General features: G+C 64.8%; 51 protein-coding genes and 2 rRNA genes. 25 read left to right on the forward strand and 28 right to left on the reverse strand.

Features of this window, described 5'->3' with window-relative positions:
- Positions 1-157 precede the first annotated feature (157 nt).
- Positions 158-1,477 (forward strand): FAD-binding oxidoreductase, encoded by a 1,320-nt coding sequence (locus A6723_RS04630; protein WP_054910070.1) that lies wholly within the window; start codon positions 158-160, stop codon positions 1,475-1,477.
- 67 nt (positions 1,478-1,544) lie between these two features.
- Positions 1,545-3,098 carry a phospholipase D family protein gene (locus A6723_RS04635; protein WP_054910069.1) on the forward strand — a complete coding sequence of 518 codons (1,554 nt, stop codon included), beginning with the start codon at positions 1,545-1,547 and terminating at the stop codon, positions 3,096-3,098.
- Here the strand turns inward: A6723_RS04635 and A6723_RS04640 are convergent.
- Complete coding sequence (locus A6723_RS04640) at positions 3,095-4,264, reverse strand: MFS transporter (RefSeq protein ID WP_054910068.1); 1,170 nt, start codon at positions 4,262-4,264, stop codon at positions 3,095-3,097. The genes A6723_RS04635 and A6723_RS04640 overlap by 4 nt on opposite strands.
- A gap of 157 nt (positions 4,265-4,421) precedes the next feature.
- On the reverse strand, positions 4,422-5,915 hold the full coding sequence (locus tag A6723_RS04645) for an aldehyde dehydrogenase (RefSeq protein WP_024762073.1): 1,494 nt from the start codon (positions 5,913-5,915) through the stop codon (positions 4,422-4,424).
- A gap of 303 nt (positions 5,916-6,218) precedes the next feature.
- Here A6723_RS04645 and A6723_RS04650 point away from each other — a divergent pair, with 303 nt between their 5' ends.
- Positions 6,219-6,581, forward strand: a complete 363-nt coding sequence (locus A6723_RS04650; protein ID WP_024762072.1) for a cupin domain-containing protein — start codon at positions 6,219-6,221, stop codon at positions 6,579-6,581.
- A gap of 123 nt (positions 6,582-6,704) precedes the next feature.
- Here A6723_RS04650 and rpmG read toward each other — a convergent pair whose 3' ends face one another.
- Together rpmG and rpmB are read right to left on the reverse strand one after the other, a co-directional pair.
- Positions 6,705-6,860 (reverse strand): 50S ribosomal protein L33, encoded by a 156-nt coding sequence (gene rpmG, locus A6723_RS04655; protein ID WP_017520721.1) that lies wholly within the window; start codon positions 6,858-6,860, stop codon positions 6,705-6,707.
- A gap of 12 nt (positions 6,861-6,872) precedes the next feature.
- The gene (gene rpmB / locus A6723_RS04660; protein ID WP_009614118.1) at positions 6,873-7,109 is read right to left on the reverse strand and encodes a 50S ribosomal protein L28; all 237 of its coding nucleotides are present in this window, start codon (positions 7,107-7,109) and stop codon (positions 6,873-6,875) included.
- 364 nt (positions 7,110-7,473) lie between these two features.
- Here rpmB and A6723_RS04665 point away from each other — a divergent pair, with 364 nt between their 5' ends.
- Together A6723_RS04665 and A6723_RS04670 are read left to right on the forward strand one after the other, a co-directional pair.
- Complete coding sequence (locus tag A6723_RS04665; RefSeq protein WP_054910067.1) at positions 7,474-9,045, forward strand: ABC transporter substrate-binding protein; 1,572 nt, start codon at positions 7,474-7,476, stop codon at positions 9,043-9,045.
- A complete protein-coding gene (locus tag A6723_RS04670; protein ID WP_256234581.1) occupies positions 9,042-9,623 on the forward strand; it encodes a hypothetical protein in 582 nt (193 codons plus the stop codon). Before A6723_RS04665 ends, A6723_RS04670 begins: the two co-directional genes overlap by 4 nt.
- On the opposite strand, the gene radC is transcribed toward A6723_RS04670, so the two are convergent.
- Positions 9,597-10,271 carry a DNA repair protein RadC gene (gene radC, locus A6723_RS04675; RefSeq protein WP_054910066.1) on the reverse strand — a complete coding sequence of 225 codons (675 nt, stop codon included), beginning with the start codon at positions 10,269-10,271 and terminating at the stop codon, positions 9,597-9,599. The two genes, A6723_RS04670 and radC, sit on opposite strands and share 27 nt — an antisense overlap.
- A gap of 140 nt (positions 10,272-10,411) precedes the next feature.
- Here radC and coaBC point away from each other — a divergent pair, with 140 nt between their 5' ends.
- From coaBC to A6723_RS04700, 5 genes are all read left to right on the forward strand, one after another.
- Complete coding sequence (gene coaBC, locus A6723_RS04680; RefSeq protein ID WP_054910065.1) at positions 10,412-11,620, forward strand: bifunctional phosphopantothenoylcysteine decarboxylase/phosphopantothenate--cysteine ligase CoaBC; 1,209 nt, start codon at positions 10,412-10,414, stop codon at positions 11,618-11,620.
- Positions 11,621-11,627: 7 nt separating this feature from the next.
- Positions 11,628-12,083 carry a dUTP diphosphatase gene (gene dut / locus A6723_RS04685; RefSeq protein ID WP_054910064.1) on the forward strand — a complete coding sequence of 152 codons (456 nt, stop codon included), beginning with the start codon at positions 11,628-11,630 and terminating at the stop codon, positions 12,081-12,083.
- 40 nt (positions 12,084-12,123) lie between these two features.
- The gene (locus A6723_RS04690) at positions 12,124-14,748 is read left to right on the forward strand and encodes a phosphomannomutase/phosphoglucomutase (protein ID WP_054910063.1); all 2,625 of its coding nucleotides are present in this window, start codon (positions 12,124-12,126) and stop codon (positions 14,746-14,748) included.
- A 20-nt stretch (positions 14,749-14,768) separates the two neighbouring features.
- Positions 14,769-15,674 carry an acetylglutamate kinase gene (gene argB, locus A6723_RS04695; RefSeq protein WP_024762065.1) on the forward strand — a complete coding sequence of 302 codons (906 nt, stop codon included), beginning with the start codon at positions 14,769-14,771 and terminating at the stop codon, positions 15,672-15,674.
- Between the two features lie 111 nt (positions 15,675-15,785).
- Positions 15,786-16,232, forward strand: coding sequence for a thioesterase family protein (locus tag A6723_RS04700; RefSeq protein ID WP_024762064.1), 447 nt, complete (start codon positions 15,786-15,788; stop codon positions 16,230-16,232).
- A gap of 17 nt (positions 16,233-16,249) precedes the next feature.
- Here the strand turns inward: A6723_RS04700 and A6723_RS04705 are convergent, their stop codons facing one another.
- Positions 16,250-16,870 carry a hypothetical protein gene (locus tag A6723_RS04705; protein WP_054910062.1) on the reverse strand — a complete coding sequence of 207 codons (621 nt, stop codon included), beginning with the start codon at positions 16,868-16,870 and terminating at the stop codon, positions 16,250-16,252.
- Positions 16,871-16,890: 20 nt separating this feature from the next.
- On the reverse strand, positions 16,891-17,532 hold the full coding sequence (pyrE, locus tag A6723_RS04710; RefSeq protein ID WP_054910061.1) for an orotate phosphoribosyltransferase: 642 nt from the start codon (positions 17,530-17,532) through the stop codon (positions 16,891-16,893).
- Between the two features lie 81 nt (positions 17,533-17,613).
- Here pyrE and A6723_RS04715 point away from each other — a divergent pair, with 81 nt between their 5' ends.
- Complete coding sequence (locus A6723_RS04715) at positions 17,614-18,393, forward strand: exodeoxyribonuclease III (protein WP_037009721.1); 780 nt, start codon at positions 17,614-17,616, stop codon at positions 18,391-18,393.
- A 75-nt stretch (positions 18,394-18,468) separates the two neighbouring features.
- On the opposite strand, the gene A6723_RS04720 is transcribed toward A6723_RS04715, so the two are convergent.
- Together A6723_RS04720 and rph are read right to left on the reverse strand one after the other, a co-directional pair.
- The gene (locus tag A6723_RS04720) at positions 18,469-18,840 is read right to left on the reverse strand and encodes a DUF4870 domain-containing protein (protein ID WP_024762061.1); all 372 of its coding nucleotides are present in this window, start codon (positions 18,838-18,840) and stop codon (positions 18,469-18,471) included.
- Between the two features lie 34 nt (positions 18,841-18,874).
- Positions 18,875-19,594, reverse strand: coding sequence for a ribonuclease PH (gene rph, locus A6723_RS04725; protein WP_015479557.1), 720 nt, complete (start codon positions 19,592-19,594; stop codon positions 18,875-18,877).
- A 166-nt stretch (positions 19,595-19,760) separates the two neighbouring features.
- Here rph and A6723_RS04730 point away from each other — a divergent pair, with 166 nt between their 5' ends.
- The 6 genes from A6723_RS04730 to A6723_RS04755 all read left to right on the forward strand — a co-directional run bounded on the left by A6723_RS04730 (position 19,761) and on the right by A6723_RS04755 (position 25,023).
- Positions 19,761-20,624 carry a YicC/YloC family endoribonuclease gene (locus A6723_RS04730; RefSeq protein ID WP_054910059.1) on the forward strand — a complete coding sequence of 288 codons (864 nt, stop codon included), beginning with the start codon at positions 19,761-19,763 and terminating at the stop codon, positions 20,622-20,624.
- A gap of 51 nt (positions 20,625-20,675) precedes the next feature.
- Complete coding sequence (gene gmk, locus A6723_RS04735) at positions 20,676-21,287, forward strand: guanylate kinase (protein WP_054910058.1); 612 nt, start codon at positions 20,676-20,678, stop codon at positions 21,285-21,287.
- A 101-nt stretch (positions 21,288-21,388) separates the two neighbouring features.
- Positions 21,389-21,655 carry a DNA-directed RNA polymerase subunit omega gene (rpoZ, locus tag A6723_RS04740; RefSeq protein ID WP_024762058.1) on the forward strand — a complete coding sequence of 89 codons (267 nt, stop codon included), beginning with the start codon at positions 21,389-21,391 and terminating at the stop codon, positions 21,653-21,655.
- A 63-nt stretch (positions 21,656-21,718) separates the two neighbouring features.
- Entirely contained in the window at positions 21,719-23,827 is a 2,109-nt protein-coding gene (gene spoT / locus A6723_RS04745) for a bifunctional GTP diphosphokinase/guanosine-3',5'-bis pyrophosphate 3'-pyrophosphohydrolase (protein WP_054910057.1), read from the forward strand.
- A gap of 20 nt (positions 23,828-23,847) precedes the next feature.
- Positions 23,848-24,228 (forward strand): RidA family protein, encoded by a 381-nt coding sequence (locus tag A6723_RS04750; protein WP_024762056.1) that lies wholly within the window; start codon positions 23,848-23,850, stop codon positions 24,226-24,228.
- A gap of 60 nt (positions 24,229-24,288) precedes the next feature.
- Complete coding sequence (locus A6723_RS04755; protein WP_054910056.1) at positions 24,289-25,023, forward strand: hypothetical protein; 735 nt, start codon at positions 24,289-24,291, stop codon at positions 25,021-25,023.
- Positions 25,024-25,048: 25 nt separating this feature from the next.
- On the opposite strand, the gene A6723_RS04760 is transcribed toward A6723_RS04755, so the two are convergent.
- The 3 genes from A6723_RS04760 to A6723_RS04770 form a co-directional block, all read right to left on the reverse strand.
- Entirely contained in the window at positions 25,049-25,672 is a 624-nt protein-coding gene (locus A6723_RS04760; protein WP_054910055.1) for a LysE family translocator, read from the reverse strand.
- Positions 25,673-25,738: 66 nt separating this feature from the next.
- On the reverse strand, positions 25,739-26,539 hold the full coding sequence (locus A6723_RS04765; protein WP_054910054.1) for an AraC family transcriptional regulator: 801 nt from the start codon (positions 26,537-26,539) through the stop codon (positions 25,739-25,741).
- Positions 26,539-27,408, reverse strand: coding sequence for an NAD-dependent epimerase/dehydratase family protein (locus A6723_RS04770; RefSeq protein ID WP_054910053.1), 870 nt, complete (start codon positions 27,406-27,408; stop codon positions 26,539-26,541). Before A6723_RS04770 ends, A6723_RS04765 begins: the two co-directional genes overlap by 1 nt.
- 95 nt (positions 27,409-27,503) lie before the next feature.
- Between A6723_RS04770 and A6723_RS04775 the strand changes: the two genes are divergently transcribed.
- The 3 genes from A6723_RS04775 to A6723_RS04785 all read left to right on the forward strand — a co-directional run bounded on the left by A6723_RS04775 (position 27,504) and on the right by A6723_RS04785 (position 32,006).
- Complete coding sequence (locus A6723_RS04775) at positions 27,504-28,436, forward strand: hydrogen peroxide-inducible genes activator (RefSeq protein WP_037016754.1); 933 nt, start codon at positions 27,504-27,506, stop codon at positions 28,434-28,436.
- A complete protein-coding gene (gene recG, locus A6723_RS04780; protein ID WP_054910052.1) occupies positions 28,433-30,508 on the forward strand; it encodes an ATP-dependent DNA helicase RecG in 2,076 nt (691 codons plus the stop codon). The genes A6723_RS04775 and recG overlap by 4 nt, the downstream gene beginning before the upstream one ends.
- A gap of 91 nt (positions 30,509-30,599) precedes the next feature.
- Positions 30,600-32,006: an aminoacyl-tRNA deacylase and HDOD domain-containing protein gene (locus A6723_RS04785; RefSeq protein WP_054910051.1), complete on the forward strand. Its 1,407-nt coding sequence runs from the start codon at positions 30,600-30,602 to the stop codon at positions 32,004-32,006.
- Between the two features lie 151 nt (positions 32,007-32,157).
- Here A6723_RS04785 and A6723_RS04790 read toward each other — a convergent pair whose 3' ends face one another.
- The 5 genes from A6723_RS04790 to A6723_RS04810 all read right to left on the reverse strand — a co-directional run bounded on the left by A6723_RS04790 (position 32,158) and on the right by A6723_RS04810 (position 34,942).
- Positions 32,158-32,559, reverse strand: coding sequence for a hypothetical protein (locus tag A6723_RS04790; protein ID WP_024762049.1), 402 nt, complete (start codon positions 32,557-32,559; stop codon positions 32,158-32,160).
- A 168-nt stretch (positions 32,560-32,727) separates the two neighbouring features.
- Positions 32,728-32,967, reverse strand: coding sequence for an HU family DNA-binding protein (locus A6723_RS04795; RefSeq protein ID WP_054910050.1), 240 nt, complete (start codon positions 32,965-32,967; stop codon positions 32,728-32,730).
- Between the two features lie 196 nt (positions 32,968-33,163).
- Positions 33,164-34,318: an NAD(P)/FAD-dependent oxidoreductase gene (locus A6723_RS04800; protein ID WP_054910049.1), complete on the reverse strand. Its 1,155-nt coding sequence runs from the start codon at positions 34,316-34,318 to the stop codon at positions 33,164-33,166.
- A gap of 88 nt (positions 34,319-34,406) precedes the next feature.
- Positions 34,407-34,574, reverse strand: a complete 168-nt coding sequence (locus A6723_RS04805) for a rubredoxin (protein WP_024762047.1) — start codon at positions 34,572-34,574, stop codon at positions 34,407-34,409.
- Between the two features lie 200 nt (positions 34,575-34,774).
- A complete protein-coding gene (locus A6723_RS04810; protein WP_015479573.1) occupies positions 34,775-34,942 on the reverse strand; it encodes a rubredoxin in 168 nt (55 codons plus the stop codon).
- Between the two features lie 234 nt (positions 34,943-35,176).
- Between A6723_RS04810 and A6723_RS04815 the strand changes: the two genes are divergently transcribed.
- Both A6723_RS04815 and ubiA read left to right on the forward strand, forming a co-directional pair.
- Positions 35,177-35,716: a chorismate lyase gene (locus A6723_RS04815; RefSeq protein ID WP_139092900.1), complete on the forward strand. Its 540-nt coding sequence runs from the start codon at positions 35,177-35,179 to the stop codon at positions 35,714-35,716.
- A gap of 27 nt (positions 35,717-35,743) precedes the next feature.
- Positions 35,744-36,634 carry a 4-hydroxybenzoate octaprenyltransferase gene (ubiA, locus tag A6723_RS04820; protein WP_024762045.1) on the forward strand — a complete coding sequence of 297 codons (891 nt, stop codon included), beginning with the start codon at positions 35,744-35,746 and terminating at the stop codon, positions 36,632-36,634.
- An 85-nt stretch (positions 36,635-36,719) separates the two neighbouring features.
- On the opposite strand, the gene A6723_RS04825 is transcribed toward ubiA, so the two are convergent.
- Positions 36,720-37,085, reverse strand: coding sequence for a hypothetical protein (locus A6723_RS04825; RefSeq protein WP_054910047.1), 366 nt, complete (start codon positions 37,083-37,085; stop codon positions 36,720-36,722).
- Between the two features lie 312 nt (positions 37,086-37,397).
- Between A6723_RS04825 and phoB the strand changes: the two genes are divergently transcribed.
- From phoB to A6723_RS04840, 3 genes are all read left to right on the forward strand, one after another.
- Positions 37,398-38,087, forward strand: coding sequence for a phosphate regulon transcriptional regulator PhoB (phoB, locus tag A6723_RS04830; RefSeq protein ID WP_054910046.1), 690 nt, complete (start codon positions 37,398-37,400; stop codon positions 38,085-38,087).
- A gap of 39 nt (positions 38,088-38,126) precedes the next feature.
- Complete coding sequence (phoR, locus tag A6723_RS04835; RefSeq protein ID WP_054910045.1) at positions 38,127-39,431, forward strand: phosphate regulon sensor histidine kinase PhoR; 1,305 nt, start codon at positions 38,127-38,129, stop codon at positions 39,429-39,431.
- Between the two features lie 92 nt (positions 39,432-39,523).
- Positions 39,524-40,864: a hemolysin family protein gene (locus tag A6723_RS04840; protein WP_054910044.1), complete on the forward strand. Its 1,341-nt coding sequence runs from the start codon at positions 39,524-39,526 to the stop codon at positions 40,862-40,864.
- Between the two features lie 141 nt (positions 40,865-41,005).
- Here A6723_RS04840 and A6723_RS04845 read toward each other — a convergent pair whose 3' ends face one another.
- The 10 genes from A6723_RS04845 to A6723_RS04890 form a co-directional block, all read right to left on the reverse strand.
- A complete protein-coding gene (locus A6723_RS04845; RefSeq protein ID WP_054910043.1) occupies positions 41,006-41,905 on the reverse strand; it encodes a peptidoglycan DD-metalloendopeptidase family protein in 900 nt (299 codons plus the stop codon).
- 123 nt (positions 41,906-42,028) lie between these two features.
- Entirely contained in the window at positions 42,029-42,928 is a 900-nt protein-coding gene (locus tag A6723_RS04850) for a response regulator (RefSeq protein ID WP_054910042.1), read from the reverse strand.
- Between the two features lie 133 nt (positions 42,929-43,061).
- Complete coding sequence (gene phoU, locus A6723_RS04855; protein WP_054910041.1) at positions 43,062-43,805, reverse strand: phosphate signaling complex protein PhoU; 744 nt, start codon at positions 43,803-43,805, stop codon at positions 43,062-43,064.
- Between the two features lie 85 nt (positions 43,806-43,890).
- Entirely contained in the window at positions 43,891-44,727 is an 837-nt protein-coding gene (pstB, locus tag A6723_RS04860; protein ID WP_054910040.1) for a phosphate ABC transporter ATP-binding protein PstB, read from the reverse strand.
- Between the two features lie 52 nt (positions 44,728-44,779).
- Entirely contained in the window at positions 44,780-46,456 is a 1,677-nt protein-coding gene (gene pstA, locus A6723_RS04865) for a phosphate ABC transporter permease PstA (protein WP_054910039.1), read from the reverse strand.
- 24 nt (positions 46,457-46,480) lie between these two features.
- The gene (locus A6723_RS04870; RefSeq protein ID WP_139092901.1) at positions 46,481-48,514 is read right to left on the reverse strand and encodes an ABC transporter permease subunit; all 2,034 of its coding nucleotides are present in this window, start codon (positions 48,512-48,514) and stop codon (positions 46,481-46,483) included.
- Positions 48,515-48,909: 395 nt separating this feature from the next.
- On the reverse strand, positions 48,910-49,881 hold the full coding sequence (locus A6723_RS04875; protein WP_054910037.1) for a phosphate ABC transporter substrate-binding protein PstS: 972 nt from the start codon (positions 49,879-49,881) through the stop codon (positions 48,910-48,912).
- 234 nt (positions 49,882-50,115) lie between these two features.
- A complete protein-coding gene (locus tag A6723_RS04880) occupies positions 50,116-50,349 on the reverse strand; it encodes a hypothetical protein (protein WP_054910036.1) in 234 nt (77 codons plus the stop codon).
- Positions 50,350-50,425: 76 nt separating this feature from the next.
- Positions 50,426-50,541 (reverse strand): 5S ribosomal RNA (rrf, locus tag A6723_RS04885).
- A gap of 134 nt (positions 50,542-50,675) precedes the next feature.
- Positions 50,676-52,085: ribosomal RNA gene (locus tag A6723_RS04890) — 23S ribosomal RNA — on the reverse strand; the annotation flags it as partial.

Genomic DNA, 52,085 nt, shown 5'->3' on the forward strand with positions numbered 1-52,085 from the left:
GACTAAAAAGCCGGACTGATTCCCGCCATTCGCGGCAGGCTCATCGAGTTTATTTACGACTTCCCGGCGTTTTTTGCGCCGCTGCCTATTGGCTGGGCGGGAAGTCGGCGTTTATCCTGCGTAAAATTTTAACAACACAAAAATCAGGATATCGCACATGAACGCCCGCGTTCACCAGCCGGTACACACCGACCGCCACGCCCCGTCCTACTACGCCGCGAGCGTCAATCGGCGCCTCGAAGTACCGCCCCTGGCCGGCGAGGAAAGGGCCGACGTGTGCATCATCGGCGGTGGTTTCTCCGGGCTGAACACGGCCATCGAACTGGCCGAGCGCGGGTTCTCGGTGATCCTGCTGGAAGCCCACCAGATCGGCTGGGGCGCCAGCGGCCGCAACGGCGGCCAACTGATCCGCGGCGTCGGCCATGGCCTGGAGCAATTCGAGCCGGTGATCGGTGCCGAAGGCGTCCATGCCATCAAGCTGATGGGCCTGGAGGCGGTGGAAATCGTCCGTCGCCGCGTCGAGCAGTACGCCATCGACTGCGACCTGACCTGGGGCTACTGCGACCTGGCCAACAAGCCTTCCGACGTCGAAGGCTTCCAGGAAGACTTCGACGAACTGAAGAGCCTCGGCTACCGCCACGAACTGCGCATGGTCCCGAAGGAGGAAATGCGCTCCATCGTCGGCTCCGACCTCTATGTCGGCGGCATGGTGGACATGGGCTCGGGCCACCTGCACCCGCTCAACCTCGCCTTGGGCGAAGCGGCCGCGGCGCAGAGCCTGGGCGTGAAGCTGTTCGAGAACTCCGCCGTCACCGGCATCGACTACGGCAGCGAAGTGCGCGTGCGCACCGCCCAGGGCAGCGTGCGCGCCAAATCCCTGGTGATCGCCTGCAACGCCTACCAGAACCGCCTCAATCCCTACCTCGACGGCAAGGTGCTGCCTGCCGGCAGCTACGTCATCGCCACCGAGCCGCTGTCCGCCGAACAGGCCCATGCCCTGCTGCCGCAGAACATGGCCGTGTGCGACCAGCGCGTGGCGCTGGACTACTACCGCCTTTCCGCCGACAACCGCCTGCTGTTCGGCGGTGCCTGCCATTACTCCGGGCGCGACCCGGCGGACATCGCCGCCTATATGCGACCGAAGATGCTCAAGGTCTTCCCGCACCTGGAAAACCTGCGCATCGACTACCAGTGGGGCGGGATGATCGGCATCGGTGCCAACCGCCTGCCGCAGATCGGCCGCCTGCCCGACCAGCCCAATGTGTACTTCGCCCAGGCCTATGCCGGCCACGGGGTGAACGCCACGCACCTGGCCGGCAAGTTGCTCGCCGAGGCCATTGCCGGCCAGCAGGGCAGCGGCTTCGAGCTGTTCGCCAAGGTGCCGCACATCACCTTCCCCGGCGGCAAGCTGCTGCGCTCGCCATTGCTGGCCCTGGGCATGGCCTGGTACCGCTTCAAGGAAACCCTCGGCGGCTGACCCCTGCGCGCTGCAGCGGCTAGAATCTTCCGCAGCCCGTCACCGGCGGGCTTGTCGGAGACTTCCCTTGCTTCCACGCCTGCTCCTGCTGATCCTGCTGGCCCTGGCTGGCTGCGCCAGTGCGCCACCGCCCGAGCCCTCGCACGTGCTGCCGGTGCAGGGCACGCGGCTGGACAATGAGATCAGCGAGCGCGCCGCCGCTCATCCCGGCCAGTCCGGCTTCCACCTGCTGGCGTCCAGCGTCGACGCCTTCCTCGCCCGCGCCGAGCTGATCCGCAAGGCCCAGCGCAGCCTCGACGTCCAGTACTACATCGTCCACGACGGCCTCACCACCCGCGCGCTGATCCGCGAACTGTTGCACGCAGCGGATCGCGGCGTGCGCGTGCGCATCCTGATCGACGACACCAGCAGCGATGGCTGGGACTACGAACTGGGCACGCTCGCCGCCCACCCGAACATCCAGGTGCGCCTGTTCAATCCGCTGCACCTGGGCCGCAGTACCGGCGTCACGCGCAACCTCGGGCGGCTGTTCAACCTCTCCGAGCAGCATCGGCGAATGCACAACAAGTTGCTGCTGGCGGACAACAGCGTGGCCATCGTCGGCGGCCGCAACCTGGGCGACGAGTACTTCGACGCCAAGGCCGAGATGAACTTCAGCGACCTCGACCTGATGGGCGTCGGGCCGGTGGCCCAGTCGCTGGGAGAGAGCTTCGACCAATACTGGAACAGCCGCATCAGCCGGCCCATCGAGGACTATCTGTGGGGCGAGCCGGACCTCGACGAGCTGAACCGCATGCGCCGCAAGCTGGATCACTACCTGGCGAAGGAGCGGGTGAAGAGCTCCAGCTATATCGCCCGGCTGAATCGCAACAGCGACCGCCCGCACCTGCAGAACTGGCTGGACGACCTGGTCTGGGCACCGGGCAAGGCGGTCTGGGATACGCCACTGAAGGTACTCGACCAGGGCGATCCGAAAGGCGAGCAGTTGCTCAGCACCCAGTTACAGCCGCTGTTCGACGAAGTGTCGAAGGAGCTGATCCTGGTCTCGGCCTACTTCGTGCCGACCAGCGCCGGCGTCGACTACCTGACCCAGCGCGCCGAAAGCGGCGTCAGCGTGCGCTTGCTGACCAACTCGCTGGAAGCAACCGACGTGCCGGCCGTGCACGCCGGTTACGCGCCCTACCGCCTGGAGCTGCTGGAGCATGGGGTGAAGCTCTACGAGCTGCGCGCCGACCCGGACCAGCGCCTCTCCGGAGCGCCGTGGATGGTGCGCGGGTCGAGCAGCGCCAGCCTGCACAGCAAGGCGGCGGTGTTCGACCAGCAGAAGGTGTTCGTCGGCTCGCTGAACTTCGACCCGCGCTCGGTGCTGTGGAACACCGAGGTCGGCATCATCGTCGACAGCCCGGAACTGGCCGACCAGGTGCGCCGCCTGGCGCTGGCGAGCATGTCGCCCAGCGTCAGCTACCAAGTGAAGATAGCGCCGGGCAGCGAGCCGCCGAAGCTGATCTGGATCGAGGAGCGTGGCGGCAAGCTGGTGGCACTGGACCGTGAACCGGGCAACGTCTGGCGCCGGCTCAACGTATGGATCGCCGGCGCCATCGGGCTGGAGAAGATGCTCTAGGAGCGCTCCTGCTGCAGTTCGGCGTCGGTCGCGCGCATCACCGGCGGCAAGCCGCGATAGGACACCAGCACCACGAACCCCGCAGCGCCCAGCGCCATCACCAGCGGTAGCGCATGGCCGCTGATCCACTGGCTGGCCGCGCCGGTCGCCAGGGGGCCGATCAGGCAGCCTATCCCCCACAGCTGAGCGATATGCGCGTTGGCGCGAACCAGCGCGTCGTCACGGTAGCGCTCGCCAATCAAGATCAGCGACAGGGTGAACAACCCGCCCGCACTGGCGCCGAACAGCACCAGCACCGGCCAGATGGCGCTATGGTGCAGCAGCAGCGGCATGGCCAGGCTGCTGAGGAACAGCACGATGCCGCAGCCCTTGAACAACGTCTGCCGGGAGATGCGGTCGGCCAGCCAGCCGATGGGCAGTTGCAGCAGTGCATCACCGACCACCACGGTGCTGACCATCGCCAGTGCCACGGCCTGGGTGAAGCCCTGCTGGATGCCATACACCGGCAGCAGGGTGAGGATCATGGCCTCGAAGCCGGCGAACAGCACCACCGCCCAGGCAATCGCCGGAAGCTGGGCGCAGAAGCTGAACAACCCGCGGCCATTGGCACTGTGCGGGTCGACCTTGGGCGCGCCGGTGCGGCCGAGCAGCAACAAAGAACCACCCACCAGCAGGCAGACGCTGAACCAGAAACCACGGTCGTCGGCGGTGCCGATGAAGGTCAGCAGCACCGGGCCGGACAGCTGGCTCAGCGCATAGCCAGTGCCATACAAGGCGACCAGGCGGCCGCGCCACTTCTCGATGGCCAACTGGTTGATCCAGCTCTCCCCGAGGATGAACACCACAGTCAGCTGTACACCGATCAGCAGGCGCAGGATCAGCCAGACCGGATAGCTCTGCAGCAGCGCCAGCAGGCCCACCGAGAAGGCCCCGGAAATCAGGCAGATACGCATCAGCAGCGGTGTGCCGACCCGCGCGGCGAGGCGGCCGGCGATCATTGCGCCCAGCAGTACGCCCACCGCAGGCGTGGACGCCATGACGCCGATGGCGAAGTTACCGTAACCCCAGCTCTCCAGACGCAGAGAAACCAGCGGCATGGTCAGGCCCAGGGCCAGACCGATGCTGATCACGGCAGCACACACAGCAAAATAAGGAACCCAACGCATTGTCTTTCTCCCGTTCCATCCGGAGCGCACGCCGGGCGCGAGGGTGCCCGATGCGCAATGCACAGCGGCCGGGTTTCCCTGAGGGAAACCCGGCCGCGGGTGTGGCTCTTTGTCAGAGCCGGCCCCTGGATCGAGGCCGACCTGCTTCAGCCGAGGATCAGAGTTTGATCCAGGTGGCTTTCAGCTCGGTGTATTTATCAAAGGCGTGCAGCGACTTGTCGCGGCCGTTGCCGGACTGCTTGAAGCCGCCGAACGGAGCGGTCATGTCGCCGCCGTCGTACTGGTTCACCCACACGCTGCCGGCGCGCAGCGCCTTGGCGGTCAGGTGGGCCTTGGACAGGTCGCTGGTCCACACCGCCGCGGCCAGGCCGTACGGAGTGTCGTTGGCGATGCGCACGGCTTCTTCGGCATCGGTGAACTCGATGACCGACAGCACCGGGCCGAAGATCTCTTCACGAGCGATGCGCATGGCGTTGGTCACGCCGTCGAAGATGGTCGGCTCGACGTAGGTACCGCCAGTCTCTTCCAGGGTGCGCTTGCCGCCGGCCACCAGCTTGGCGCCGTCGTCGTGGCCAGCCTGGATGTAGCTCAGCACGTTGTTCATCTGGGTGGTGTCGACCAGCGCACCGACGTTGGTTTCCGGGTCCAGCGGGTTGCCCGGCTTCCAGGCCTTGATGGCTTCGACGACCATCGGCACGAACTCGGCCTTGATCGACTTCTCCACCAGCAGGCGCGAGCCAGCGGTGCAGACTTCGCCCTGGTTGAAGGCGATGGCGCTGGCAGCGGCTTCGGCAGCGGCTTTCAGGTCCGGCGCGTCAGCGAAGACGATGTTCGGGCTCTTGCCGCCGGCTTCCAGCCAGACGCGCTTCATGTTGGATTCGCCCGCGTAGATCATCAGCTGCTTGGCGATCTTGGTCGAACCGGTGAACACCAGGGTGTCGACGTCCATGTGCAGGGCCAGGGCCTTGCCCACGGTGTGGCCGAAGCCCGGCAGGACGTTGAACACGCCTTTCGGGATGCCGGCCTCGATGGCCAGCTGGGCGATACGGATACCGGTCAGCGGGGACTTCTCGGAAGGCTTGAGGATCACCGAGTTACCGGTGGTCAGCGCCGGGCCGAGCTTCCAGCAGGTCATCAGCAGCGGGAAGTTCCACGGCACGATGGCGGCGACGACGCCGACCGGCTCGCGGGTGACCAGGCCCAGTTCGTTGTGGGCGGTGGCAGCGACTTCGTCGTAGATCTTGTCGATCGCTTCACCGCTCCAGCGCAGGCTGTTGGCGGCGCTGGACACGTCGATGCTCAGCGAGTCGCTGATCGGCTTGCCCATGTCGAGGGTTTCCAGCAGGGCCAGTTCCTCAGCGTTCTCCAGCAGCAGCTCGGAGAATCGGATCATGACCTTCTTGCGCTTGGCCGGGGCCAGGCGCGACCACACGCCGGAGTCGAAGGCAGCACGGGCAACCTGCACGGCACTTTCGGCATCGGCCAGGTCGCAGCTGGCGACCTTGGCCAGGAAGCGGCCATCCACAGGGCTGATGCAGTCGAAGGTGGCGCCGGATGCGGCGTCGACGTATTCACCGTTGACGAAGGCGCGGCCTTCGATCTTCAGGTCCTTGGCGCGAGCTTCCCAATCGGCGCGAGTGAGGGTACCCATGACAACGTGTCCTCTTATTAATGTACTTATTCAGGTGCAGGCGCCCGGCGTGGGCGCGCTGTCAAATATTCCGCAAGGCGGAGCAAACGCATGCTGTTGGCAACCCTAAACCGGAGGCAGCCAATTTTCAATATTTTTTACACTAAGCGGCCAAATGGCCTTGTCACGTTCGTTTTATTAAACATAGACTGCCCTGATTCGTCGGCTGATGGTTTTCCGACAGCCGCTTCGGAGTAAATAACCAACAGCGCTGCGCGTGCCCGCACGCACTCTCGCCTACAACTCTAAAGAACCGAGACCGCCATGAACGTCGAGCAGATCGTCGATTTCGCCCAGGCCACCACCGCCCCGGAACACTACCGCCCCGCTCCGGACCGCATCATCAAGGGCGACCCGGCGCAGAACGTGCGCAACCACTACGCCAGCGACTGCGGCCAGTTCAACGTGGGCATCTGGGAAGGCGAGCCGGGCCACTGGAACGTCAGCTACACCGAGCACGAGTACTGCGAGATTCTCCAGGGCGTGTCGGTGATCCGTGACGCCAATGGCGGCGCCAAGACCGTGCGCGTCGGCGACCGCTTCGTCATCCCCGCCGGCTTCAGCGGCACCTGGGAAGTACTGGAGCCGTGCCGCAAGGTCTACGTGATCTTCGAGCAGAAGGCCTGATCCACCGAACATGAAAAAGCCCGCCGATCGGCGGGCTTTTTTGTGCCCGCGGTTCCGTCAGAAACCGCGGGAAAGAAAAAACCCGCCACGAGGGGCGGGTTTCTTCACAAGGACGAAGATCAATTACTTGATCTTGGCTTCCTTGTAGATCACGTGCTTGCGAACAACCGGATCGTATTTCTTGATCTCGATTTTCTCAGGCTTGGTACGCTTGTTCTTGTCGGTGGTGTAGAAGTGGCCGGTACCGGCGCTGGACACCAAACGGATCAGTTCGCGCATGACTGCAGCTCCTTAGAATTTTTCGCCGCGGGCGCGCAGGTCGTTCAGAACGGCCTCGATGCCACGCTTGTCGATGATACGCATGCCTTTGGCGGAAACGCGCAGACGCACGAAGCGCTTCTCGGATTCAACCCAGAAACGGTGATGCTGCAGGTTCGGCAGGAAACGGCGACGGGTTTTGTTGTGTGCGTGGGAAATGTTATTCCCGGTAACCGGACCCTTACCGGTCACTTGGCAAACTCTCGACATGGCTCAGCCCTCTGTAAACCACATGCCAAACCCGGCATGGGTTGGCTGCTTAACTCAATAGGATTCTCAGTTTCACCGGGGTCTTAACTGCCGCTTCGCCGCGATCGAGTCGCAGGATCAGGCAGGGCCCCAGAAAAGAGCGCAGCTTTATATCAGAAAGTCACTTCACGCTGCAAGGGAAAGCATGACTCGGAAAAGCCGACGCCAGCCCCCGCGGGCCGCGGCACTGGTGCCGTTCGTCGCCTGTCATCGTTGTGACGGGCAGCGGCTTGGTCTAGGGTAGCTCCTTCGAGGCTGCCAACAGCCTTGCATGACCCGCCCAGCCTCGCGGATGGGCATCTTGCCAGCTTACACGGAGTCCGTCATGCGTCTTGCCCTTCTCGCCCTCCTTCTTTCTCCCGCCCTCGCCAGTGCCGCCTCGCTGAGTGTCTGCACCGAAGCCAGCCCCGAAGGCTTCGACGTGGTCCAGTACAACTCGCTGACCACCACCAACGCCTCGGCCGACGTACTGATGAACCGCCTGGTGGACTTCGATGCTGCAAAGGGCGCCGTAGTACCGAGCCTGGCCGAAAGCTGGAAGGTCTCCGATGACGGCCTGACCTACGACTTCCAGTTGCGCGATGGCGTAGCCTTCCACCACACCGACTACTTCAAGCCCAGCCGCACGCTGAGCGCCGACGACGTGGTGTTCAGTTTCCAGCGCATGCTCGACCCGGCCCAGCCCTGGCACAAGGTCGCGCAGAGCGGCTTCCCCCATGCCCAGTCCATGCAGCTGCCGAGCCTGGTAAAAGCCGTGGAGAGGGTCGATGAGCGCCATGTGCGCTTCACCCTCAACCACCCGGACGCGACCTTCCTGGCAATGCTCAGCATGGGCTTCGCCTCAATCTATTCGGCCGAGTACGCCGACCAGCTGATGAAGGCCGGCACCCCGGAGAAGCTCAACGCCCAGCCGATCGGCACCGGGCCCTTCGTCTTCAAGCGCTTCCAGAAGGACGCCGTGGTGCGCTACAGCGCCAACGCCGAGTACTTCGGCGGCAAGCCGGCTGTGGATAACCTGGTGTTCGCCATCACCCCGGACGCCAGCGTGCGCCTGCAGAAGCTCAAGCGCGGCGAATGCCAGATCGCCCTGTCGCCCAAGCCCCTGGACGTCGAGGCGGCGACCAAGAGCGCCGACCTCAAGGTCGAGCAGACCCCAGCCTTCATGACCGCCTTCGTCGGCATCAACAGCCAGCACCCGCCGCTGGACAACCCCAAGGTGCGCCAGGCGATCAACCTTGCCTTCGACAAGGGCACCTACCTCAAGAGCGTGTTCGCCGGCAGCGCCACCGTCGCCGACGGCGTGTACCCGCCCAACACCTGGAGCTACGCCAAGGACATCCAAGGCTATCCCCGTGACCTGGACAAGGCCCGCGCCCTGCTGGCCGAAGCCGGGCACAAGGAAGGCTTCAAGACCACCATCTGGACCCGCCCCTCCGGCAGCCTGCTCAACCCCAACCCCAGCGTCGGCGCGCAACTGCTGCAGGCGGACCTGGCGCAGATCGGCATCCAGGCCGAGATCCGCGTGATCGAATGGGGCGAGCTGATTCGCCGTGCCAAGGCCGGCGAGCATGACCTGCTGTTCATGGGCTGGGCCGGTGACAACGGCGACCCGGACAACTTCCTCACCCCGCAATTCTCCTGCGCCAGCGTGAAGTCCGGCCTCAACTTCGCCCGTTATTGCGACGAGAAGCTCGACGGCCTGATCAGCCAGGGCAAGGCGGTCGCCGACCAGGCCAAGCGCAGCGCGCTGTACCACCAGGCCCAGCAGATCATCCACGATCAGGCGCTGTGGCTGCCGCTGGCACACCCGACCGCTTCGGCGCTCACCCAACAGAACGTGAAGGGTTATTCAGTCAGCCCCTTCGGTCGCCAGGATTTCTCCAAGGTGCAGCTTTGAGCGACGCCCTGCTCAATCATCTGCTACCGGAGTTCCAGTTCTCCGAGCGGCACACGCTGAACATGCGGGCGTCACCCGGCCAGGTGCTGGACGCAGTGACCCAGCTCACCGTCGAGCAGGACCCGCTGGTACAGCGCTTCCTGCAGATCCGCGAGGCACCGGCGCGGCTCGCCCTGCGCCTGGGGTTACGCAACGCGCTGGCTGATCGCCCGCGCTTCGGCCTGCACGAGTTCACCCTGCTGGGGCGCCACGCCGACCGGGAAATCGGCTATGGGCTGGTTGGACGCTTCTGGCGCAGCGACTTCGGCCTGCGTTCGTGCGCGGACGGCGAAGCCTTCCGGCGCTTCGCCGAGCCCGGCACAGCCAGGCTGATGCTGCACTTTTCCTGCGAGCCGACGGATCGGGACGGCTACACCCAGGTCCGAACGGAAACCCGCGTGCACTGCCCGGACCGCCGCAGCCGCCTGCTGTTCACACCTTACTGGCTGGCGATCCGCCCGGTCAGCGGGCTGATTCGCCGACGCCTGCTGCGCGATATCCAGCGGCGCATTTCAGACCAGCCCCAACTCGGCCATTGATTGCGGCTCGCCGTCACCGACGATGAAGTGATCCAGCACGCGTACGTCGATGAGCGCCAGCGCCTCGATGATGCGGCGGGTCAGCAGGCGGTCGGAGTGGCTCGGCTCGCAGATCCCCGAGGGATGGTTGTGCGCCAGGATCAGCGCGGCGGCGTTGTGCGCCAGCGCGCGCTTGACGATCTGCCGGGGATAGACGGCGGCGCTGTCGATGGAGCCGTGGAACAGCACTTCGAAGTCCAGCACCCGGTGGCGGTTGTCCATGAACAGGCAGGCGAATACCTCGTGGTGCTCGTGGCGTAAGCGTGCCTTGAGAAAGTCACGCACGGCCTGGGGGCTTTCCAGCGCCGAGTCGCGACTGAGCTGTTCGGCCAGGTGGCGCCGGGCAATTTCCAGCACGGCCTGCAGCTGCACGAACTTGGCGACGCCCAGCCCCAGGTGACTGCAGAACGATTCCAGGTCTGCCTCCAGCAGGGCCCGCAGGCTGCCGAACTCGCTGAGCAGCCGCCGCGCCAGGTCGACGGCACTGCAGCCAACCACGCCGGTACGCAGGAAGATCGCCAGCAACTCGGCGTCGCTCAGGCTCGCTGCGCCCCGTTCGAGAAGCTTTTCCCGCGGACGCTCCGCCGCAGGCCAGTCACGAATACTCAAGGAACCTCCCGGTCAGGCCGCCCGCTGTTCCCGCGCAGGCGCTGTGCTATCTTAGCCCCCTCGCTTCGCGCAGCCGGAGGCCTGGGGAGGCGTCGTCGGCTTCAGCGCGCGTCATCCATTTCCGTATTTAAGGCTGGCCTATGCAGCGGCTCTATCGTAAACGCATCGTTCTGGGCGTCGGCGGCGGTATCGCCGCCTACAAGAGCGCCGAACTGGTCCGCCGGTTGCGCGACCAGGGCGCCGAGGTGCGTGTCGTGATGACCCAGGGCGGCCGCGAGTTCATCACCCCGCTCACCCTTCAGGCCCTTTCCGGTCATCCAGTGCACCTGGACCTGCTCGACCCCGCCGCCGAAGCGGCCATGGGGCATATCGAGCTGGCCCGCTGGGCCGACCTGGTACTGATCGCCCCCGCCACCGCCGACCTCATGGCGCGCCTGGCCCAGGGCGTGGCCAACGATCTGCTGACCACCCTGGTACTGGCCACCGATGCGCAGGTTGCCCTCGCCCCGGCAATGAACCAGGCCATGTGGCGCGACCCGGCCACCCAGGTCAACGCCGAGCTGCTGCGCAGCCGTGGCCTGCACTTCTTCGGCCCCGCTGCCGGCAGCCAGGCCTGCGGCGACGTCGGCCCCGGGCGCATGCTCGAGGCCGGGGAACTGGCGCAGCTGGCCGCGGACTGCTTCGAGTTCAAGGCACTGACCGGCCAGCACATCCTGATCACCGCCGGGCCGACCCAGGAAAACATCGACCCGGTGCGCTACATCACCAACCACAGCTCCGGGAAGATGGGCTTCGCCCTGGCAGAGGCGGCCGCCGAGGCCGGCGCCCGCGTGACCCTGGTGACCGGCCCGGTGCACCTGCCGACTCCGGACCGGGTGAGCCGCGTCGACGTGGTCAGCGCCCGCGACATGCTCGCCGCCTGCGAAGCGGCAATGCCGGCGGACATCCTGATCGCCTCCGCCGCCGTGGCCGACTACCGCCCGGAGCTGGTCGCGACCCAGAAGCTGAAGAAAGATCCCACCAAGGGTGATGGCCTGCTCTTGCAGCTGGTGCGCAATCCCGACATCCTCGCCACCCTCTCGCTGCGCGAGGACCGGCCCTTCAGCGTCGGCTTCGCGGCGGAGACCGAGAACCTGCTCGAGTACGCCTCGCGCAAGCTCAAGGACAAGAATCTCGACCTGATTGTCGCCAATGACGTGGCAAATCCGTCAATCGGCTTCAATAGTGAAGAGAACGCCATCACGGTCATCGACCGCGAATTGCACAAGACTGCGTTCGCCCAGACCAGCAAGGGCAAGATTGCCCGCCAGCTGATCGCCTTCATCGCCGAACGCATCAATCAACACTGAGAACTCAATGCATTCCCTGCAAGCCAAGATCCTCGACTCCCGCCTGGGCAGCGACTTCCCGCTGCCGCAGTACGCCACCCCGGGTTCCGCCGGCCTCGACCTGCGCGCCATGCTCAAGGACGACCTCATCCTCGAGCCGGGCCAGACCGTGCTGATCCCCACCGGCCTGTCCATCTACGTCGCCGATCCTGGCCTGGCCGCGCTGATCCTTCCGCGCTCGGGCCTGGGCCACAAGCACGGCATCGTGCTGGGCAACCTGGTCGGCCTGATCGACTCGGACTACCAGGGCGAGCTGATGGTCTCCTGCTGGAACCGCGGCAATACCGCTTTCAAGATCGCCATCGGCGAGCGCATCGCGCAGCTGGTGCTGGTGCCGGTGGTGCAGGCGCATTTCGAGCTGGTCGAGAGCTTCGACGAAAGCCAGCGCGGTGCCGGCGGCTTCGGGCACTCCGGCAGCCATTGACCCCTACCCATTTCAGGATGAATCGCCGAGGAGACGTTGCATGAAACTTTTCCAACGCACTGCCAAGGACAGCGCCGAACTGCCGGAACTCGTACCGGCGGAGAAGCCCGTCAAGGGATCGGCCCCCAAGGTCGACCTCAAACCACTGCTGCCATCCTTCGTCCTTACCGTGGGCGGTGTAGCGGCGGCCGGCGCGCTGCTGTGGTTCAGCCTGTTCGGCCAGGCCGACAAGGCTCACGTTACCCAGCTGAGCAACGCATGGTCGGAAAGCCAGGCCGGTGCGCTGCGCCAGTCCCTGAACCTGCTGGCGGCCGACAGCCGCGCCATGGCGGGCGACCCGCAACTGCTGCCCGTCCTGCAGAGCAACGATCCAACGCGCATTGCCGCGCTGGAGAAGGCGCTGACCCAGGGCCATCTGGACGGGCTGGTGGACGTCCACCTGAACGCCAATGGTCAGGCCGTGCAGGACACCGCCCGCCCCGGCCCGCTGAACTACGCCGCGCTGGATATGCTGCATCGCGTCGAAAGCGGCCAGGCCGTAGCGCCGGAAGCCTACAAGGTCGGCACCCGCTGGCTGGTCTACAACCCCGTCGCCCTGCGCGCCGCGGACAACTCGATCCAGGGTTCGCTGCTGCTGGTCGTCGACCTGCAGCGCCTGCTCGGCAACCTGCCGCCGATGTCCGCCGACATCGGTCAGTTGCAGATTTCCCAGCAGTTCGGCAACTCGCCGGCCCAGTTGCTGCTGCAACGCGGGCAGGCCAGTGACGCCGCTCCGGTAGCGCTGCCCAGTGGCAATCCGAACTGGAAGCTGAGCTTCACCCCCGGCCCGACCGTCACCGACCATCTGTACTCGCCAACCCTGCTGGGTATCGCCGCCCTGCTGGCACTGGTGGGCGGCCTGCTTGGCCTCTATCTTGCGCAAAGTGCGATGCAGCGCCGGGTCAGCAAGGATGCCCAGGCCCTGGGCCAGTTCATTCAGGAACTCGCCGGCCAACGCACTGCCAAAGCACCTGAGCTGAGCCTGCCGAGTCTGCAGGCACTGGCTCAGGCGCTGGCCCGCCAGCCACGCCGCAAGACCGAAACACCCGGTGCCAGCGCACCCGCCGCGCCCGCAGCTCCCGTCCAGCCGATCCCGGCTGCCACCGCTGCCAGCGCCCCGGCCGCTGCCACCGAATCGCCATTGGTCGATCCGCTATTCCAGAACACTGACATTCTGGACATCGACATTCTTGATGAAGACCAGGATCTCCTGGGATTGGAGCAAACACCCGCTATGAGCACGCCTAAAGCCCCGCAACTGCCCGCCAGCATCTTCCGCGCCTATGACATCCGTGGCGTGGTCGGCGATACCCTGACCGCCGAGACTGCCTACTGGGTCGGCCGCGCGATCGGTTCCGAAAGCCTGGCGCGCGGCGAGCCGTGCGTCTCCGTGGGCCGCGATGGCCGCCTGTCCGGCCCCGAGCTGGTCCAGCAGCTGATCCAGGGCCTGGTCGATTGCGGTTGCCAGGTCACCGACATCGGCATGGTGCCCACCCCGGTCCTGTACTACGCCGCCAACGTCCTGGAAGGCAAATCGGGCGTGATGCTCACCGGCAGCCACAACCCGCCGGACTACAACGGCTTCAAGATCGTCGTCGCCGGCGAGACCCTGGCCAACGAACAGATCCAGGCCCTGCGCGAGCGCATCCAGAACGATGACCTCGCCTCTGGCGTGGGCAGCGTGCAGCAGATCGACATCCTGCCGCGCTACTTCCAGCAGATTCGCGACGACATCGCCCTGGCCAAGCCGCTGAAAGTGGTGGTGGACTGCGGCAACGGCGTGGCCGGCGTGATCGCCCCGCAACTGATCGAAGCCCTGGGCTGCACCGTGATCCCGCTGTACTGCGATGTCGACGGCACCTTCCCCAACCACCACCCGGATCCGGGCAAGCCGGAGAACCTGGAAGACCTGATCGCCAAGGTGAAAGAGACCGGCGCCGACCTGGGCCTGGCCTTCGACGGCGACGGCGACCGCGTGGGCGTGGTGACCAACGAAGGCACCATCATCTATCCGGACCGCCTGCTGATGCTGTTCGCCAAGGACGTTGTCTCGCGCAACCCGGGCGCCGACATCATCTTCGACGTCAAATGCACCCGTCGCCTGATCTCGCTGATCAGCGGCTACGGCGGTCGCCCGGTGATGTGGAAGACCGGCCACTCGCTGATCAAGAAGAAAATGAAGGAAACCGGCGCCCTGCTCGCCGGCGAGATGAGCGGCCACATCTTCTTCAAGGAGCGCTGGTACGGCTTCGACGACGGCATCTACAGCGCCGCGCGCCTGCTGGAAATCATCAGCCTGGACAAGCGCGATGCCGAGCGCGTGTTCTCCGCGTTCCCGATGGACATCTCCACCCCGGAAATCAACATCACCGTCACCGACGAGGGCAAGTTCGCCCTGATCGAGGCGCTGCAGGCCCGCGGCCAGTGGGGTGAAGCCAACCTCACCACCCTCGACGGCGTGCGTGTGGATTACCCCAAAGGCTGGGGCCTGGTTCGCGCGTCCAACACCACTCCGGTGCTGGTGCTGCGCTTCGAGGCGGATTCCCAGGACGAACTGGAACGCATCAAGGACGTGTTCCGTACCCAGCTGAAAGCGGTCGATCCCGCCCTCAGCCTGCCCTTCTGACCCCTATGCCGGAGCCCACCATGACCCAGAGCCGCGATGACGCCGCCCAGGTTGCCCGCGTCCTTGCCGAAGCCCTGCCCTATATCCGCCGTTTCGTCGGCAAGACGCTGGTGATCAAGTACGGCGGCAACGCCATGGAAACGGACGAGCTGAAGAACAGCTTCGCCCGCGACGTGGTGCTGATGAAAGCCGTCGGCATCAACCCGGTGGTGGTCCATGGTGGTGGTCCGCAGATCGGCGACCTGCTCAGCCGCCTGTCGATCGAGAGCCACTTCATCGATGGCATGCGCGTCACCGACGCGCAGACCATGGACGTGGTGGAGATGGTCCTCGGCGGCCAGGTGAACAAGGACATCGTCAACCTGATCAACCGTCATGGCGGCAGCGCCATCGGCCTGACGGGCAAGGACGCCGAGCTGATTCGCGCGAAGAAGCTCACCGTCACCCGCCAGACGCCGGAAATGACCAAGCCGGAAATCATCGACATCGGCCACGTGGGCGAAGTCACCGGGGTCAACGTCGACCTGCTGAACATGCTGGTGCAGGGCGACTTCATCCCGGTCATCGCGCCGATCGGCGTAGGCGCCAACGGCGAGTCCTACAACATCAACGCCGACCTGGTGGCCGGCAAGGTGGCCGAGGCGCTGAAGGCCGAGAAGCTGATGCTGCTCACCAACATCGCCGGGCTGATGGACAAGCAGGGCCAGGTGCTCACTGGCCTGACCACCGAGCAGGTCAACGAGCTGATCGCCGACGGCACCATCTACGGCGGCATGCTGCCGAAGATCCGCTGCGCGCTCGAGGCGGTCCAGGGCGGCGTGACCAGCGCGCACATCATTGATGGTCGCGTGCCCAACGCCGTGCTGCTGGAGATCTTCACCGACAGCGGTGTCGGCACGCTGATCACCAACCGCAAGCAGCGCTGATCGCAACGACACCCGCCAGGAGCGATCCTCGCGGGTGTTTTTTGCCTGCTCCAGGCCGCTTCAACCCCATGGATGCCTGGCCTCGAACAGGCCTACAGGAGTCCTTCTGACATGGCCGCGTCTCCCGTTTCCCGCAACGACTTCAGCTTCTTTCACGGCCTGCGCGTGCGCTGGTCGGAGGTCGATCCGCAGGGCATCGTCTTCAACGGCAATTACCTGACCTACGCCGACGTCGCCACCACCGAGTATTACCGCCACCTGGGCGTGAGCTACCCGGCCGACCTGCTGCGTGGCGGCGGCGACCTGTTCGCGGTGAAGACCACCCTGGAGTACCTGGCGCCGGCGCGCTTCGACGACTGGCTGGAAATGGGCGTACGCGTCAGCCGCCTGGGTCGCAGCAGCCTGACCTTCCAGGTGTCGATCTGGTGCGACGAACAGTTGCTGACGCTGGGGGAGCTGATCTACGCCTATGCCGGCGAGGACCGGACGAGCCAGCCCCTGCCGGACTGGCTGCGCGGGAAGATCAACGAGTTCGAGCGCGTCTCGCCGCAGCAGTAAGCGCGGCGGACGGAGCGTCAATTACCGCCGGATATCTGGGCGAAGCGCGCCCTATCGGAAGCAAAGCTGCTCTGCGCCTGGACCCGCAACTGCTGGTAGCGGGCGATATCCTGCTGCAGGCGCTGTTCATCGTCGCGCAGGTTGCTCAGTTGCGCGACCAGGTCGTCCGGCACCTGGCGACCAGCGCGTTCCTGATCGGCGGCACGGGCCTGCAGGTTGGCCTGCTGCATCTTCAGCGATTGCAGGTTGCCCTTGGCCACGCTGGCCAGCCCATCCAGCTCGGCCAGCTTGCGATCGCGGGCACGATCGACGTCTTCCACGCTGGTATACATGCGCATCAGTTGCTGATCGGAGCTGGCGCGGGCGGCGTCCGCCTTGCGCTGCTCGATCTCGGCGGCGGTCGGTGCCGGCGGAACCTCGCGGATGACCCGGCCCTGGTCGTTGAGCACCTGGTAGCCCTTGCCGATGTATTGCGGAGGAACACCCAGGCGGTCGATGACGGTGATGCCCTTGTCATTGACGTAGCGGTACATCTCGACCTGGCTGGTCGGCTGCCCGGCAGCCGTCACCTGGCCTGCGAGCATGGCTCCCAGAAGCCCCATCAACACCCTGTAGCGGAAAGCACCCTGCTTGGCCATGCCCTACGTCCTGGTTGCGGTTAGATACCGTACTGCGCCCGATAGGCCTCGACAGCCGCGAGATGCTGCTTGAGCTGACCGTCACCGGCCAGATATTCCAGCACCTGCTCCAGCGAGACAATGCTTACGACCGGAATCGAAAAGTCCCGTTCAACTTCCTGGATTGCCGACAGCTCGCCCTTGCCGCGCTCCTGGCGGTTCAGCGCGATCAACACACCGGCTGCCTGGGCACCCTGGGCGTCGATGATCTGCATGACCTCGCGGATCGCAGTGCCGGCGGTGATCACGTCATCGATGATCAGCGCGCGGCCGGTCAGCGGCGCGCCGACCAGCGTGCCGCCTTCGCCATGGTCCTTGGCTTCCTTGCGGTTGAAGCACCAGGGCAGGTCGCGGCCGTGTTGTTCGGCCAACGCAATCGCTGTAGCGGCCGCCAGCGGGATTCCTTTATAGGCAGGGCCGAACAACACGTCGAAAGGTATGCCGCTGTCGACCACTGCGCTGGCGTAGAAACGACCCAGCTGGGACAGCGCAACCCCGGTATTGAACAGACCGGCGTTGAAGAAGTACGGACTGGTGCGTCCGGACTTGAGGGTGAACTCGCCGAAGCGAAGAACGCCGCGCTCGATGGCGAAGCGGATGAAATCGCGTTGATATGCGTGCATGGGAGAGAACCGGCCGGTATGAATTTAGCTAAACCGTTTGAGCTCGGGTATCATACACACACGTGATTTTGGGGGCCATTTATGCGGATCATCAGTGTGAACGTGAATGGTATTCAGGCTGCAGCCGAGCGTGGTTTGCTCAGTTGGCTGCAAGCCCAGAATGCCGACGTGATCTGCTTGCAGGATACCCGCGCCTCCGCTTTCGATCTGGATGACCCGTCCTACCAACTGGATGGCTACTTCCTGTACGCCTGCGATGCCGAAGTGCCCAGTCAGGGCGGCGTCGCAATCTATAGTCGTCTGCAACCCAAGGCTGTCATAAGCGGCCTGGGTTTCGAGATGGCCGATCGTTACGGGCGCTACCTGCAAGCCGATTTCGATAAGGTGAGTATCGCCACTCTCCTGCTGCCTACCGGGCAGGAAGGGGACGAGAACCTGAACCACAAGTTCAAGTTCATGGACGATTTCGCCCAGTACATGAACAAGCAGCGCCGCAAGCGCCGCGAATACATCTATTGCGGCTCGCTCTACGTCGCGCACCAGAAGCTGGACGTGAAGAACTGGCGCGAATGCCAGCAATCTCCCGGCTTCATGGCGCCGGAGCGTGGCTGGATGGATGAGATCTTCGGCACCATGGGCTATGTCGACGCCCTGCGCGAGGTCAACCGCGAAGGCGACCAGTACAGCTGGTGGCCGGAAAGCGAGCAGGCCGAGTTGCTCAACCTGGGCTGGCGCTTCGACTACCAGATCCTCACGCCGGGTCTGCGTCGCTTCGTGCGCGGCGCCAAGCTGCCGCGTCAGCCGCGCTTCTCCCAGCATGCGCCGCTGATCGTCGATTACGACTGGACGCTGAGCATCTGAGCCCGTCGTGCCGCCGAAAGGCGGACAGAAAAAAGCCGGCTTCGAGCCGGCTTTTTCGTGCCTGGAGTTCAGCCCCTACTTGATCGGGCGCCAGGTGAAGGGATAGCGATAATCCAGCCCTTCGTTGGCTTTGATCCCGGCGATGATGGTGAGCACCAGCGCGCCGATACTCACCAGCCCCAGCAGGAAGAAGCCGATCACCACCAGCATCAGCAGGAAGCTGACCATCACCGCGAGGCTCACGGTGATCTGGAAGTTCAGCGCCTCCTTGCCCTGGCGGTCCACGAACGGGTCCGATTCACGCTTGATCTGCCAGACGATCAGCGGCCCGAGCAGGTTGCCAAAGGGAAAGATGAAGCCGAGGAACGCGGCGAAGTGGCAGAACATCGCCCACTGGCGGGCTTCCTGGCTCGGCTGAACCTGCTGTACCGGTACTTCGTCGCTCATCCTTTCGCTCCTTGCCTTGGGTATCGAGTGCAGATCAGTCCGCCAGCGCGGCGCGCTGCAGTTCGAACAGTTCGCGCAGGCCCTGCTGCGCCAGCTCCAGCATGGCATTCAGCTCGGCCGGCTGGAAGGGCGCACCCTCGGCGGTGCCCTGGACTTCGATGAAGCCGCCGGCATCGGTCATGACCACGTTCAGGTCGGTCTCGGCGGCGGAATCCTCCAGGTAGTCCAGGTCCAGCACCGGTTCGCCCTGGTACATGCCTACGGAAACGGCAGCGACCATCTGCTTGAGCGGGTTGCCCTTGAGCGCACCACGCTTCTTCAGCACGGCCAGCGCATCGATCAGCGCCACGGTGGCGCCGGTGATGGACGCGGTGCGGGTGCCGCCGTCGGCCTGGATCACATCGCAGTCGATGTACAGGGTGTTTTCACCCAGCTTGGACAGGTCCAGCGCGGCGCGCAGGGAGCGGCCGATCAGGCGCTGGATTTCCAGGGTGCGACCACCCTGCTTGCCGCGAGCGGCTTCGCGCTGGTTACGCTCGCCAGTGGAGCGCGGCAGCATGCCGTACTCGGCGGTCAGCCAGCCCTGGCCCTGGCCCTTGAGGAAGCGCGGCACACCGGATTCGGCGCTGACGGTGCAGATCACCTTGGTGTCGCCGAACTCGACCAGCACGGAGCCCTCGGCGTGCTTGGTGTAATGGCGGGTGATACGGATCGGGCGCAGTTGGTCGGCGGCGCGGCCACTGGGACGGTTCATGGAGGCATCCTGTACAGATTGCTGGCGGGGGAATGTCGGCCATTATAGAGGCCCGCGGACGGACGCAACCACCGCCGGCGTGCGACGGCGCGCTACGCTGGGTTACAATTGCCGGTTTCCGACGACCTGTCGGCCGTTTCCTACAGTCTTCAAGCGAGGTAATTCCATGGTCCACAGCATGACCGCCTTCGCCCGCGTCGAGCGTGCCGGCACCCATGGAACCCTCAGTTGGGAACTGCGCTCGGTCAACCATCGCTACCTCGAGCCCAACCTGCGCCTGCCCGAAGCCTTCCGCGACCTCGAAGGCGCGGTGCGCGAGGCGCTGCGCCAGGGTCTGTCGCGCGGCAAGGTGGAGTGCACCCTGCGCTTCAACGAGGAAAACGCCGGCAAGCCGCTGCAGGTCGACCGCGAGCGCGCCGCGCAACTGGTCGCCGCCGCCGAGACCGTCGCCGGCCTGATCCAGCAGCCCGCCCCGCTCGACCCGCTGGCCGTGCTGGCCTGGCCGGGTGTGCTGGTGGGCGATGCCGCCGATCCGCAGGCGCTCAATGCCAGCGCCCTGGCCGCCTTCAATCAGGCACTGGACGAGCTCAAGGCCGGCCGCGCCCGCGAAGGCGCGGACCTGGCGAAGATCATCGACGAACGCCTGAGCGCCATGCAGGAAGAGGTGGTGAACCTGCGCGAGCTGGTGCCGCAGATGCTCGCCAACCAGCGCCAGAAGATCCTCGACCGCTTCAACGAGATGAAGGCCGAGCTCGACCCGCAGCGCCTGGAGCAGGAAATGGTCCTGCTGGCGCAGAAGAGCGACGTCGCCGAAGAGCTCGACCGCCTGACCACCCACGTCACCGAAGTGCGCCGCGTGCTCAAGGCCGGTGGGGCTGCCGGCCGCCGCCTGGACTTCCTCATGCAGGAGCTCAACCGCGAGGCCAACACGCTGGGTTCGAAGGCTTTCGACCCGCGCTCGACCCAGGCAGCGGTCAACCTCAAGGTCCTGATCGAGCAGATGCGCGAGCAGGTCCAGAATATCGAGTAAGCCGGACGCCTCCGGCTTCCATTCAGTCAACCGTTACTCCAGGAAAGCGCCATGTCCGGCACCCTGTACATCGTTTCCGCGCCGTCGGGCGCCGGCAAGACCAGCCTGGTCAAGGCCCTGCTCGACGCCATGCCCAGCGTGCGCGTCTCCGTTTCCCACACCACCCGCGGCATGCGTCCGGGCGAAGTGGACGGAGTGAACTACCACTTCGTCGGCCATGACACCTTCAAGGCCATGCTCGAGCGCAACGAGTTCCTCGAGCACGCGCAGGTTTTCGACAATCTCTACGGCACCTCCCAGCGCTGGGTGGAAAAGACCCTTGCCGAGGGCAACGACCTGATCCTGGAGATCGACTGGCAGGGCGCGCAGCAGGTGCGCCGGCTGATGCCCCAGGCGCAGTCGATCTTCATCCTGCCGCCGACCCAGGAAGCCCTGCGCCAGCGCCTGACCAACCGCGGCCAGGACAGCGACAAGGTGATCGAGCGGCGCATGCAGGAAGCCGTCAGCGAAATGAGTCACTATGTGGAGTACGATCACCTGGTGATCAACGACGATTTCGCCCACGCGCTGGAAGACCTCAAGGCGATCTTCCGCGCCCGCCAGCTGCGCCAGGATGCCCAGCAGCAACGCCATACCGAGCTGCTGCAGCGCCTGCTGGCCTGAATCGGGCGAGCAAAGGCACTTCCATAAAGATTGGCGATTTTTTAGACTATCCAGTCCGCCCGGTAATTCTCCGGGTCTCCATTTGCGTAATGAGGAACACCATGGCCCGCGTCACCGTTGAAGACTGCCTGGACAACGTCGATAACCGTTTCGAGCTGGTCATGCTCGCCACCAAGCGTTCGCGCCAGCTGGCTACCGGCGGCAAAGAGCCCAAGGTACCGTGGGAAAACGACAAGCCCACCGTTGTCGCCCTGCGCGAAATCGCCTCGGGCCTGGTGGATGCTGACATCGTTCAGCAGGAGGACGTGGTTGAAGAAGAGCCGCTGTTCGCTGCTTTTGAAGACGAGGCCAACAACGAGGCCCTGTAAGTCGATGTCCGGCCGACGAATCGGCGCGCCACGTCGCACTGCTGCTCGGCAGGGGGTGAACCCATGCCGAGCATAGATGCCTTCGCCGACCGGCTATCGAGCTATCTGGGCCCGGATCAGGTCAACCTGGTTCGCCGCGCCTACTACTACGCCGAGCAGGCCCATGACGGGCAGCGCCGCCGCAGCGGCGAAGCCTACGTCACGCATCCGCTCGCCGTCGCCAACATCCTCGCCGACATGCACATGGACCATCAGAGCCTGATGGCGGCCATGCTGCACGACGTGATCGAGGACACCGGCATCGCCAAGGAAGCGCTCACCGCGCAGTTCGGCGAAACCGTCTCGGAACTGGTGGACGGGGTCAGCAAGCTGACCCAGATGAACTTCGAGTCCAAGGCCGAGGCGCAGGCCGAGAACTTCCAGAAGATGGCCATGGCCATGGCGCGCGATATCCGCGTGATCCTGGTGAAGCTGGCCGACCGCCTGCACAACATGCGCACCCTGGAAGTGCTGTCGGGCGAGAAGCGCCGCCGCATCGCCAAGGAAACCCTGGAAATCTACGCGCCCATCGCCAACCGGCTGGGCATGCACAGCATGCGCGTGGAGTTCGAGGACCTGGGCTTCAAGGCCATGCACCCGATGCGCTCCGAGCGCATCCGCCAGGCGGTGAAGAAAGCCCGCGGCAACCGCCGCGAGATCGTTGGCAAGATCCAGGAATCGCTGGTCAACTGCCTCGCCCGCGAAGGCATGGAAGGCCAGGTCCTGGGCCGCGAGAAGCACCTGTTCAGCATCTACAAGAAGATGCGCGGCAAGCGCAAGGCGTTCAACGAGATCATGGACGTCTACGCCTTCCGCGTCATCGTCGACAAGGTCGACACCTGCTACCGCGTGCTCGGCGCCGTGCACAACCTGTACAAGCCGTTCCCCGGTCGCTTCAAGGACTACATCGCGATTCCCAAGGCCAACGGCTACCAGTCGTTGCATACCACGCTGTTCGGCATGCACGGCGTGCCCATCGAGATCCAGATCCGCACCCGCGAGATGGAAGAGATGGCCAACCACGGGATCGCCGCGCACTGGCTGTACAAGTCCAGCGAGGACGAATCGCCCAAGGGCACCCATGCCCGCGCCCGCCAGTGGGTGAAGGGCATCCTCGAACTGCAGCAGCGCGCGGGCAACTCGCTGGAATTCATCGAGAACGTGAAGATCGACCTGTTCCCGGACGAGGTCTACGTCTTCACGCCCAAGGGCCGCATCATGGAGCTGCCCAAGGGTTCCACGGCGGTCGACTTCGCCTACGCGGTGCACACCGACGTCGGCAACAGCTGCATCGCCTGCCGTATCAACCGCCGCCTGGCGCCGCTGTCCGAACCGCTGCAGAGCGGCGCGACCGTGGAGATCGTCACCGCGCCGGGCACCCGGCCGAACCCGGCCTGGCTCAACTTCGTGGTCACCGGCAAGGCGCGCACGCACATTCGCCACGCGCTCAAGCTGCAGCGCCGCTCCGAGTCGATCAACCTCGGCGAGCGCCTGCTGAACAAGACCCTGGCCGGCTTCGACAGCCACCTGGAGAAGATTCCGCAGGAACGCATCCAGGGCGTGCTCACCGAATACCGCATGGAAGTCTTCGAGGACCTGCTCGAAGAGATCGGCCTGGGCAACCGCATGGCCTACGTGGTCGCGCGTCGCCTGCTGTCCAGCGAAGGCGAGGAAGCGCCGAGCGCCGAAGGCCCGCTGGCGATCCGCGGCACCGAGGGCCTGGTGCTCAGCTACGCCAAGTGCTGCACGCCGATTCCGGGCGACCCGATCGTCGGCCACCTGTCCGCCGGCAAGGGCATGGTCGTGCACCTGGAGAACTGCCGGAACATCAGCGAGATTCGCCACAATCCTGAAAAATGCATCCAGCTCAGCTGGGCCAAGGATGTCACCGGCGAATTCAACGTCGAACTGCGCGTCGAACTGGAGCACCAGCGCGGCCTGATCGCCCTGCTCGCCACTAGCGTCAACGCCGCCGACGGCAACATCGAGAAGATCAGCATGGACGAGCGCGACGGTCGCATCAGCGTGGTCCAGCTCGTCGTCAGCGTGCATGACCGTGTGCACCTGGCCCGCGTCATCAAGAAGCTGCGCGCGCTCAAGGGCGTGATCCGCATCACCCGCATGCGCAGCTGATCCCACCCTAAGGAGTCGACATGACCAAGACCGTAATCCATACCGACAAAGCCCCGGCCGCCATCGGTACCTACTCCCAGGCCATCAAGGCCGGCAACACCGTCTATGTCTCCGGTCAGATCCCGCTGGACCCGAAAACCATGGAACTGGTCGAGGGCTTCGAAGAGCAGACCGTCCAGGTCTTCGAGAACCTGAAAGCCGTCATCGAGGCTTCCGGCGGCTACCTGCACGACGTCGCCAAGCTGAACATCTTCCTCACCGACCTCTCGCACTTCGCCAAGGTCAACGAGATCATGGGCAAGTACTTCACCCAGCCCTACCCGGCCCGCGCCGCCATCGGCGTCGCCGCCCTGCCGAAGGGTGCCCAGGTCGAGATGGACGCCATCGTCGTCCTGGAATAAGCGCTACGAAACACCTACGGGGCCCCAGCGGCCCCGTTCCTTTGTCTGCAAGGAGCAAACATGCGTCGCGCCCTGATCCTGAGCGCCCTGATCGGCCTGCTTACCGGCTGCGCCGGCACCCCGTCCGACCCTTCCGGTGTCTGGGTCAACCAGGCCGCCATCGACGCCGCCGGCAAGGGTGGCAAGCTGCGCGAGGCGCTGCTGGCCTACGGCCCGAACCTGGAATGGAAGCTGGACACCAAGACCAGCCAGGCGACCTTCAGCAACGGCTTCGAGCTGGGCGAAGGCCAGCTTACCGCTGAAGATCCCAAGCACTACCGCGTCGAGTTCTACGGCAGCAACCAGGAATCCCTGGAGCTGGACGGCAAGGAACTGGTGCAGGTAGGCAGCGACAACTGGCCCGAACAACGCTTCCTGCGCCCCAAGGAGCAGCCCGCCGCTCAGGTATCGGCCGGCAGCACCTTCGAGAACGCGCTGTATGCGGCCTACCTCAACGGCACCTGGATCATCGAGGAAGGAGAAGGCAAGGGCAGCAAGGTCAAGTTCCTCTCCAACGGCAGCCTCGAAGGCATGCCGGGCTTCGACCGCTACGCGCTATGCCTGGCCGGCGACTGCGCAGCCATGAGCGGCGACAACGACAGCATCTGGCTGCAACAGGGCCAGCAGGGCCGCGAGTACCTGTTCGAACGCGACGGCGACAAGCTGGAGCTGTTCGAGGCGGTGAACCGCGCCCAGGCCGACGAGATGCCGCAGTACGCCCCGGGCAACAAGGTCTGGTCCCTGGAGCGCGACTGATCCGCAAGCGGGTGGGCTGACAGCATCAGCGCAGCCCGCTCCACAGCAGCCAGCCGCCCAGCGCCAGCAACAATCCCCCGCAGATCCTGTCCAACGCCGTGACCCGGCGCTTCAGCCAGCCGCGCCAGCGCGGGCGATCCAGCAGGCGCACCAGCGCCATATCCCACAGCAGTACCACCGCGGCCATCCACAGCACGCAGGCGCCCAGCGCCCAGGCGGGCAGGTGGAACTGCCCGAGCACGCCGAACAGTCCGGTATAGAAGATCGGCAGCTTGGGATTCAGGCTGCTGGCCAGAAGCCCCTCGCGCACGCCCCGCAGGAAGCCGCCCGCCTCGTGGTTGCCGCTGGCCGTGGGAATCTCCAGCTCTCGCCGGGCCAGCAGGGCCTGCGCACCGAGCCAGACGAAATACCCACCACCCAGCAGCTGCACGACACGCAGCCCATGGCTCGCCACCTCCGGCAGCAGGCCGAGGACGAACAACACCAGCAGCATGCTGGCCAGATTGGCCAGGGCGATGCCCGCTGCGCAGCCGTCGGCGTGGCGCCTGCCGCGCAAAAGCGCAGCACGGATCAGCAGGAAGAAATCCGGCCCCGGCGACAGCAGAGCGGCGAAGTGGGTACTGGCGACCAGCGCGAAGGCGGCGAACATGGCGATCTCCCGGATGCGATGTCGCGCAGTCTGGAAGGCCCCGTATCGAGCCGTCTTGGAAGAAACTCAGGTCCGCGTGGCGCGCAGGAAACGTCCGGGAGTGACGCCGGTAAAGCGGCGGAAGGTGCCGGAAAAATGCGCCTGGTCGTAGAAGCCCAGCGACAATGCGACGTCCAGCGGCTTCTCGCCGGACACCAACAGACGCTTGGCCTCGCGGATGCGCCGTTGCAGCAGGTAGGTGTGCGGCGGTACGCCGTAGGCGTTGCGGAAGGCTTCGATCAGATGACGCGGGTGGCGCTGCAACAGGGCGGCGAGGTCTTCCAGAGTGACGGCCTCACGGTAATGCGCTTCCAGGTAGTCGCGCAGCTGCGCGGTGACGCTGCCATCCCGCGATACCGCCGCATTCGGACGCATCCCACCATGGCGGATGAACACCAGCTCCAGCAGCGCCAGCAACTCGCTCTCCAGCGCCAGTGCATCGTTGCGTTCGAACTCGGCTGCCACGCGGTGCAGCGCGTCCGCGACTTGCCCGTCGTCTGGTGGATTGAGCGCCTGGAAGCCGCGCGGCAACTGCTTGCGCCCCAGCAGCGGCAGCAGCCGCGACTCCTCAATGTAGAGCATGCGGTAGACCAGCCGTTCGGACTCGGCGTTGCCGGTATGCGGCTCCTCCGGATTCATCAGCGACAGCGTGCCGGCCGGCAGCACATGATGCGCGCCACGGCACTGGTAGCCGCCGGCGCCCTGCAGGATGGCGCCGATGGCGAAGGCATCGTGGCTGTGGCGCCCGAACGGCTGGCCGGAGAAGTCCGCGTGAAACAACTCCACCCCCGGCAACCAGGAGCGCGCCAGCAGCCGGTTGGCGTCCATCAGTCCTGCTGGCCCGCGAGAATCGCCGCGTAGCCTTCGCGGAAGCTCGGGTAACGCGGCTCCCAGCCCAGCGCACGGGCGCGAGCATTGCTGCAGCGCTTGCTGCCGGCGCGGCGCACGGTCTGCTCGTCGGCCCAGTGGGTCACGCCGAGGTGCTCACGCAACCAGGCGACCACGTCATGCAATGCAGCGGGGTCGTTGTCGACGCCGAGATAGCAGTCTTCCAGCGCAACACCTTGGCGATCGGCTTCCAGCAGATGCGCCAGCAGGCCGGCACAATCCTCGGCGTGAATGCGGTTGGCGTAGAGCGGCGGCTCGCTGGCTACGCGGTAGCCCTCGCGCACCTGTTTGAGCAGCCACTCGCGGCCGGGGCCGTAGATGCCGGTGAGGCGCACGACGCTGGCGGGAATGCCGCTCTGCAGCGCCACCTGCTCCGCTTCGAGCATCACGCTGCCGGAATAGCTTTCGGCCTCGGCCGGCGAGGTCTCGTCGATCCACTCGCCATTGCGCTGGGCGTACACGCCGCTGCTGGAAACGAACAGCAGGCGCTTGGGCGTCTGCCCGCGCTGCTTGAGCCAGCCGAGGGTATTGCGCAGGCCTTCGACGTACGCGGCACGATAACCAGCCTCGTCATGCTGGGTCGCGGCGGCGCAGTACACCAGGTAATCCAGGCTGCCGACGGGCCAGGTATCGGGGCATTCGAGCTGGGCCAGGTCACCTGCCACCGGCAGCACTTCCAGCGGCAGCGCGGCGACGTTGCGACGCAGGCCATGGACGCGCCAGTCCTGCGCGGCCAGTTGACGCCCCAGGCGGCTGCCGACATCGCCGCAACCGACGATCATCAGGCTCGGGAAGGTGCTCTTGCTCATGCTTGGCTCCGCGAATCAAAGCTCGGCAGTTTAGCGCGGTTGGTTCGCGGCGGTGCAGCCGCTATGCTTGGGCCACCTCAACGGATTTAGTCGCCATGACCCTGACCGAACTGCGCTACATCGTCACGCTTGCCCAGGAGCAACACTTCGGCCGCGCCGCAGAGCGCTGCCATGTCAGCCAGCCGACCCTGTCGGTGGGCGTGAAGAAGCTGGAAGACGAGCTCGGCGTGCTGATCTTCGAGCGCAGCAAGAGTGCGGTGCGCCTGACCCCGGTCGGCGAAGGCATCGTGGCGCAGGCGCAGAAGGTGCTGGAGCAGGCCCAGGGCATCCGCGAACTGGCCCAGGCCGGCAAGAACCAGCTGACCTCGCCGCTCAAGGTCGGCGCCATCTACACCATCGGCCCGTACCTGTTCCCGCACCTGATCCCGCAGCTGCACCGGGTCGCTCCGCAGATGCCGCTGTACATCGAGGAAAACTTCACCCACATCCTGCGCGACAAGCTGCGCACCGGCGAGCTGGACGCGATCATCATCGCCCTGCCGTTCCAGGAAGCCGACGTGCTGACCCTGCAGCTGTTCGACGAGCCGTTCTACGTGCTGATGCCGGCGGACCATCAATGGACCGCGAAGAAGACCATCGACCCGGAGCTGCTCAACGACAAGAGCCTGCTGCTGCTCGGCGAAGGCCACTGCTTCCGCGACCAGGTACTCGAAGCCTGCCCGACGACCCACAAGGGCAGCGAGAACAAGCACACCACCGTGGAATCCAGCTCGCTGGAAACCATCCGCCACATGGTCGCCTCCGGCCTGGGCGTGTCGGTGCTGCCGTTCTCCGCCGTGGACAGCCACCACTACGCACCGGGCGTACTGGAAGTGCGTCCGTTCAGCGCGCCAGTGCCCTTCCGTACCGTCGCCATCGCCTGGCGCGCCAGCTTCCCGCGGCCGCGCGCCATCGAGGTGCTGGCCGACTCGATCCGCCTCTGTTCGGTCGCCAAGCCGACCGTCAAGGGTGAAGCCGAGCCTGCATGACCGATCTGTCTAACGTCCCGGTCACCGCGCTCAAGGGCGTAGGCGCCGCGCTGGAGGAAAAGCTGGCGAAGGTCGGCCTGGAGAACCTCCAGGACATCCTCTTCCACCTGCCGCTGCGCTACCAGGACCGTACCCGCATCACTCCCATTGGCGCGCTGCGCCCAGGGCAGGATGCCGTGGTCGAAGGCGTGGTCTCCGGCGCCGACGTAGTGATGGGCAAGCGCCGCAGCCTGCTGGTGCGCCTGCAGGACGGCACCGGCACGCTGAGCCTGCGCTTCTATCACTTCAGCCAGGCGCAGAAGGAAAACCTCAAGCGCGGCACGCACCTGCGCTGCTACGGCGAGGCACGCCCCGGCGCATCGGGCCTGGAGATCTACCACCCCGAATACCGCTCGCTCACCGACGCCGCCGCGGCGCCGGTGGAGCAGACGCTGACACCGATCTACCCGACCACCGAAGGCCTTACCCAGCAGCGCCTGCGCCAGCTGAGCGAGCAGACCCTGGCGCGTCTCGGCCCGTCGAGCCTGCCGGACTGGCTGCCGGCGGAGCTGGCCCGCGACTACCGCCTGGGCCCGCTGGACGAAGCCATCCGCTACCTGCATCGGCCGCCGCCCGACGCCGACCTGGAAGAACTCGCCGAAGGCCGCCACTGGGCCCAGCACCGCCTGGCCTTCGAGGAACTGCTGACCCACCAGCTGTCGCTGCAACGCCTGCGCGAGAGCGTGCGCTCCCAGGCCGCGCCTCAGCTGCCACCGGCCAAGCGACTGCCGGCGCTGTACCTGAAGAACCTCGGCTTCAAGCCCACCGGCGCACAGCAGCGGGTCGGTGCGGAGATCGCCTACGACCTCGCCCAGCCCGAGCCAATGCTGCGCCTGGTACAAGGCGACGTGGGTGCTGGCAAGACCGTGGTCGCCGCCCTAGCCGCCCTGCAGGCGCTGGAGGCCGGCTACCAGGTGGCGCTGATGGCGCCCACCGAGATCCTCGCCGAGCAGCACTTCCTCAACTTCACCAAGTGGTTGCAGCCGCTGGGTATCGAGGTCGCCTGGCTGGCCGGCAAGCTCAAGGGCAAGGCCCGCGCCAGCGCGCTGGAACAGATTGCCGGCGGCGCACCGATGATCGTCGGCACCCACGCGCTGTTCCAGGACGAAGTGAAGTTCAAGCGCCTGGCCCTGGTGATCATCGACGAGCAGCACCGCTTCGGCGTGCAGCAGCGCCTCGCCCTGCGCCAGAAAGGCGTGGACGGCCGGCTCTGCCCGCACCAGTTGATCATGACCGCCACGCCCATCCCACGAACCCTGGCGATGAGCGCCTACGCCGACCTGGACACCTCGATCCTCGACGAGCTGCCGCCCGGCCGTACGCCGGTGAACACCGTGCTGGTGGCCGACAGCCGCCGCATCGAAGTGATCGAGCGCGTTCGTGCCGCCTGCGCTGAAGGCCGTCAGGCCTACTGGGTCTGCACGCTGATCGAAGAATCCGAAGAGCTGACCTGCCAGGCCGCGGAAACCACCTACGAGGAACTCTCCTCGGCGCTGGGCGAATTGCGCGTGGGCCTGATCCACGGCCGCATGAAGCCGGCGGACAAGGCCGTGGTCATGGAAGCCTTCAAGGAAGGCATGCTGCAGCTGCTGGTAGCGACCACGGTGATCGAGGTCGGCGTCGACGTGCCCAACGCCAGCCTGATGATCATCGAGAACCCCGAGCGCCTGGGCCTGGCCCAGCTGCACCAGCTGCGCGGCCGCGTCGGCCGGGGCAGCGCGGCGAGCCACTGCGTGCTGCTCTACCACCCGCCGCTGTCGCAGATCGGCCGCGAGCGCCTGGGGATCATGCGCGAAACCTGCGACGGCTTCGTCATCGCCGAGAAGGACCTGGAGCTGCGCGGCCCCGGCGAAATGCTCGGCACCCGCCAGACCGGCCTGCTGCAATTCAAGGTCGCCGACCTGATGCGCGACGCCGACCTGCTGCCAGCGGTACGCGATGCCGCTCAAGCCCTACTGGCACACTGGCCGCAATCGGTCAGCCCATTGCTGGCCCGCTGGCTGCGACACGGGCAGCAATACGGACAAGTGTGATGTATTTCACTCTCATCGGTCAGTTGACCGCTCGGTCACGCTAACTGCGTGGTTATACTCCGACCCAGCCGTTGATAACCGGATCACATTCATGAGCGATGCCGCACGCGCCCCATCCGACTCCTCGCAGGCCCCCGAGGTCATCCTGCAGCTGCTCGCCAAGCTGGGCATTCCCTCTCGCGAGGTGAGCGACGCCACCACGCTTCCCGCTGCGCGTCGGGTGCAGGCCAGCCTGCTGGAAGATGCGGTCGGCACCCTGCTGGTGCTGTTCCCGCAGAGCCAACTGCTGGACCTCAATCGCCTCGCCGAACTCACCGGGCGCAAGCTGGTGGCGGTCAAGCCGGATCGCCTGGAGCGCATGCTCGGCAAGCACCAGCTCGGTCGCCTGCCGGCATTGCCGCCGCTGACCAGTTCGCCGTGCCTGTATGACGAGCGTCTGCTGCAGGAGCCCCAGCTGCTGATCGAATCCGGCACGCCGGGCACCCTGCTGGAGATTCCCACGGCGTCCTTCCGCAGCCTGCTGGAGAAAGCCAGCGCGGCGCGCTTCGGCGTGCTGCTGGACTCGATCCGGCCAAACCTCGACCGCCCGGACGACGACCGCAAGGAAATCACCCAGGCCGTGCAGGCGTTCACCGCCCGCCGGATCCAGCAGCGCCTGGAAGAAACCATCGAGATCCCGCCGCTGCCGGAAACCGCGCAGAAGATCATCAAGCTGCGCGTCGATCCCAATGCCACGGTGGACGACATCACCGGCGTGGTGGAAACCGACCCGGCACTCGCCGCGCAGGTGGTCAGTTGGGCCGCCTCGCCCTACTACGCCGCACCCGGCAAGATCCGCTCGGTGGAAGACGCCATCGTCCGCGTGTTGGGCTTCGACCTGGTGATCAACCTGGCCCTGGGCCTGGCCCTGGGCAAGACCCTGAGCCTGCCCAAGGACCAGCCGCAGCACGCCACGCCCTACTGGCACCAGGCGATCTACACCGCTGCGGTGATCGAGGGCCTGACCCGCGCCGTGCCCCGCGCCGAGCGCCCGGAAGCCGGCCTGACCTACCTGGGCGGCCTGCTGCACAGCATCGGCTACCTGGTCCTGGCGCATATCTTCCCGCCGCATTTCTCGCTGATCTGCCGGCACCTGGAAGTGAACCCGCACGTCGAGCACAACCTCGTCGAGCAGCACCTGCTGGGCATCACCCGCGAGCAGATCGGCGCCTGGCTGATGCGCACCTGGGACATGCCGGAAGAGATCTACACCGCGCTGCGCTTCCAGCACGATCCGTCCTATGCCGGCGACTGCTCGGCCTACGCCAACCTGGTGTGCCTGGCGACCCGCCTGCTGCGCAACCACGGCATCGGCAGCGGCCCGGAGACCGATATCCCGCAGGACCTGCTGGATCGCCTGGATATCCCGCGTGAAAAGGCCGAAGACGCTGTGCGCAAGGTGCTCGACGCTGAAGCGGTACTGCGCGAGTTGGCCAGCCAGTTCAACCCCGGCCACTGAGCGAAGCTGCGCTTTCTCTTGTAGGAGCGAGCTTGCTCGCGAACCCAATAGCACCGAGCGGTTCCGGTCCGCGAGCAAGCTCGCTCCTACGAAAAGTCGTTATCTGCACCCATAAAAAAGCCCTCTCAAGAGGGCTTTTTTTGTGGCCGGTTCAGGCCGCTTTCTTGTCACTGGCCGGCGCGGCCTTCTTCTTCGGTTTCAGGTACTTCACCAGGCCCTGGAACCAGATCACCAGGCCGGGGTTGCCCTGGATCTGGATGTCCTTGTTCTGGATGCCCTGCATGAACGCCAACTGCGGGTTCTTCGAGGTCATGGTGGCGAAGCCGTAGGCGCCGTCCTTGAAACCCAGCGCGAAGGCAGGGCTGGGGTGCGTGCCGCGGCGGGCGCTGACCTTGAGGTCCTTGACGATGTAGTGGCGGGCGACCTTGCCGTCGAGGGTGTGGAGCTGGAACACCAGGTCCTTGCCTTCGAGCTGCTTCTGGAATGCCGGGTTTTCGCGGCTGGCCTTGGCCATCAGGCGACCGAGCATCCACAGGAGAAGACGGAATTTCATGCACAAACCTCGACGTTCGAGACAAAAGTCTGCGCATTGTAGCCAGTTTCAAAACGGACTACATCCGGTCTTTTGGAGGGATTATGTAACCGTAGAAGGCAACCCGGAGCCGCTCTGGCTCCGGGCTTGAGACGATCAGTTGACTGCGTCTTTCAGCGCCTTGCCCGGCTAGAAGGCAACGGTATTGCTGGCTTTGATCTTGACCGGTTGGCCGGTCTGCGGGTTCTTGCCGGTACGGGCGCCACGGTGGCGCTGAACGAAGGTACCGAAACCGACAAGGGTAACGCTGTCCTTGCGGTTGAGCGCGCCAGTGATTTCATCCAGCAGCGCGTTCAGCACCTTGTTGGCTTGTTCTTTGGTGAGGTCGGCCTTCTCGGCGATCGCGGCGGCGAGTTCTGGTTTACGCATAAATGCCTCTTTGACGGTTTGTTGTTGTTGTGTCCGTGCTGTCTTCCCAACAGCGCCCAAGGCACCGCAGCCTTGCCGTACAGGCTCTAGGCTGCGGCAGACGGGGGGAGAATGGCACGCCGAAAGCTGGTACGCCAGTATCGTCTGACAATTTGCGAGCAGTTTCCCAAGGCAAAAACGCCATAGACGGCGCCTGTCACGCCAACAGGGCCGGCAACTCCTTGTTCAAAGAGAGTTTTTCGCTCACGGCGGCGCCGGTAAGGGCGTAACCGAGCAATCGACCGGCGGTATCCCGGCACAGGACCTTGAGGTCCGGGCCAGAGCCTTCCACCTGCCATTCGCCCTCGCTTCCGCGCGGGGGCGGCGACACCACCAGCGGGCACACCGGCGTCTTCACCGTCACGGGCATGGCACCGTAGGTCACCGGCGTCGGCTTGCCGGCCAGGGTCTGGGCCAGCGCGCGGGCGCAGGACATCAGCGGCATCACGTACAGCAGGTTGAGGCCATCGACCTCGGCGCAGTCGCCCAGGGCGTAGATATTGGCGTGGGAGGTGCGAAGCTCGCGGTTGACCATCACGCCACGGTTGATATCCAGGCCCGCGGCAGCGGCCAGATCGATGCGCGGGCGCAGGCCCACGGCAGAAACCACCAGGTCACAGGGGATCACCTGGCCATCGGAAAGATGCGCCTCCAGGGCATCTCCCGAGCGCACGAGGCTGTTCAGCACCGGGCCGAGGTGGAAGCGCACGCCGAGGCCTTCCAGCCCCTGCTGCACAGCCTGGGCGGCAGCCGGGTGGAGCAGGCCGGGCATGACCTGCTCGCACGGCGCCACCACGTCGAGCTGGTAGCCGCCGCTGGACAGGTCGTTGGCGAATTCGCAGCCGATCAGGCCGGCGCCCAGCAGCAACACGCGGCGCTTGCCGGCGGCGGCCGCGCGGAAGCGCGCATAGTCCTCAAGGTCATTGATCGGGAAAATCAGCTCCTGGGCATCGCCCTCGACCGGCACGCGGATGGTTTCGGCGCCCCAGGCCAGCACCAGGTCGCGGTACTCGACTTCTTCTTCGCCGATCCAGATACGCCGGTGGCCCGGATCGATGCCGGTGACACGGGTGTGGGTGAGAATGCGCGCCTTGAGCTGGTCGGCCATGGCGCCCGCTTCGGCCATGGCCAGGCCATCGGCATCCTTGTCCTTGGAGAAGCCGGTGGAGAGCATCGGCTTGGAGTAGGAGCGGCCGTCATCGGCAGTGATCAGCAGCAGCGGCGTCTCGCTGTCCAGCTTGCGCCACTCGCGAGCCAGGTTGTAGCCGGCCAGGCCGGTGCCGATGATCACCAGCGGTGCGTTTTCGCTCATTGCTCTCTCCATTTCCAAAAGACGGCACTTCGTAAAGACGGCACGGCGGCCATCGGGCCGCCGCGTTGATTCGTTATCTCGGCAGGGTTCAGGAAATTTCGATCATTTCGAAATCGATCTTGCCGACGCCGCAATCCGGGCAGACCCAATCCGCCGGGATGTCTTCCCACGGCGTGCCGGGAGCTATGCCCTCCTCGGGCAACCCCAGCGCCTCGTCGTAGATGAAGCCACAGACCACGCATTGCCATTTGCGCATCAGCCAAGCCCTCCTGCGATTGCGAAGTGAACCTAACCCACTTTGACGGCGCCGGCCAACGGCGCCCGTGCCGCCGAGCTGCGTCAGCAAGGCCAACCCGGCGTCCGTCCAGTCTACCGCGCACGGCTATGGCCTGCTGGCCGCACAAACGCAGACGGCGGCCCGAAGGCCGCCGTCGCGGGGATTCCATTGGCCGTGGATCAGCCGATCTCGATCATCTCGAAATCCAGCTTGCCGACGCCGCAATCCGGGCATAGCCAGTCTTCCGGCACATCTTCCCAACGGGTACCGGCGGCGATGCCCTCTTCCGGCCAGCCCTTGGTTTCGTCATAGATCAGGCCACAAACCACGCACTGCCACTTCTTCATCAGCTATCACCCTCATGTTCTTGTCGCTTGGACGTCAGTGCATCCAATGTTCGGCTTTTTACTGGCGATGGGCTTGTGGCGCAAGCCCCTGGAAAAATGCGGGTAGCCGGCCAAACCTTTGGTGGGGTTTTGCGCAAGGCACTGTTGCAGACAACGCAATCGGAGCCGCAAAGCCGCCATGTTAAGCTGCCGCGTCCCTGGCCAACCGCAGTCGAACCCGTGCCCGAAGCCGCCCTGATCCACCCGCCTCGCTGGCTCACCGCCGCCCAATTGCACCCTGCCCCCGCCGCCCAGGTGGCGGACTGGCTGTTCGACGAAGGCTCGCTGACGCGCCGCCTTACCGCGCTGTCCGACGGAGCCTTCGCCGTGCAGCCGCTGGCCGAGGGCTGGCACCGCCTGCGCACCGATGAGTGCGCTGCGCTGGGCGTGCCGGATGGCAGCCAGGGCTGGGTGCGCGAGGTGTACCTGAAGGGCCACGGTACGCCCTGGGTATTCGCCCGCAGTGTCGCTGCGCGCTCGGCGCTGGAGGGTTCGGGCTTCGATTTGCGCCTGCTCGGCACCCGCTCCCTGGGCGAACTGCTGTTCAGTGACCGCGCCTTCCTGCGCGGGCCCATCGAAGTGTGCCGCTATCCCGCCGCCAGCCTGCCCGCCGAGGTCCGCGCCGAACGCCTGTGGGGGCGCCGCTCCTGCTTCAGCCGCGATGGCCTGGGTGTGCTGGTTGCCGAAGTATTCCTGCCGACACTGTGGCAACGCGTGGAACAACAGCCCGTATAATTCCCGGATCGTTTTCCGGAGGCCGCCATGTTCGTCGCCCTGATCAAACCCCTCGCCCGCCTGCATCCCCGCGCCTGGGACTTCATCCAGTTGACGCGCATGGACAAGCCGATCGGCATCTACCTGCTGCTCTGGCCGACGCTGTGGGCGCTGTGGATGGCCAGCGGCGGCGTGCCGAGCGTGAAGAACCTGGTGATCTTCGTCCTCGGCACCGTGCTGATGCGCATGGCCGGCTGCGTCATCAACGACTTCGCCGACCGCAAGCTCGATGGCCACGTGGAACGCACCCAGTTGCGCCCGCTCGCAACCGGCAGGATCACCGTGCGCGAAGCCTGGATCGCCTTCTTCGTACTGCTGGGCTTGAGCTTCCTGCTGGTGCTGTGCACCAACGCGCAGACCATCTGGCTGTCCTTCGGCGGGGCGGCCATCGCGGCGCTGTACCCCTTCATGAAGCGCTACACCTACTACCCGCAGGTGGTACTGGGCGCGGCCTTCTCCTGGGGCATCCCGATGGCCTTCACCGCGGCCAGCGGTACCCTGCCGGCGGTGGCCTGGCTGCTGTTCTTCGCCAACGTGCTGTGGACGGTCGCGTATGACACCTACTACGCGATGACCGACCGCGAGGACGACCTGAAGATGGGCATGAAGTCCACGGCAATCCTCTTCGGCGATGCCGACCGGGTGATCAACCTGAGCCTGCAGGGCCTGATGCTCCTGCTGCTGATCCTGGCCGGCAACAAGCTGGCGATGCACCTGTATTACTACCTGGGCCTGGCCGTGGCGGCGGGCTGCTTCGCCTGGCAGTTCCACTCGACCCGCGACCGCGAGCCGATGAAGTGCTTCAAGGCCTTCCTGCACAACCACTGGGCGGGGCTGGCGATCTTCCTCGGCACCGTGCTGGACTTCGCCCTGCGCTGATACAAACCCTGTAGGTGCGAGCTTGCTCGCGAATCGCCCCCGCAGCGGAGCAGTTCGCGAGCAAGCTCGCTCCTACAAAGAGACGCTACGGTTTGGCCATGTGCCAGACGCCCATCTTGCCGTCACCGACCATGTCGCCGGCCTTCTTGTCCTGAGCGAAGGTGTACAGCGGCTTGCCCTTGTAGGCCCACTGGGCGCTGCCGTCGTCACGCTTGATCAGCGTCCAGTCACCCATGGCGCTGTCATCCGCAGCGGCCATCAGCGGAGGCCAGTTCTGCGCGCAGCCGCCGTTGCACATCGACTTGCCGCCGCTGTCCTTGTCGAAGGTGTAGAGCGTCATGCCCTTGGCATCGACCAGCATGCCGTTTTTCTCCAGGCCGGGGCCGGCGGCCAGGGCAGACATCGCGGGCAGCATCAGGCCCAGTGCCAGGGCCGGGAATAGCAGTTTCATGAGCGCTTCTCCTCTGGTGAGGTGGAAACGGCGCGAGCATCGGCGCAAAGGCAGGCGGGAATGCAGGCAGGGCCGGCCAGGCGACGTCGACAACGCACTCACTACCGTCATCGCAAGACTCCGGCAGGCTCGCCTGCCGGGCACACCGCCGACCGGGCCGGTGCGTTCCGTGTGCCGCGCAAGCATCGCGCGGCGACTCGATCAGCATAGACGAGCGTGCTGCGACCAGGCTCGGCTACCATCGGCGTGTCACATTCATGAAATATTTCCGTTATCTAATGCGGCGCATTACAGAAATTCTGAGGCCTCAGCATGGTTGGCAAGACAATCCTCATCGTCGATGACGAAGCTCCGATCCGGGAAATGATCGCCGTGGCCCTGGAGATGGCCGGCTACGAATGTCTGGAGGCCGACAGCGCCCAGACGGCTCACGCGGTGATCGTCGATCGCAAACCGGACCTGATCCTGCTCGACTGGATGCTCCCGGGCACCTCGGGCATCGAACTGGCCCGCCGCCTCAAGCGCGACGAGCTGACCTCGGCCATCCCGATCATCATGCTTACCGCCAAGGGTGAAGAGGACAACAAGATCCAGGGGCTGGAAGTCGGCGCCGACGACTACATCACCAAGCCGTTCTCTCCGCGCGAACTGGTCGCCCGCCTGAAGGCCGTGCTGCGTCGTACCGGCGCTGGCGACAGCGAAACGCCGATCGAAGTCGGCGGCCTGATGCTCGACCCGATCAGCCACCGCGTGACCATCGACGGCAAGCCCGCCGAGATGGGCCCGACCGAATACCGCCTGCTGCAGTTCTTCATGACCCACCAGGAGCGCGCCTACACCCGCGGCCAACTGCTGGACCAGGTCTGGGGCGGTAACGTCTACGTCGAGGAGCGCACGGTCGACGTGCACATCCGCCGCCTGCGCAAGGCGCTGGGCGAGGTCTACGAAAATCTGGTTCAGACCGTGCGCGGCACCGGGTATCGTTTCTCGACCAAAAGCTGACCCGGCTAATCATCTGGCGGGCACAAGGAACGGAATTTCGTGACCCAGAACTGGAGTGGCGTGCTGATACGCCACCTGCTGCTAGTCGTAGTCGCCGGCGCCCTGCTCGGCCTGATCACCGGCCAGTACGGCTGGGCGATCGCCGTGGCGCTGGGCGCCTACCTCGGTTGGTCGACCTGGCAGCTGCTGCGCCTGCACAAGTGGCTGAAGAACCACCAGCCCGATGAAGCCCCGCCCGATGGCTACGGCCTGTGGGGCGAGGTGTTCGACAGCATCTACCACCTGCAGCGGCGCAACCAGAGGGCCCGCGGGCGCCTGCAGGCGGTGATCGACCGCATGCAGGAATCCACCGCGGCGCTGCGCGACGGCATGATCCTGCTCGACCGCGATGGCAACCTGGAATGGTGGAACCAGTCCGCCGAGCGCCTGCTGGGGCTCAAGAGCCCGCAGGACGGCGGCCAACCGGTCACCAACCTGGTGCGCCACCCGCGCTTCAAGGAATACTTCGAAGGCGAGGATTACCGCGAGCCGCTGGAGCTTTCCTCCCCCATCAGCGACAACCTGCGCCTGCAGTTCCACATCACCCTGTACGGCGCCGGCGAACACCTGATGCTGGTCCGCGACGTGACCCGCGTCCACCAGCTGGAACAGATGCGCAAGGACTTCGTCGCCAACGTCTCCCACGAGCTGCGCACGCCCTTGACGGTGATCGCCGGCTACCTGGAGACGCTGCTCGACAACGTCGAGGACGTGAACCCGCGCTGGACCCGCGCCCTGCAGCAGATGCAGCAGCAGGCCGGGCGCATGCAGAACCTGCTCAATGACCTGCTCCTGCTGGCCAAGCTGGAAGCCACCGACTACCCGGCGGACAACAAGCCGGTGGCGGTGGACCTGATGCTGCTGTCGATCCGCAACGACGCCCAGGCGCTGTCCGGCGCGCGCAATCACCGCATCAGCCTGGAGGCCGACTCGAAGCTGAAACTCAAGGGCAGCGAGGCGGAACTGCGCAGCGCCTTCTCCAACCTGGTGTTCAACGCCGTGAAGTACACCCCCGACGAAGGCGAGATCCGCATCCGCTGGTGGGGCGACGAACAGGGCGCGCACCTGGCCGTGCAGGACAGCGGCATCGGCATCGATCCCAAGCACCTGCCGCGCCTGACCGAGCGCTTCTACCGCGTCGACTCCAGCCGCAACGCCAGCACCGGCGGCACCGGCCTGGGCCTGGCCATCGTCAAGCACGTCCTGCTGCGCCATCGCAGTACCCTGGACATCAGCAGTGTCCCGGGCAAAGGCAGCAGCTTCACCTGTCACTTTCCGCCGCAACAGGTCGAGAGCCGCGCATAGCTGCGCGCCATTTCGACTCTTGCATGAGCGGGCTTGCCAGCCGGGCCCGCTGAACCGCATTCTTGTCCGTCCATTTGCAAACCAACAGAACCATGGACCCTTCCCCTAGTAGCAACTTCCTCACTTATTTCGCCGATTTCGGCCTGATCCTGTTCGCCCTGTTCCTCGTCGTGCTCAACGGCTTCTTCGTCGCCGCCGAGTTCGCCATGGTCAAGCTGCGCTCCACCCGCGTGGAGACCATCGCCAACCAGCACGGCTGGCGCGGCACCATCCTGCGCAAGGTGCACAACCAGCTCGACGCCTATCTCTCCGCCTGCCAGCTGGGCATCACCCTGGCGTCACTGGGCCTGGGCTGGGTCGGCGAGCCGGCCTTCGCCGAGCTGCTGGAGCCGCTGCTGGCCGCGATTGGCGTGCACTCCGAGGAAGTCATCCGCGGCGTGTCGTTCTTCACCGCGTTCTTCATCATTTCCTACCTGCACATCGTGGTCGGCGAGCTCGCGCCCAAGTCCTGGGCGATCCGCAAGCCGGAGCTGCTGTCGCTGTGGACCGCGGTGCCGCTCTATCTCTTCTACTGGGCCATGTACCCGGCCATCTGGCTGCTCAACGCCAGTGCCAACGCCATCCTCAAGATCGCCGGGCAAGGCGAGCCGGGACCGCACCACGAGCACCACTACAGCCGTGATGAGCTCAAGCTGATCCTGCACTCCAGCCGTGCCCACGACCCCAGCGACCAGGGCATGCGCGTGCTGGCTTCGGCAGTGGAGCTGGGCGAGCTGGAAGTCGCCGACTGGGCCAACTCCCGCGAGGACCTGGTCTACCTCGAGCGCACGGCGCCGCTGGACGACATCCTCGCCACCATTCGCCGCCACAAGTACAGCCGCTACCCGGTGTACGACAGCGAGAAGAACGAGTTCATCGGCCTGCTGCACATCAAGGACCTGCTGCTGGCCCTGGCCACGCTGGACAGCCTGCCGGAGTCCTTCGATCTCGATGAGCTGACCCATCCGCTGGAAATGGTCACCAAGCATCTGCCGCTGGCCCGCCTGCTGGAGCAGTTCCGCCAGGGCGGCTCGCACTTCGCGCTGGTGGAGGAAGCCGACCACAAGGTCGTCGGCTACCTGACCATGGAAGATGTGCTGGAAGTGCTGGTCGGCGATATCCAGGACGAACACCGCAAGGCCGAGCGCGGCATCGTCGCCTACCAGCCCGGCAAGCTGCTGGTGCGTGGCGATACCCCGCTGTTCAAGCTGGAGCGCCTGCTGGGCATCGACCTGGATCACATCGAGGCCGACACCCTCGCCGGCCTCGTCTACGACACGCTCAAGCGCGTGCCGGAGGAAGAGGAAGTTCTGGATACCGAAGGCCTGCGCATCATCGTGAAGAAGATGAAGGGCCCGAAGATCGTCCTCGCCAAGGTGGTGAAGCTGGACTGACAGTTCCGCCTATGAAAAAAGGCAGCCCGCGGGCTGCCTTTTTCTTTTCTGTAGGAGCGAGCTTGCTCGCGAAACCGCCCAACCTCAGTGGAGCCGGCCAGTTCTATTCGCGAACAAGCTCGCTCCTGCAAGAGCCGAACCTTAGTTACCCTTGACCACCGCAAAATTGGGCAGCGTGTCCACCGGCTGGGAGAAGTCATAGGGAATCGACTCCAACGCCAGGCCGACGTTGCGCTGCACCACGAAGTGCAGATGCGGGCCGCTGCTGTTACCGGTGTTGCCCGACTGCGCCAGCGGCGTGCCGGTACCGACGCGCTGGCCTTCGCGCACCAGCACCGAACCCCGCATGAGGTGCAGGTACACGCCCATGGTGCCGTCGTCATGCAGCACCCGCACGAAGTTGCCGGAAGGATTCTTGCCGCGGCCGTCCTGGCCATTCTCGACCTTCACCACGGTACCGCCACGCGCCGCAACGATGGGCGTGCCTACCGGCATGGCGATGTCCATGGCGTAGCGGCCCTTGGGCGTGAAGTGGCTGTAGCGGCCATTGGCGCCCTGGGTCAGGCGGAATGGCCCGCCGACCCACGGCAAAGCGTACTGGTAGGACAAGGGCGTCGGGCGCGGGTCACCCAGCGCGTAGCGCAGCTTGGGCTTGTAGCGCAGCGGCCTGGCGGGGTCGAGCGGAGCCAGGGTAGCGAGACGGATCGAGCTGCGCGGCGCCAGCACCCAGCGGATCGGCCGCTCCGGCGCGCCCACGGCGTTCTGCACGCCGGTCACGCTCAGCTCCACCTCCACCGGCGCATATAGATCGTTGCGCACCTGGAGCGTCTCGCCGCCAGCGTGCTTCTTCGTCTCCAGTTTCACCTGTTCCTCCAGGTGCTCGACCATGCGATCGCGGAAGACGAACACGGCCGCACCCGCCACGGCTTTATCCGTGTAGGTGACCACGCCGTTGGCGTCGGTGTACTTGTAGATGGTCACGGCCGAAGCCGTCCCGGAAGCGGCCAATAGACCGCACAGGAGGATACTGCGCCCTAGCATCTCGACTCTGGTTATAGGTATTGCGACGCTGGCAAGACTAGCAGTGCAGGCCCGGCGCCGCGACCTGCCGCCGGTCGGCCTGTGAAGCAGTACTACCCACCGGCCGGCCCATTTGTAACCGAATCAGGCGCCGGGCACGTAATGCTTCTGGGTGCTGCCACGGGCGATCAGGCGCGACAGGTAGTCGAGCTTCTGTGGATCACGGTCGACGAAACGGAAGGTCAGTTGCAGCCACTCGCTGTCCGGCTTGGGCTCCAGCGCCGCCACGGCGTGCAGGTAGCCGTTGAGGCGAGCGATGTCGCTGTCTTCCTCCAGGTCGAGCACGGCGCTTTCCAGCACCTGCGGCAGCGGCGTGCCGCGCTTCACCACCAGCAACGCTTCCTTGAGGCTCAGCGCCTTGATGACGCAGGGAAGGTTCGCCGAAGGCAGGCGCAGTTGCCCCTGCTGGCCCTTGGCGCCACTGCGCGCGGCGGGAGCAGCCGCTGTCGGTGCCGCAGCAGCCGGAGCCGGGCGTGGCGCAGTGGGTGCCGCCGGCGGGCGAACGACTTCGGCCTTGCCACCGGTAAGGGCGGCCAGGGAGTCGTTGGGCATCGAGCCGACCAGGCTGCGCTGCGGTGCCTGCGCCGCCAGGGCTTCCAGCTTGCCGGCGCGCGACAGCGCCTTCTTCACCTTGCTCACCAATTGATCGTTGGAGAACGGCTTGCCGATGAAGTCGGAGACGCCGGCCTGGATGGCCTGCACCACGTTGTCCTTGTCGCCACGGCTGGTGACCATGATGAAGGGTGTGGTCTTCAGGCTGTCCTGCTCGCGGCACCAGGTGAGCAACTCGATCCCGGAGAGCTCGGGCATTTCCCAGTCGCAGAGGATCAGGTCCACCGGTTGGCGCGCAAGGAACTGCTGGGCCTTGCGGCCGTTGACCGCCTCTTCGATCTGCAGACCGGGGAAATGGTCCCGCAGCCCCTTCTTCACCAGGTCACGGATGAACGGAGCGTCATCCACCACCAGCACACTGACTTTGCCCATCGGCATCTCCCGCAAACGATAGGGCGAAGAATAGCCTTGCCGGGTGGCTACGTGCCATTGGTGCGGGACCGCCCGGCCATAAAATGACGAACCCGGCGCAAGGGCCGGGTTCGTTCTGGCACGGGCGTCTGGCTTATTCGGCCTTGTCGGCCTTGGCAGCGGTGCCCTGCACTTCTTCCTTCATGCGGGTCAGGCCGATGTGGCGGACATCGGTGCCGCGCACCAGGTAGATCACCAGTTCAGCAATGTTGCGGGCGTGGTCGCCGATGCGCTCCAGCGAACGCAGGGCCCAGATGACGTTGAGCACACGGGAGATGGCGCGCGGGTCTTCCATCATGTAGGTGACCAGCTCGCGCAGGGCGGTCTTGTATTCGCGGTCGACGGTCTTGTCGTACTGCGCCACCGACAGCGCGAGGTCCGCGTCGAAACGGGCAAAGGCGTCCAGCGCCTCCTGCACCATCTTGCGCACCTGGTTGCCGATGTGGCGCACCTCGACGTAGCCGCGCGGCGACTCGCCCTCTTCGCACAGCTGGATGGCGCGACGGGCGATCTTCGAGGCTTCGTCGCCGATGCGCTCCAGATCGATCACCGACTTGGAGATGCTGATGATCAGGCGCAGGTCGGAGGCGGCCGGCTGGCGGCGGGCGAGGATGCGCAGGCATTCCTCGTCGATGTTGCGCTCCATCTGGTTGATCTGGTCGTCGATCTCGCGCACCTGCTGGGCGAGGCCGGAGTCGGCGTCGATCAGCGCGTTGACCGCGTCGTTGACCTGCTTCTCCACCAGGCCGCCCATGGCCAGCAGATGGCTGCGCACATCTTCCAGTTCGGCATTGAACTGCTGCGAGATGTGGTGGGTGAGGCTTTCTTTGTTGATCATGTTCGCTCCGCGAAAGCCGCAGGCTCCGGGCCGCTGGCTTGTGATGTTCTCCGGGAAGTTCTAGCGCGCACGCGATACCGCGAAACTAGCCGTAGCGACCGGTGATGTAGTCTTCGGTCTGCTTCTTGGCCGGGTTGGTGAACAGGGTATCGGTATCGCCGAACTCGATCAGCTTGCCCATGTACATGAACGCCGTGTAGTCGGAGACGCGCGCGGCCTGCTGCATGTTGTGGGTCACGATGACGATGGTGAACTTGGATTTCAGCTCGTAGATCAGCTCTTCGATCTTCAGGGTGGAGATCGGGTCCAGTGCCGAGCAGGGTTCGTCGAGCAGCAGGACTTCCGGCTCCACGGCGATGGTACGGGCGATGACCAGACGCTGTTGCTGACCACCGGAGAGACCGAGGGCGGACTCGTGCAGGCGATCCTTTACCTCGTCCCACAGCGCGGCGCCCTTGAGCGCCCACTCGACGGCTTCATCGAGCACGCGCTTCTTGTTGATGCCCTGGATGCGCAGGCCGTACACCACGTTCTCGTAGATGCTCTTGGGGAACGGGTTGGGCTTCTGGAACACCATGCCGACACGGCGGCGCAGTTCGGCGACGTCGACGTTCTTGGCGAAGATGTTGTGGCCGTCCAGGCGGATCTCGCCCTTCACGTTGCAGCCGTCGACCAGGTCGTTCATGCGGTTGAAGCAGCGCAGCAGGGTGGACTTGCCGCAACCGGACGGGCCGATGAAAGCGGTTACGCGCTGCTTGGGGATGTTCATGCTGACGTCGAACAGCGCCTGCTTCTCGCCGTAGAACAGGCTCAGGCCGGGCACTTCGAGGGCGACGGTCTCGCTTTCCAGATTCATGCCGTGGCGGTCGCCGCGACCGAGCGCGCCAATGTCGATGCCGTGGGATGAGGTTTCATGTTGCATGTTCAGTCTCCTTGGGAGGCTTGGCGGCGGGCCTTGCCCGCCGCCTGCAGAATCAGTTTTCCAGCGCCTTGTACTTTTCGCGCAGGCGGTTACGAATGGCGATGGCCGAGAAGTTCAGCAGGGCGATCACCATCACCAGCAGCAACGCGGTGGCGTATACCAGCGGGCGTGCAGCCTCGACGTTGGGGCTCTGGAAGCCGACGTCATAGATGTGGAAGCCCAGGTGCATGATCTTCTGGTCCAGGTGCACATAGGGGTAGTTGCCATCCACCGGCAGCGCCGGAGCCAGCTTCACCACGCCTACCAGCATCAGCGGTGCCACTTCACCCGCGGCGCGGGCCACAGCGAGGATCAGGCCGGTCATCATCGCCGGGCTGGCCATCGGCAGGACCACTTTCCACAGGGTCTCGGCCTTGGTCGCGCCCAGGGCCAGCGAACCTTCACGGGTGGCACGCGGAATACGTGCGAGGCCTTCCTCGGTGGCCACGATCACCACCGGCACCGCGAGGATAGCCAGGGTCAGCGAGGCCCAGAACAGGCCCGGCGTGCCAAAGGTCGGCGCCGGCAGGGCCTCGGGGAAGAACATTCGGTCGAGCGAGCCGCCCAGCACGTAGACGAAGAAGCCCAGCCCGAACACGCCGTAGACGATCGCCGGAACGCCCGCGAGGTTGTTCACCGCGATGCGGATGATCCGGGTCAGCAGGCCCTGGCGAGCGTACTCGCGCAGGTAGACCGCAGCGATTACACCGAACGGGGTGACGATCACGGCCATCACCAGGGTCATCATCACGGTGCCGAAGATGGCCGGGAAGATACCGCCCTCGGTGTTGGCTTCACGCGGGTCGTCACTGAGGAATTCCCACAGTTTCTTGAAGTAGAAGCTCAGCTTGGTGACGACGCCCATCTGGTTGGGCTGGTAGGCGTGCACCAGCTTGCCGAGGCTGATCTCGGTTTCCTTGCCGGAGGCATCGCGCATGACGATGCTGTCGCGGTTGAACTCCTGATGCAGGCCGTTGAGCTGCTCTTCCAGCACCTTGTACTGGGCGTTCAGCTCGGCGCGGCCGGCGGCGATGTCGGCCTCGGCGGTGGCATCCAGCTTGTTGTTCAGCTGCAGGCCACGTTCCTTCAGGCGCAGGCGCTCCAGGCCATGGTTGATGCCACCGATGTCCTTCTTCTCCAGCTGGTACAGCTTGGAGTAGAGCTCATCGACGCGCTTGAGCCGGGTCTGCAACTCGGCCATGGCGCCGGGACCTTCGGCAACGACCTTGCCGTTTTCCTTGACGCTGAGCAGGTAGCCGTAGAAGTTGCCCCACTCGCGGCGCTCCAGGGTCACCAGCTCGGCCGGGTGATGGCGGTCGGTCAGCCACTCGCCGATCACCCAGGAGAAGTCGCTGCCATACAGGTCACGGTTGCCCAGCTTGAGCAGTTCGCGGGTCATGAACTCCGGACCGTTGTCCGGCACCGGCAGGCCGGCACCGCGCAGGCGCGCACGCGGTACCTGCTCGACTTGCACTTCCTCGCCGATCAGGGTCTTGGGCGCTTCACCGGGGACGCTGTACGTCGCCTCGATCACGTCCGCCGGCCAGAAGTGGCCGAGACCGCGCACGGCGATCACGGCGAGCAGGCCGATGGTCATGATCACGGCGATGGACACCGCACCCGCGTTCATCCACACCCAGGGAGAACCGCTGGCGAACCACGCTTTGACGGATTCCTGTTTCTGTTTCACGGAACTAGCCTCGTCGGGCGGCGCTTAGAGCGACGCGTATTTCTTGCGCAGGCGCTGACGGATCAGCTCTGCCAGGGTGTTCATCACGAAGGTGAAGGACAGCAGTACCAGTGCCGAAAGGAACAGCACGCGGTAGTGAGTCCCGCCCACCTCCGATTCGGGCATTTCCACCGCGACGTTCGCCGCCAGCGTTCGCATGCCCTGGAAGATGTTCACGTCCATGACCGGGGTGTTGCCGGTGGCCATCAGCACGATCATGGTCTCGCCCACGGCGCGGCCCATGCCGATCATCAGCGCGGAGAAGATGCCCGGGCTGGCGGTCAGGATCACCACGCGGGTCAGCGTCTGCCAGGGCGTGGCGCCCAGGGCCAGGGAGCCGTAGGTCAGGCTGCGCGGCACGCTGAAGATGGCGTCTTCGGCGATGGAGAAGATGTTCGGAATCACCGCGAAGCCCATGGCCAGGCCGACTACCAGGGCGTTGCGCTGGTCGTAGGTGATGCCCAGGTCGTGGCTGATCCACAGGCGCATGTCGCCGCCGAAGAACATGGTCTCCAGGTGCGGGCTCATCCACAGGGCGAAAGCGCCGGTGGCGAGGACCACGGGGATCAGGATGGCCGCCTCCCAGCCGGCCGGCAGGCTCAGGCGGATGCGCTCGGGCAGTCGGCTCCAGATCAGGCCGGCGGCGAGGATGCCCAGGGGCGTGAGCAGCAGCAGGCTGAAGATGCCCGGCAGGTGGCCTTCGACGTAGGGCGCGAGGAACAGGCCGGCGAAGAAGCCGAGGATCACGGTCGGCAGCGCTTCCATCAGCTCGATCACCGGTTTGACCTTGCGGCGCATGCCCGGAGCCATGAAGTAGGCGGTGTAGACGGCAGCGGCGATGGCCAGCGGCGCGGCGAGGATCATTGCGTAGAACGCGGCCTTCAGCGTACCGAAGGTCAGCGGCGACAGGCTCAGCTTGGGCTCGAAGTCGGTGGTCGCGGCAGTGGACTGCCAGACGTAGGACGGCTTGTCGTAGCTCTCGTACCAGACCTTGCCCCACAGCGCGCTGAAGGACACTTCCGGGTGCGGGTTGCTCAGGCTGAAGCGGCGCAGTTCGCCACCCTGCTCGACGATCAGACGGTTGGCGCGCGGCGACAGGGCCATCGGGCCGGCGGACGGGGCGACGTTCTCCACCAGCAGCGTGCGGTGCGCGGTGCTGTGGAAGATGCCCAGGTTGCCTTGCTTGTCGAGGGCCAGGAAGCCCTTGCGGCGCTGCTCCGGCGCGATGCTGGAGATCGGCTGGTCGCCCAGCTTGAAGTCACGCACGTGAGACAGGCGCGGCTCGCCATCTTCACCACGAGCCATGAACCACTGGCCGATGCCGCCCTTGGAGTCGCCGACCATCAGCGAGATGCCACCCAGCAGTTGGCTGCTGGCAGTCACTTCGGCGGAAGCGTCATCCAGCAGCTTGTAGCGGCCGTTGAGCTGGTGGGTATTCAGGTTGAAGACGTCGGCCTGGGCGCGGCCATTGAGTACATAGAGCCACTGCTTGCGCGGGTCCATGTAGATGGCTTTCACCGGGTCGGCGATCTGCGGCAGGTTGATGCGCTCTTCCTGCAGGGTGCTTTCGCCAGTCAGCATGTTTTCCTGCTGGGTCAGGCCGAGCAGGAGCATCTCGCTGCCGGTGGACGCGGCCAGCAACAGGCTGTCATCACCCGAGACGATCGCCACGTGCTCCAGCGGACGGCCCTGGGGATCCAGGTTCATCGCGGCTTCGCCATAGGGATAGTCGATGTGCGGAGTGATGGTCTTCTTGTTGTCCGGGTAGGTGACCTTGTAGTTGTGCTTGAACACCAGCACCTGACCGTTGGACAGGCCCAGCGCGACGGTCGGGTGACCCGGCTGGTCCTCGGCGATGGAGGTCACACTGGTGCCGGCAGGCAGCTTCAGCGCAACGCGGTCCATCTCGTCGCCTTTCTTGGCGTCGAAGAACACCACCTCGCCGTTAGCGGCGACGCGCATGCCCACCATGTTCTGCTCTTCGATGCTCAGCAGCAGCGGCGCCTGGGCCGTCTTCAGCCAGGCGGGAGCCAGGGGTTCGCGGGTCTCCAGCTCGGCGCCGCGGAACAGCGGCAGCACGACGTAGGCGAGGTAGAAGAAAATCAGGGTAATGGCAGCCAGTACGGCAAGACCGCCGACCAGAACGTACCAACGGGTCAGTCGATCCTTCAGCGCCCGGATACGGCGCTTGCGCTGCAGGGCAGGTGTATTGAAATCAATCCGCTCGGGGAGAGAAGAAGTCATCGGGGAGTTGGCCATGTCGTTCATGGAGTGACACCCTAGCGGCCCTATATGACAGAAAGATGACATGGAAGTGACGCGACAAAGCCCACCAGCAGAGCCATGCTGGCGGGCTCGGTCGAGTATGCGTCAGCCCATGCCGGGCGGGGATCTCCGCCCGGTTTGAAGGCTGATTACAGACCCAGGTCCTTGATCGCTTTTTCGGCGACTTTGGACGGCAGCGGGATGTAGCCGTCTTTCACGACAACCTGCTGGCCGGTCTTGGAGAGCACCATCTTCAGGAACTGGGCTTCCAGCGGGTTCAGCGGCTTGTTCGGCGCCTTGTTGACGTAGACGTAGAGGAAGCGCGACAGCGGGTAGCTACCGTTCAGGGCATTCGCCTCGTTGTCTTCGATGAACTCGCCGCCTTCTTTCTTGGCCAGGGCAACGGTCTTCACGCTAGCGGTCTTGTAACCGATACCGGAATAACCAACGCCGTTCAGGGACTGGCTGACCGACTGCACCACGGAAGCCGAACCCGGCTGCTCGTTCACGTTCGGCTTATAGTCGCCTTTGCACAGGGCTTCTTCCTTGAAGTAGCCGTAGGTGCCGGAGACGGAGTTACGACCGAACAGCTGGACGGGTTTGTTGGCCCAGTCGCCGGTCAGGCCCAGGTCGCCCCAGGTCTTCACTTCCGACTTGCCGCCACACAGGCGGGTGGAGGAGAAGATGGCGTCGACCTGTTGCATGGTCAGGCCTTTGATGGGGTTGTCCTTGTGCACGAAGATGGCCAGGGCGTCCACGGCAACCGGAACAGCGGTCGGCTTGTAACCGTACTTCTGCTCGAAGGCCTGCAGTTCCACGTCCTTCATCTTGCGGCTCATCGGGCCCAGGTTGGCGGTGCCTTCGGTCAGAGCCGGCGGCGCGGTGGAGGAACCGGCGGCCTGGATCTGCACGTTCACGTTCGGGTACAGGCGCTTGTACTCTTCCGCCCACATGGTCATCAGGTTGGCCAGAGTGTCGGAACCGACGCTCGACAGGTTACCCGACACACCGCTGGCTTTCTGGTAGTCCGGCAGAGCCGGATCGATCGCGGCCACCGCACTGGCGGTGCCTACGCCTGCGGCGACAAAAGTCAGGGCCGCCATCAAACGCTTGAGTTTCATGCCTTGCTCCTTAAGGAGAATGGGGTTGGATGGAACGGGGGCCAGTATCGTGAGGCCGCATGAAGACTCTATGACGAGAATGTGACAGTTGGATGAAGTGCCATCAGTGCTGCAGCAGGGGTTTTGTAACAGCAAGAATGGCGCCTTCCGAATGGCGAAAATCGCGCTGAAACGGCTGTTCTAGAGCGCCTATTGTCGAGTCTATCCCGACGACTCGCAGGCCCATCGCGGGGCTCATCCGACCATGATCATCGCGGCGATGAAGCACCCCATACACACCAGATACGGCAGCAGGAGCCATTTATAGATGCCGTGCCGGCGTCCAAGAAAGAAGCCGAAGCCTGGGATGATCAATGCGAGCAGCGCAGTTGGTCCCGCTCGTGTGAGCAGAAGGAAGAAGGCGAGCAACTGGCCGACGCTGAGGCTCAGAACGCCCAGCAGAATGAGGGTTGAAATCAACGTTTCCATGTCGAGCGGCGACCTTTTTCACGCGCAAAAGCAAAACCCCCGGCCAGCGAAGCTGACCAGGGGTCTTGGGATAGGAGCTTGACGATGACCTACTCTCACATGGAGAAACTCCACACTACCATCGGCGATGCGTCGTTTCACTACTGAGTTCGGGATGGGATCAGGTGGTTCCAACGCTCTATGGTCGTCAAGCAATTCTTTATGGACGCTCGTGGCAGTTGCACACGCTCATCCAGATTCGGGTATGTGACAGGTATTTGCGGTTCACACGAACTTTCGGTTCGTTACGTCTTCACCGTACAACACGCAAATTGTTTGGGTGTTATATGGTCAAGCCTCACGGGCAATTAGTATCGGTTAGCTCAACGCCTCACAGCGCTTACACACCCGACCTATCAACGTCGTAGTCTTCGACGGCCCTTTAGGGGAATCAAGTTCCCAGTGAGATCTCATCTTGAGGCTAGTTTCCCGCTTAGATGCTTTCAGCGGTTATCTATTCCGAACATAGCTACCCGGCAATGCCACTGGCGTGACAACCGGAACACCAGAGGTTCGTCCACTCCGGTCCTCTCGTACTAGGAGCAGCCCCTCTCAAATCTCAAACGTCCACGGCAGATAGGGACCGAACTGTCTCACGACGTTCTAAACCCAGCTCGCGTACCACTTTAAATGGCGAACAGCCATACCCTTGGGACCGGCTTCAGCCCCAGGATGTGATGAGCCGACATCGAGGTGCCAAACACCGCCGTCGATATGAACTCTTGGGCGGTATCAGCCTGTTATCCCCGGAGTACCTTTTATCCGTTGAGCGATGGCCCTTCCATACAGAACCACCGGATCACTAAGACCTACTTTCGTACCTGCTCGACGTGTCTGTCTCGCAGTCAAGCGCGCTTTTGCCTTTATACTCTACGACCGATTTCCGACCGGTCTGAGCGCACCTTCGTACTCCTCCGTTACTCTTTAGGAGGAGACCGCCCCAGTCAAACTGCCCACCATACACTGTCCTCGATCCGGATAACGGACCAGAGTTAGAACCTCAAGCATGCCAGGGTGGTATTTCAAGGATGGCTCCACGCAGACTGGCGTCCACGCTTCAAAGCCTCCCACCTATCCTACACAAGCAGGCTCAAAGTCCAGTGCAAAGCTACAGTAAAGGTTCACGGGGTCTTTCCGTCTAGCCGCGGATACACTGCATCTTCACAGCGATTTCAATTTCACTGAGTCTCGGGTGGAGACAGCGCCGCCATCGTTACGCCATTCGTGCAGGTCGGAACTTACCCGACAAGGAATTTCGCTACCTTAGGACCGTTATAGTTACGGCCGCCGTTTACCGGGGCTTCGATCAAGAGCTTCGCTTTCGCTAACCCCATCAATTAACCTTCCGGCACCGGGCAGGCGTCACACCCTATACGTCCACTTTCGTGTTTGCAGAGTGCTGTGTTTTTAATAAACAGTCGCAGCGGCCTGGTATCTTCGACCGGCATGGGCTTACGGAGTAAATCCTTAACCCTCGCCGGCGCACCTTCTCCCGAAGTTACGGTGCCATTTTGCCTAGTTCCTTCACCCGAGTTCTCTCAAGCGCCTTGGTATTCTCTACCCAACCACCTGTGTCGGTTTGGGGTACGGTTCCTAGTTACCTGAAGCTTAGAAGCTTTTCCTGGAAGCATGGCATCAACCACTTCATCATCTGAAAGATGACTCGTCATCAGCTCTCGGCATTAAGACCCCGGATT

It is taken from the genome of Pseudomonas sp. AU11447, from assembly GCF_001672555.2.
GTDB classification, from domain to species: Bacteria; Pseudomonadota; Gammaproteobacteria; order Pseudomonadales; family Pseudomonadaceae; genus Pseudomonas; species Pseudomonas nitroreducens.

Excerpts from the sequence above, each read along its gene's own strand:
- A6723_RS04630 (WP_054910070.1), top strand. The coding sequence starts at position 158 with ATGAACGCCCGCGTTCACCAGCCGGTACACACCGACCGCCACGCCCCG.
- A6723_RS04640 (WP_054910068.1), bottom strand. The coding sequence starts at position 4,264 with ATGCGTTGGGTTCCTTATTTTGCTGTGTGTGCTGCCGTGATCAGCATC.
- A6723_RS04645 (WP_024762073.1), bottom strand. The coding sequence starts at position 5,915 with ATGGGTACCCTCACTCGCGCCGATTGGGAAGCTCGCGCCAAGGACCTG.
- A6723_RS04650 (WP_024762072.1), top strand. The coding sequence starts at position 6,219 with ATGAACGTCGAGCAGATCGTCGATTTCGCCCAGGCCACCACCGCCCCG.
- rpmG (WP_017520721.1), bottom strand. The coding sequence starts at position 6,860 with ATGCGCGAACTGATCCGTTTGGTGTCCAGCGCCGGTACCGGCCACTTC.
- rpmB (WP_009614118.1), bottom strand. The coding sequence starts at position 7,109 with ATGTCGAGAGTTTGCCAAGTGACCGGTAAGGGTCCGGTTACCGGGAAT.
- A6723_RS04665 (WP_054910067.1), top strand. The coding sequence starts at position 7,474 with ATGCGTCTTGCCCTTCTCGCCCTCCTTCTTTCTCCCGCCCTCGCCAGT.
- coaBC (WP_054910065.1), top strand. The coding sequence starts at position 10,412 with ATGCAGCGGCTCTATCGTAAACGCATCGTTCTGGGCGTCGGCGGCGGT.
- dut (WP_054910064.1), top strand. The coding sequence starts at position 11,628 with ATGCATTCCCTGCAAGCCAAGATCCTCGACTCCCGCCTGGGCAGCGAC.
- A6723_RS04690 (WP_054910063.1), top strand. The coding sequence starts at position 12,124 with ATGAAACTTTTCCAACGCACTGCCAAGGACAGCGCCGAACTGCCGGAA.
- argB (WP_024762065.1), top strand. The coding sequence starts at position 14,769 with ATGACCCAGAGCCGCGATGACGCCGCCCAGGTTGCCCGCGTCCTTGCC.
- A6723_RS04700 (WP_024762064.1), top strand. The coding sequence starts at position 15,786 with ATGGCCGCGTCTCCCGTTTCCCGCAACGACTTCAGCTTCTTTCACGGC.
- A6723_RS04705 (WP_054910062.1), bottom strand. The coding sequence starts at position 16,870 with ATGGCCAAGCAGGGTGCTTTCCGCTACAGGGTGTTGATGGGGCTTCTG.
- pyrE (WP_054910061.1), bottom strand. The coding sequence starts at position 17,532 with ATGCACGCATATCAACGCGATTTCATCCGCTTCGCCATCGAGCGCGGC.
- A6723_RS04715 (WP_037009721.1), top strand. The coding sequence starts at position 17,614 with ATGCGGATCATCAGTGTGAACGTGAATGGTATTCAGGCTGCAGCCGAG.
- A6723_RS04720 (WP_024762061.1), bottom strand. The coding sequence starts at position 18,840 with ATGAGCGACGAAGTACCGGTACAGCAGGTTCAGCCGAGCCAGGAAGCC.
- rph (WP_015479557.1), bottom strand. The coding sequence starts at position 19,594 with ATGAACCGTCCCAGTGGCCGCGCCGCCGACCAACTGCGCCCGATCCGT.
- A6723_RS04730 (WP_054910059.1), top strand. The coding sequence starts at position 19,761 with ATGGTCCACAGCATGACCGCCTTCGCCCGCGTCGAGCGTGCCGGCACC.
- gmk (WP_054910058.1), top strand. The coding sequence starts at position 20,676 with ATGTCCGGCACCCTGTACATCGTTTCCGCGCCGTCGGGCGCCGGCAAG.
- rpoZ (WP_024762058.1), top strand. The coding sequence starts at position 21,389 with ATGGCCCGCGTCACCGTTGAAGACTGCCTGGACAACGTCGATAACCGT.
- spoT (WP_054910057.1), top strand. The coding sequence starts at position 21,719 with ATGCCGAGCATAGATGCCTTCGCCGACCGGCTATCGAGCTATCTGGGC.
- A6723_RS04750 (WP_024762056.1), top strand. The coding sequence starts at position 23,848 with ATGACCAAGACCGTAATCCATACCGACAAAGCCCCGGCCGCCATCGGT.
- A6723_RS04755 (WP_054910056.1), top strand. The coding sequence starts at position 24,289 with ATGCGTCGCGCCCTGATCCTGAGCGCCCTGATCGGCCTGCTTACCGGC.
- A6723_RS04760 (WP_054910055.1), bottom strand. The coding sequence starts at position 25,672 with ATGTTCGCCGCCTTCGCGCTGGTCGCCAGTACCCACTTCGCCGCTCTG.
- A6723_RS04765 (WP_054910054.1), bottom strand. The coding sequence starts at position 26,539 with ATGGACGCCAACCGGCTGCTGGCGCGCTCCTGGTTGCCGGGGGTGGAG.
- A6723_RS04770 (WP_054910053.1), bottom strand. The coding sequence starts at position 27,408 with ATGAGCAAGAGCACCTTCCCGAGCCTGATGATCGTCGGTTGCGGCGAT.
- A6723_RS04775 (WP_037016754.1), top strand. The coding sequence starts at position 27,504 with ATGACCCTGACCGAACTGCGCTACATCGTCACGCTTGCCCAGGAGCAA.
- recG (WP_054910052.1), top strand. The coding sequence starts at position 28,433 with ATGACCGATCTGTCTAACGTCCCGGTCACCGCGCTCAAGGGCGTAGGC.
- A6723_RS04785 (WP_054910051.1), top strand. The coding sequence starts at position 30,600 with ATGAGCGATGCCGCACGCGCCCCATCCGACTCCTCGCAGGCCCCCGAG.
- A6723_RS04790 (WP_024762049.1), bottom strand. The coding sequence starts at position 32,559 with ATGAAATTCCGTCTTCTCCTGTGGATGCTCGGTCGCCTGATGGCCAAG.
- A6723_RS04795 (WP_054910050.1), bottom strand. The coding sequence starts at position 32,967 with ATGCGTAAACCAGAACTCGCCGCCGCGATCGCCGAGAAGGCCGACCTC.
- A6723_RS04800 (WP_054910049.1), bottom strand. The coding sequence starts at position 34,318 with ATGAGCGAAAACGCACCGCTGGTGATCATCGGCACCGGCCTGGCCGGC.
- A6723_RS04805 (WP_024762047.1), bottom strand. The coding sequence starts at position 34,574 with ATGCGCAAATGGCAATGCGTGGTCTGTGGCTTCATCTACGACGAGGCG.
- A6723_RS04810 (WP_015479573.1), bottom strand. The coding sequence starts at position 34,942 with ATGAAGAAGTGGCAGTGCGTGGTTTGTGGCCTGATCTATGACGAAACC.
- ubiA (WP_024762045.1), top strand. The coding sequence starts at position 35,744 with ATGTTCGTCGCCCTGATCAAACCCCTCGCCCGCCTGCATCCCCGCGCC.
- A6723_RS04825 (WP_054910047.1), bottom strand. The coding sequence starts at position 37,085 with ATGAAACTGCTATTCCCGGCCCTGGCACTGGGCCTGATGCTGCCCGCG.
- phoB (WP_054910046.1), top strand. The coding sequence starts at position 37,398 with ATGGTTGGCAAGACAATCCTCATCGTCGATGACGAAGCTCCGATCCGG.
- A6723_RS04840 (WP_054910044.1), top strand. The coding sequence starts at position 39,524 with ATGGACCCTTCCCCTAGTAGCAACTTCCTCACTTATTTCGCCGATTTC.
- A6723_RS04845 (WP_054910043.1), bottom strand. The coding sequence starts at position 41,905 with ATGCTAGGGCGCAGTATCCTCCTGTGCGGTCTATTGGCCGCTTCCGGG.
- A6723_RS04850 (WP_054910042.1), bottom strand. The coding sequence starts at position 42,928 with ATGGGCAAAGTCAGTGTGCTGGTGGTGGATGACGCTCCGTTCATCCGT.
- phoU (WP_054910041.1), bottom strand. The coding sequence starts at position 43,805 with ATGATCAACAAAGAAAGCCTCACCCACCACATCTCGCAGCAGTTCAAT.
- pstB (WP_054910040.1), bottom strand. The coding sequence starts at position 44,727 with ATGCAACATGAAACCTCATCCCACGGCATCGACATTGGCGCGCTCGGT.
- A6723_RS04875 (WP_054910037.1), bottom strand. The coding sequence starts at position 49,881 with ATGAAACTCAAGCGTTTGATGGCGGCCCTGACTTTTGTCGCCGCAGGC.
- A6723_RS04880 (WP_054910036.1), bottom strand. The coding sequence starts at position 50,349 with ATGGAAACGTTGATTTCAACCCTCATTCTGCTGGGCGTTCTGAGCCTC.